Source organism: Stenotrophomonas terrae, assembly GCF_001431465.1.
GTDB classification, from domain to species: Bacteria; Pseudomonadota; Gammaproteobacteria; order Xanthomonadales; family Xanthomonadaceae; genus Stenotrophomonas; species Stenotrophomonas terrae.
The window spans coordinates 1-57,671 of sequence record NZ_LDJJ01000004.1 but is presented as its reverse complement, the minus strand read 5'-3'; the positions used below and the strand labels follow the sequence as shown (position 1 = coordinate 57,671).

The following is a 57,671-nucleotide window of genomic DNA, read 5'->3' as shown; positions in this document are numbered from 1 at the left end:
CATGTTGTCCCAATAGCTGGACATCGCGAAATCGCGCTTGACCCCCGCAGCCTCATAAGCGGCTGCACGTCCACGCCGCGCTGATTCACAAGCGTTTGAGCGGTTGGGACTGCCCATGCCGCCGGACGTCGATGCCGCTGCGCCGCGATCATTCGCGTACCGCTGGTCCAATTGCCGTCGCATGCGATAGATCCGCCATTGCTCGGCATTCGATGGCTCAGATACTGGCGCCGCGTCCCATGATTTCACGACATTGCCTGGACACGGATCCGACTAGTAGGAGACATCCTTGCAGTTGACGCATTTGAAAACCTGCTGTGCGTGGCCATAACCCGCTGCCAGAAAAAGACATGCCGCCAGAATCCACCGGTACATTCCGTGCTCCCTGCCGAACGTTGGCTGGAATCACAGGGTGCTCGCCAGCGCCCAGCCAGCGATGGCTCCGGGCCGGGTTTGGGGCGAATGTCTCCCGACGCTACCCTGGGCCATATCCGATCACTAGCTGCAGCTGCCCTGACCTTAAGGCCCCGCTGTCATGCGTGCCTGGAATGGCCGCGAGCGCGGTAAAGCTCCATCCATTCCAGCGTCTGGACAATGCCTCCGAACGGGAAGAAATGCAGGCTCACCTCGCCATGCGCCTCGGTCAGGCCGCTGGCCAGGCGATCAACAAATTTATCCGGCCCTGCCGCGCCCAGAAGCTTACCGATCGAAACGCCGTATTTCGACCAGACCGACTCGCTTGCGCTGACGCCGCACATTGCCGCATAGCGCGCGAGCGCGGCGACACTTGCAGGGCCTGGCACACCCACCCGCACCGGGTGCTGGATACCGCGCTGGCGCAGCTCTTCCAGCCAACTCAACACGACGTCGGCATCGAAGCCGAACTGCGTGACGATCAGGGGTGACATGCCGCAGCTCTCGATGCTGTCGCATTTGCGTGCAAGTACCTGCCAGCGAGCAGCTACGCTCATCACCGGATGACCTTCCGGATGCCCGCCCACTCCGATGTGCTTGATACCCGCGCGTTCGAACACGCCGGTTTCAATCAGTGAAGCGCTGTCGGCGAACCTGCCCTTGGGGCTGGGCGAGTCACCGGCAATGACGAAGCAACGCTCGACCCCCGCCTCGCTAGCTGCGCGCGTCACGAATGATTCCACTGCTTCCAGCGAGGTGATCCGGCGTGCCGGAACGTGTGGCATGGGCTCGAATCCGAGCCCGCGAACCGTTGCGGCGGCACGCAACCGTGCCGCGTCGTTCTCCCCCGCAAGATAGGGAATGAAAATGCTTGTGCCGGCCGCTATACGCGGTGCGGCTGCGATCAACGCCGGAATGGCTTTTGTGCTCACTTCCAGCGAGTAGGCATCAGTGAGGGAGCTGGAGAGACTTGGCATATCGGAAGGGGTCAAGGGTTTTACCGTAATTTGGCGGCTAGGTGAGCGCCCCGCCCTGCCCTCTGATCGGATGAGTCGGAGCCATTGAACATGGTGCGGCAGGCGTTAGCTGCGTTGCGTGCTTCGCAAGGTGTTTACTCGCGCAGCTTCCTCGTCACTGTCTGGATCCATCGTTCATCGAGTGGCTTCCAATCCATGCAGTTCAAGTAAGCGGAATTCAAGACAGCGATACATCACTTGGCAGCCTTCCCAAGGCCGGCTGCCGCCACTGCGCTTGAGTTACGCGCCAGTTCGAAGAACGCCCGCACATAGTCGATGCCGGTATCGGCTTCGCGCGCGCCCAGAAAGATCTGCTTGGCGATACCGCGCGCACCCAGCCGTACCGGCACCACGTCCATCCGGCTCGCGTACTCCTCCACCAACCAACGCGGCAGCGCGGCCACACCACGGCCGCTGGCCACCATCTGCACCATGATGTCGGTGGTCTCGATGGCCTTGTGTCGCCGGGGTGTGACGCCGGCAGGCAGCAGGAACTGGCTGTAGATGTCCAGGCGCTCGATGTCCACGGGGTAGCTGATCAGAATCTCCCGGGTCAGCTGCTGTGGCTTCACGTAAGCAGCCGATGCCAGCGGATGATCCTTGGCCACGACCAGCACCTGCTCGTAGTCGAACACCGGCTCGAACTTCAGGCCTGGCTTGAACAGTGGGTCGGGAGTGACCAGAAGGTCGATCTCGTAGCCGAATAGTGCGCCTATTCCGCCGAACTGGAACTTCTGCCTGACGTCGACATCCACGTCCGGCCATGCGGCCAGATAGGGCGACACCACTTTGAGCAGCCACTGGTAGCAAGGGTGGCATTCCATGCCGATGCGGAGCGCGCCGCGCTCACCCTGCGCGAACTGACCCAGCCGCTCCTCGGCCAGGTCCAGCTGCGGTAACACCCGGTTGGCCACCGCCAGCAGGTACTGGCCGGCCTGGGTAAGCCGCAGGCTGCGCCCTTCGCGTAGCCAGATATCCGTGCCCAGCTGCTGCTCCAGTTTGCGGATGCTGTGGCTTAGGGCCGACTGGGTCAGGTTCAACACGCCAGCGGCAGCCGTCAGGGAGCCCTGCTTTTCGACCTGCTGGACGATGCTGAGGTGGATGCGCTCAAGCATGTTTATGAATTCCATTCATGGATTCGTGAATTAATACCATTTTACCTCATCGAATGCGCTGACTAGGATCGACCTTCGGCATCGGCGCCACTCAGCTGACCGATGAACCCGCTCCCACGAAGGCGAACATGACCCACCCACTTCCACTACGCGTCATTGCGGTGTCAGGCGGACTGCAACAGCCCTCCAAGGCAGCGGTGTTGGCTGAGTATCTGTCAGATCTGATCGCCGCCGAGGTCCCGTGCGAACAGCATCTGGTCGAGCTCGGCCAACTCGCGCCTCACTTTGCCGGTGCGGTCCGGCGCGCCCAGCTGCCTGGCCCGGTGGAAGCAGCGCTGTCGGCCGTCGAGCAGGCTGACGTGCTGGTGGTGGCCACGCCGGTCTACCGCGGTTCCTACACGGGGCTGTTCAAGCACTTCTTTGATTTCATTGACCAGGACGCCCTGGTCGACACGCCGGTGTTGTTGGCCGCCACCGGCGGCAGCGATCGGCATGCCTTGATGATCGACCATCAACTGCGACCACTGTTCAGTTTCTTCCAGGCCCGCACCTTGCCGCTGGGCGTCTACGCAACCGACCGTGACTTCGCAGGCCAAAGCCTGCACAACGTTGAACTGATCCAGCGCGCCAAGCTGGCAGTTGAACGGGCACTGCCGGTACTTCAGCTGAGCCGCCACGCAGGCATCAGGCCCGCAGGGAAAGTAGCCGTCGCCTGAGCCCCACCGCGCCGAAACAGCACGACGCTGTACCGGACTCCATCCGCAGAACCTACGGTAACTGGCCGCAATGAAAGAGAACCTTGAATTCAGCATCAAGCGCATCTGCTTCGATGAGAACTACCAGCCATCGGACAGCACCCGCCTGACCACCAATTTTGCCAACCTGGCCAGGGGCAGCAGCCGCCAGGAAAACCTGCGCAACACGTTGAAGATGATCGACAACCGCTTCAACAGCCTGGCCGACTGGGACAACCCAACCGGGGATCGCTATGCCGTCGCGCTGGAAATCATCTCCGTCGAGGTGGAGATGGGGACCGATGATGCGGCTGCAGTCTTCCCGCTGATCGAGATACTGCAGACAAGCATCATCGACAGCAGGACCGGTGCGCACATCGATGGCATTGCCGGGAACAATTTCTCGTCCTACGTGCGCGACTACGATTTCAGCGTGTTGTTGCCGGCGTACAACAACAAACGGGCGGTATTCGGCACGCCCGAAGACTTCGGCGACCTGCACGGCAAGCTGTTCAAGTACTTCGTAAGCTCCGATGCCTACAAGGCACACTTCTGGAAGCCGCCGGTGATCTGTATCAGCGCATCGAGCAGCAAGGTCTACCAGCGCACCGCAAACCAGCATCCTGCGCTGGGCGTTGAATACCTGCAGAACGAGCTTTCCTCCACCGACCATTATTTCGCCAAGATGGGCATGCAGGTGCGCTTCTTCATGCCACCGAACAGCGTTGCGCCGCTGGCGTTCTATTTCTTCGGCGACCTGCTCGGCGACTACACGGACCTGGAGCTGATCGGCACCATCAGCACGATGGAGACCTTCCAGAAGATCTACCGCCCCGAGATCTACAACGCCAATTCGGTCGCCGGGCGCGTCTATCAGCCCAGCCTGAAGCACCAGGACTACTCGTTGACCAAGATCGTCTATGACCGCGAGGAACGCAGTCAGTTGGCCGTCAAGCAAGGCAGGTTCACTGAGGAGAACTTCATCAAGCCTTATCGCCAGACACTTGAGCAGTGGGCCGCGAACTGCGCGCTTTGAATATCACACGGAACAAGAAACCCGCCACCATGAAAAAACTGTTGCCCACTTCCACCGCCGGCAGCCTGCCCAAGCCGTCCTGGCTTGCCCAACCCGAGAAGCTCTGGTCGCCCTGGAGGCTGCAGGATGAGGAGTTGCTTGAAGGTAAGCAGGATGCGCTGCGGCTTTCCCTGCACGAACAGCTGCATGCCGGCATCGACATCGTCAGCGATGGCGAACAGACCCGCCAGCATTTCGTCACCACTTTCATCGAACATCTTGACGGCGTTGACTTCGAAAAGCGTGAGACGGTACGTATCCGCAACCGCTATGACGCCAGCGTGCCAACCGTTGTAGGGGCAGTCAGCCGACAGAAGCCGGTCTTCGTCGAGGATGCCAGCTTCCTGCGCCAGCAGACCACACAGCCGATCAAATGGGCCCTGCCCGGCCCGATGACGATGATCGACACGCTGCATGACGCGCACTACAAGAGCCGGGAAAAGCTGGCCTGGGAGTTCGCCAAAATCCTCAATCAGGAGGCGCGGGAATTGGAAGCGGCGGGCGTGGACATCATCCAGTTCGACGAGCCTGCCTTCAATGTGTTTTTCGATGAAGTGAATGACTGGGGTGTTGCCGCCCTGGAACGTGCAATTGAAGGGCTCAAGTGCGAAACCGCGGTGCATATCTGCTACGGCTACGGCATCAAGGCCAATACCGACTGGAAGAAAACCCTGGGTTCGGAATGGCGCCAGTACGAAGAGTCATTCCCTAAATTGCAGCAGTCCAATATCGATATCATCTCGCTGGAATGCCAGAACTCGCACGTTCCCATTGATCTGATCGAACTGGTGCGTGGCAAGAAGGTAATGGTAGGTGCCATCGACGTGGCCAGCGACATCATCGAAACCCCGGAGCAAGTGGCCGACACGCTGCGCAAGGCGCTGCGGTTTGTCGATGCGGACAAGCTCTACCCTTCCACCAACTGCGGTATGGCGCCGCTGGCGCGCCCGGTTGCCAGAGGCAAGCTGCATGCTCTCAGCGCTGGTGCGGAGATAGTTCGGCGTGAGCTGCTGGCCGGTGCAATTCGGTAGCGCTTGGGGTCGGAAATATTGAAGTGATAGCGCACGGCTTCTGCTGGCGCTGGTCTTCCTATACTGACCGGCTTCCACCGCCGGAACCGGTCAGCCACTCCCCGACGTGGCCGGCAAGATATCTGCCTGCGCTTTGCCAAGTTCCCGTTGCCTTCCCTGCGTCACCATACGCCGCGACGGTGGTTGGACACCCAGCGGTACATGCCGAGAATGTTGAGTGTCTTCATGGTGTCGTAGCCGATCCAGTTCTTGATATCCGGGCTGAACTTGACGTTGCGGTAGAGATGGTCCCAGCTCATACCCTGGCGGGTCAGGTCCAGTACCTGTTGGTGCAGGTCGACCATATAGGCACGTTCGGCTGCGATGTCCTGCTTCGTGCCGGGGCTGTAATGGCCTATGTCAATGATGTCCACATCCTGCGCGAGCACCCAATCGAGCGTCTCGATCCAGCCGGGGTAGTAGAAGTCGAGCAAGTCGTTGTAGGGCATCGACTTGCTCTCGCACACGTCCGTACATTGCAGCGCGTGATGACGCGGGAACAACACCATTGTCATCGAATCGGAATGGCTGGGCGCAATGCGGTGCAACTCCACTGTCTCACCGCCCAAGGTAATGGTCATCTGCTTGTCGAAAACCCGGTCAGGCAGCGCCGTCGGCAGATTCTCGCCGATGATGGGCTCCAATGCCCGCTGGTTGGCGACCACAATCGCGCCATCCTGCTGGAACACCTGTGCACCGGCGGCATGGTCGAAATGGGCGTGGGACAAAACTACGTATTTGACCGGCACATTGAAGCGTCGACGGATCTCATCGCGTAGCCAGGTGGAGGTACAGGTCATCGCCGGGTCGATAACCAGCGCACCTTCTTTCGTGATGAGCACAAGACCACTGTGCACCGCGAGCCCGGCGCCCGTGGTGTGACGGTAGAGATTGTCCTTGACCTGCTGCAGGCTGCGTGGGTTATCGGGGCAGTCGCTTGCCGTGAAATCAGCCTCTGTCTGTCGCCCGGCGTACTTTTCGCGGTCGACAGGAATGCCATCGTCACCGGCCATGGCCGCAGCGGGTACCAACGCCAGCGCGAAGCTAAAGACGAGTGTAGCCGGTGGAAACAAGCGCAGGGTGAGCATATCCAACCTCCATCGACCTGCAGGCGGGCCGCCAACACGGCGGCACAGAACACCGAGGCAGGACGATACATCGTCCAGCCGGCAACTCATTGCAGACAATCAATCCAGCTACCCTCTACGCTGCCGGAGTGATCGGGCGGCGAAAAAGAGAAACAAGAAGTTCCCGCGCAGCAGGTTACGCGGTCGTGAACGGCCAGGTTGCGCCTTGCGGGAACGAGCGTGGGTACATATCGTCGCCTCCGGATCACGCAAGGCAGCAACAGCGTTTCACGGGCCGGATGGCCTTCATGAGCATCCTATTCATGGCCACCGAATACTCATATTCCCGGCGCCGCAATCGGCGATACGCTACCAGCAACGACGCGCCAAATGCCCTCTCGCTGTACCCACGTGCGGACATAGCGGAACTGCCCCGCGAATGGCACTTCCATCAGCGTTCCGGAGAGCTGGGCAGTTACGACAGTAACGCAGGTCGTGCCGTAGGAACGCACCTCCATTGCCTGCCAGTCAGCTTGAGTCATTCGTTGCGCGCCCGAGCGATGCAGCTGCAGATCATCCGCCTTCGTATAGATCCCGCCATCAGGCCCGACGAAGAGCAGCGCATCATCAATCAGAACCTCCAACTCGGCCACGTCGCTCCGCAGCATGGCAATGCGAAGCCGCTCCTCGTATTCCTTGATATGCATGAGCGTTGGTTCTCCAGGTAGTGGTTTGGTGTTGTTACTTGAACAAGGCTGAGCCGGAAAGCCGAGCCGGCGCGAGATCGAGTGCCTCACTGAATTTCAGGCCAGCCCGACTGGCCTACCAGCGGGCAGCCAGTCCTGGTTGCTTTGCAACCAAAGCACCGCATACATCAAATCCATCTACGGCTTACACGTCAAGGCGCGCGCACCTTTACCGGTGGCCATCCCGACTACACGTCGAAGGTCCCTGGTCGATCTGATTGGACTGCCGCGGCATCCATGGGCTGCTCCTGAAGACACCCGATCCGGGCCGGGGCGCAAATGTCACCGCCAGGTCCAGAAGTGGCTACGACGGCGTAAAACTCCAGGGTTGGATGGCCGGTGCGACAAGGCTGTGCAGCGCCGGCTTCGCTTGCGAAGCAGCTCGCGCCTCGGACAGAAGGCGTTGGGTGACCAAACGGCGTAGCCTGTGCGAAACGCTGCCGAGGGCAGCGGGGGAAGTGATGCTTTTCCCCGATGTGATCAGAGGCATCGACCACAGCGTGGTTATCACCTTGGCAAGCGCGCGTGCCCGCTGCCCGTCAAAGGAATTTGCGCTACCGTATTGCGGCCACCCAATCACTCCAACCACATCGCGGCGGAAGAACCTCCTGAAAGCTCCATCAAGATAGTCCGCGTCTTGCCGATATCCCTGCTTGGCTCGCAAGCCGTCAACAGCTCAATCACGGTAATTGCTGGTTTGTTCTACTGCGTTCTACGGTGTTCCGTCGCACGGCAGGCTTTGAGTTCTTCTTGGCATCACATCCCACCGCCCAACCATTGCGCAGGAGCCGAACGGGCAAGTGAATTTCATCCAGCCAGATTCCGAACAAACCACAGCTGAGCTGCCTGCCCGCCGCAGTGGCCTGTCGCCACTTGCCTGGGCATTGGCGGGCCTCCTACTCGGCCTGGCCTGCACCACGGTCATCGCCTATCGCGAATGGTTGGACCTGCGGCACGAGGCAGCAGAAGCTCGCAGATCGCTGGCCGACACCGGCATCGCGCAACTGCAGGTACCGTTGGAACGCGCGGCCTCCATCCTGCGTGCGATGCAGACCCTGTTCCTGGCCAACGACAAGATGGACCAGGCTGGCTTCAGCCAGTACTACTCGCGTTTGTACGATGCCAGCGGCGCCTATACCTCCATGGCCTTTGCACGACGCACACAAGTGGACCGGCCGCAGACAGGCAATGCGGCCTACCGCTATGAGCTGGTATCGCCCTACCAGAGCAACACCAGCCTGCTGGGCTTCGATATGGTCACGCAACCGGCCAATCTTGCGGCCCTGGTACGCGCACGGGACACGGACACTGTCACCGTTTCGGCGCCGTTCGCGCTGCGCCAAAGCACGGCGGCAGGGCAAAGCCCGCTGGGAGTCACGCTGCGCCTTCCGGTGTACTCCAACGGTGCAACCCCTGGCTCGGCGAGCGACCGGCGGGCACGGGAGATCGGTGCATTGGCCATCGGTATCCGCCTGCAGCCACTGATCGAAAGTGCCTTGGAACCGCCCGTGCTCGAGGGCTTCCGGGTGCGCATACGCGATACGGATGCACAGGCCCAGCCGTTCTATGACTCCGGCACCGTGGCCGCCGCCGGACTCCCTGCGCTGCAGCGCCAGCTGGATTTCGGCGGCAGGCGTTGGCTCCTTGAAATGGCGCCCCGGCCGCAGCCCATGGACCTGAGCCGGCTGTACACCATCATTATTGCCGGAAGCATCATCAGCCTGCTGCTGTCAGCGCTGCTGTGGTCATTGGCGACGACCCAGCGCAAAGCACTGGCCCTGGGTGCGCAGATGAGCGCCCGCTACCGCGAGAGCGAGCTGCGCTTCCGCGCCCTCAACGAACTGCTGCCGGCGCTGGTGCTGTTGGCCGATGCGCGCGACTGGAAAATCGTCTACGCCAACCAGGCTGCACGGCTTCGTCTGGGCGATCCCACCGGCCTGCAGTTGTCTGCGCTGTTCCTCGACCAGCAACTGCAGGCACGCAGCCGCGACGCGGCGGACATCCGCAGTGGTTGGAACCGGCTTGAAGCGGAGCTGCGCGGTGCCGATGGTGCCAGTTTCTGGGCAAACGCATCCATCGCCGAAGTGGACGTGGATGGCGCGCCGCATCTGCTGATGGTGGCAACCGACAACTCCGAACAGCGCGAGCTGACGGACCGCCTGAGCTACCAGGCCGCGCACGATGCACTCACCGGCCTGTACAACCGCCGCGAGTTCGAGCGGCGTGTACAGGAGCTGCTGAAGGACCGGTCGCGTTGGGCAACCAACGGTTTCTGGGCGTTGCTGTACATCGATCTTGACCAGTTCAAGCTGATCAACGATGTCTCCGGGCATATGGCCGGAGACCAACTCCTCGAGCAGCTCGCATTGACCATGCGCCAGCAGCTGCGCAGCGGCGATGTGCTGGCACGCTTGGGTGGCGACGAGTTTGGCCTGCTGACCTTCCACGGCAGCGCAGACGGGGCGTTGGAGCTGGCCGAGCGTCTGCGCGGGGGTATCGAATCGCTGATGTTTTCCTGGCAGGGCCGCAGCTACAAAGTGAGTTGCAGCATTGGCATGGTGGCGATCGACCAGCAGGTGCCCACCCTCAAGGACCTGTTGGCCTGGGCCGACACCGCCTGCTACATGGCCAAGGAGAACGGCCGCAACCGCGTGCATGTCTATCGCCAGGACGATGAGACTGCCCGTCGTCAGGGCGAGATGGAGTGGGTCAATCGGTTGCGCTGGGCCATGGAGCAGGATCGCCTGCTGCTTGACTACCAGGAGATCGTTTCGCTCACCGGCGAGGACACCGCCACCAACATCGAACTGCTGCTGCGTCTGCGTGATGAGGACGGCAGCATCGTACTGCCGGGTGCCTTCCTGCCCGCAGCCGAGCGCTATGGGCTGATGCCGGCGATTGACCGTTGGGTGATCCAGAGCGCGTTATCCAACTTCACCCGCCTGCATCCCACCGCGCAGACGCTTGGCACCTGTGCGATCAACCTGTCCGGTGCCAGCATCGAAGACGAGGGTCTGGCCGATTTCATCCTTGCCTGTATCGAGGAGCACCGCGTACCACCACAGATGCTGTGCTTTGAGATCACCGAAACCGTCGCCGTTCGGAACCTGCTCAAGGTTGTGAGCATTGTCGAACGCCTGCGGTCTGCAGGCTGCAATATTGCCCTGGACGATTTCGGTGCCGGTATGTCGTCCTTCGGCTATCTCAAGAACCTGCCCTTGGACCTGATCAAGATCGACCGCAGCTTCATCGTTGACCTGGACACCGACCCGATCAGCCATACCATCATCAGCGCCATTGCCAAGATCGGTCATCAGCGCGGTCTCAAGGTGGTGGCTGAAGGTGTCAGTACCGACCATCTATGCGAAGCCGCGCGTTCGTTGGGCGTGGACTACGCGCAGGGCTTCGGCTTGCATCGCCCTGAGCGGGTGCAGTTCCAGCGCTGACAGTTTTGTCCTGCAGCGTATGCCCAGCCGCGAGCGACGGAACACTCCAGCTGCGCGGCCGCATCACGGACGGTGTCGTAAGCTTGGCAGACAGCTGGCGATAGAAGGTGCTCAAGCATGGAGTTGCTGAACAACGACTTTCAGGTATTGCCGCGCGAGTTCTACCGCCGCCACCCTGCCCTCGTCGCCCCGGAGCTGCTCAACAAAGTTCTGCTGCGCAACGACGGCCGCTGTGCCCGCATCGTGGAAGTGGAAGCCTATGCCGGCAGCGAAGATCCGGCCGCCCACTCCTTCCGGGGTAAAACCGCGCGCAACGCAAGCATGTTCGGCCCGCCTGGGCACCTCTATGTCTACTTCACCTATGGCATGCATTGGGGCAGCAATGCCGTCTGCGGTGAGGTTGGCGAAGGTGTCGGCGTGCTGCTTCGGGCCGCCGAACCGCTTCACAATCTGGAGCTGATGTACGCGGCACGCAGCGCCGCCAAACGGCCAACCGATCTGGCCAGCGGCCCCGGCAAGTTGTCGCAGGCCTTCGGTTTGAATCGGGACTTCGATGGCGCGGACCTGGTGCTGGGCGACCGTGGCATCGTCATTGCCTGCGACGGCACTCCGCCACCCGACAGCCCGGTGGTAGGACCGCGGGTGGGAATAAGCAAGGCCGTCGATACCCCCTGGCGTTGGACCGTCGCAGGTAGCCCCTTTGTGTCGAATGCTCCCATTTCAACGAGGCGTTAGCGCTGGCACTTTGGGCCCTCCACTTCCCTCCTCCTTCGAGAGCAGCGCGAGGAATGTGAAGGTTGGTCGGCAACATGCCTTGCAGCGGGGACGGGCGCTTAACGCCGGGCCCAGCAAGATGGCGCTAGACCCGAACGGAGCCCACGCCATGATCCCCGCCCGGAACCTGCCGCGAACGACCGCCGTGTTGTGCTTTGCCCTTGGCGCGGTGTTGGCAACGTTGATCCAGACCATCTGATCGCAACGGGCACGCAAGTGCTCTCAAACGCGCTTTGGATTCTTCCGTGCGCGGCTTGCAGGCGCGATCGCAGCGCGCTGAATCTCTGGCTGGAATGCCGCCGTTGGCACGCACAGGCATCTACGACGGTTTCGCCGATTGCTTATTCCGGATGCCAACCAAAGCGCTCAACTTGAAGCCAAGTACTTCTCTCCGCTGAGCACCCTCCAGCAGCTGACTCAACGCTCTGGGTCAATTGCTGCCCAAACGGGTGAAGTCTTCGATCTCATCAAGCCAGAGCAACTGCACACCTTCACCTGCTACATCGAGCGGAACCTGGCCGTTTGTGCCTTCCTGCTCGTCAGGCCCGCGGAACTGCTGTACTGCAGGCCGCTCGGCAACGGTGCCTTTCAGCACCCGTCCATCCTTCATGCGCAGCTCGACAATAAGCTCGGCATCCAGCGCCAGTTGCAGGGCCTTGAGATGTTCTATCTCCGCTTGGGCGGTATGAACACGCGGTGCTGTCCTGGCCATCGGGGCATCCTCTGCTCGACTATCTACCGAGCCTACGAGTTCACCTGCTAACGCGGAATAAAAACGCGGACAGACCCCTGGCCGAATCCTTCACGCTCAACTGATATGACTACCCAGTGCTGGCAGCGTTGGTGGTTGTACTGCTTTCCTGCCCCGGGAAAGCGGGCCCCGTTGCGGGGCCCGCCACAATCAACCGACGATCAACGACCAGGGCAATTCAGATCCCGTGAACCTGTATCTGAAGCCCTCGCAATCGATCTGCTGTGCAAGGTTTCCCTCTTCATCCATCAAGGTATTTACCTCGACCATGCGGTCCGTCCCGATGCCTGCAAGGCGTCTGCCCGGGATTTCCAGCACGGTTCTGAAGCTTTTTTGCTCTGTCGAAACGACCTTGACTGGACGTCTCTCGCGCCCGGGCCCTTCCAGATAGAGTTTCATGCTTTTCACAGCCTAGTCTCCTGATATTGCCCCCGTCTTCCGGCTGAACGTGTATAGGATCGACGATGTGAAGATCAGGCAAAAACCGCCAGGAAAGCGCGGATTTTGTGATGGCTGCCCAAGTTCAGGCTGGCGCGCCCAGCCGAGTTCAATCACGCCCTGACAGGAACGTTGTCGCGTCGCTGGCATGTGCACCATCACTCAAGTCCAGGTAGATCCCGCCCGGTTGCATAAGCACACTGCCCCGCGTCCGGATGGGCAGGCGGTTGGATGCCGGCTGCTGACAAAGCACTGAGCAGCACGTGCGCCGCCAGCGATGGCGGCCCCGCCTTGCCGTTCAGCGGCTAAATCCCAGCCGAAGGCGGATGTTTGGGAGCCAATTGCCGATACGGCTATCCTATGGACACATCACCTAGGGAGGGGTTACGTCCATGTCATCTTCAGTTGCCTTCCAGAAGCCACGATGGCTTCTGGATCTTGTCCGGTTCCTGCCACTGAAGAGCCAGTTCGTACTCTCCGGAAACGTCTGCGACCTGCAGGTCAGCGAAGTGTCGCCCGGGGTGCTGACGCCACAGACGTTCAATGTGAACCTGCGCGATGCGCTCCAGCAGGCGGGTTTCAGCCAGGTCGTCGGTTGGGATCCCCTGGCAGGATTCAGGGAGTTGGGACGATCCGTTGGCGACGCCGGCGGTGATCCTGACGCAGGTGAGGCACTGCTTCGCGAGCTGGGACTGACCCCGGTCGACGGTGTGGCGGCCGCTGGCGCCGATCTGCTGAGCAACACCTTGCCAAGAGTAGTCGAGCGCAATGGTGCCCCGATCGCGCTGATCGTCGATTTTGCTTCCCGGCTGGTTGTGCGAAGCGACAGCTTGAGCCCGGCCGAACACCAGCTTTTCACGCGGGGGCTGGTGCTTTCCCACAGTGCCAGGGCGCGCCCCGCTGGCGAGGCGCGCAAGCCTTTCTTCAATACCGTCATTTGGGTCGTGCACAAGGAAGGTGACCTGCCGGACTGGCTGCTGGTCGACAACCCCCGGCTGCGGCATATCCCGGTATCCAAACCGGACCTGCCTGCGCGCCGCGCGATTGTCCCAAGCCTGCTGCGTGGCCTTGAGGGCGGCCGCGAGGCCAGCGCGGAGGCGCTGCAGCTGGCGGCCGATGCCTTCATCGAGAGCACCGAGGGCCTGCTGCTGCTCGATCTCAACGCGATTGCCCAGTTGGCGCGGGTCGAAGGTGTGCCCATGGCGCGCATTGCCGATGCAGTGCGCCGCTACAAGGTCGGCGTGACCAAGGATCCTTGGCTGAAGATCGACCGTCGCCGGATCCGCGAGGCTGACGGCTTCATCCGGCGCAGGGTAAAAGGCCAGACCCATGCGGTCACCCATATGCTGGACATCGTCAAGCGCGCCATGACTGGCGTGGGTGCCAGCCGCAAGGGCAACCGGCCGCGCGGCGTCGCCTTCCTCGCCGGTCCTACCGGCGTCGGCAAGACCGAGTTGGCGAAAACCGTCACCAGCCTGCTGTTCGGCGATGACAACGCCTATATCCGCTTCGACATGTCCGAGTTCAGTGCCGAGCACTCCGATCAGCGATTGATCGGAGCACCCCCGGGTTATGTTGGCTACGACGTTGGCGGCGAACTCACCAATGCAATCCGCGAGAAGCCCTTCAGTGTGGTGCTGTTCGACGAAATCGAGAAAGCCCACCCGCGCATCCTCGACAAGTTCCTGCAGATCCTGGACGACGGCGTACTGACCTCAGGCCGCGGTGACCGGGTCTATTTCTCCGAAGCGCTGATCGTATTCACGTCGAACCTGGGTATCTATCGTCAGGACGAAAGCGGTGCGCGCGTGGCCAACGTCCTGCCAACCGACGCCTTCGATACCGTGCAGCGCAAGGTGGAGAGCGAGATCGACCGCCATTTCAAGCTGGTGCTGAATCGGCCGGAGATCCTCAACCGCATCGGCGAGAACATCATTGTCTTCGACTTCATCCGCGAGGATGTGGCCGCGCAGATTTTCGCGCAGATGGTCGATGCCACACTTACCGATCTTGGTGAGCAGTCGCTGCAGGTGGAACTGGCCGAACCCGCTCGTGCTGCATTGCGCAGCGTGTGCCTGGGCGATCTATCCAATGGCGGCCGTGGTATCCGCAATCAGCTCGAAGCCCACTTCATCAACCCGCTGGCGCGTGCTTTGTTCGACCAGGACGCGCAGCCCGGTCAGCGCTTTGAAGTGGAAGAGCTATCGAGCGCGGGACTGCGACTGGTGCCGCGTTGAGCACTGCGCTTGACCTGTCGCGCGCGCATTTCCCGGTGACCACCTTGGGGCCTGGGCGGCGCATAGGCATCTGGTTCCAGGGTTGCAGCATCCGCTGCCCTGGCTGCATCTCCGCCGATACCTGGGGTGCAGGTCGCCACCTCACGACTATCGCGAGCCTGCTCACGCAGATCCGGCCCTGGTTGACGGAAGCAGATGGCATCACCATTTCTGGCGGCGAACCGTTCGATCAGCCCGAAGCCCTGCTTGAGTTGCTGCGGGTGCTGCGCCAGCTCGGGCGGCACGACATCCTGGTCTATAGCGGCTATCCGCTGGAGCAGCTTGCGCCGGTTCTGGCCGATGCCGAAGGGCTGATCGATGCGTTGGTCTCCGATCCCTACGAGCAGGCGCTGCCGCAATCCGTGGCCCTGCGCGGCAGCGACAACCAGCGTCTGCATCTGCTCACAGCGCTTGGCCACGCACGCTTCTCTGGCTTCGAGCGTCCATTGCGGCCTGAAGACAAAGCGCTGGACCTGATGCTCGACGAGGACGGCAGCGTATGGATGGCTGGCATCCCGCGTCGCGACGATCTACTGCGCCTGCGTGCATTGCTGCGCGACCAGGGCCACCAAGTGCAGGTCAGCGCTGATACCGCATTGCGCGGCCCTTACGAGATCCTCCGCAAATGATGCGTTTCTGCCCCAATTGCCAGACGGAACGTGAGCTCCATGAGCTCTTCTGCGAAGGGGTAGTTGCGCGGCAAGCCTGCAGCTGGGATCTCTCCAGCGAGCCCATTCGTGCCGCTGGCTGGCGACCGCAACCCGTCATTACCCGCGACGCTCCCCTCGCTCCGGCGAGTACCAAAGCCGATGCGCCGGCATCACGCTGCGTCAACGGCCATCCACTGCAGTCCGGCGATCTGATGTGCCTGGAGTGTGGCGGTGAACCCGCCGCATCGCCGCCTTCGATACCTCAAAGTGAAGACGCAAGCGGCACTGCAGCTGATGACCCCGCCGAGACACACATTGACGGCTGGCGCCTGCTTCGCGAGATCAGCCGCACCGACGGCGTGCGCGAACGCTACCTCGCCCAGCACGACGACGGCAGGCAAGCGGTGCTTACCTTGTACCGCGCCGGTGCCGAGCCGGACCCGGCGGTCTATGGCGTGCTGCGCCGGCTGCCCCGCGAGCATGTGCCGGACATCATCGCGACAGGCCGATGGAACGATCGTGCCTATGAAGTCGCCGAAGAACTCACCGGCGGCACCCTCGCCTCGCTCGGCATCGTCATCCACGACCTCGATGCCGTGCGTCATGTGGTGCGCGAATTGGGCCTGGCACTGCACGCGTTCAGCGAAGTCGGACTCCGCCACCGCGACTTGCGCCCGGCCACCCTGCTGGTGCGCAGCCGTGAGCCGCTGGACCTGGTAATCAGTGGCTTCGGCTCGGCGCGTCTCTCAGAGTTCGACATCGATATCGTTTCGCCGTTGGAGATCAGCCGCTACATGGCGCCGGAGGCCATCGCCGGCGGTGTCGCTGCGGCCTCCGATTGGTGGAGCCTGGGCATGATCCTGCTGGAGCAGCTCACCCAAGGCGCCTGCTTCGAAGGGGTCAACCCGAATGCTTATCTCATCCACGTGCTGGCCAACGGTGCGCTGCTACCGGATGCGCTCGATCCGCAGTTGAACCTGCTGCTGCGCGGGCTGCTGGCCCGTGATCGCAACCAGCGCTGGCAATGGCCTGAAGTACGCGCCTGGCTGGACGGCGAGCCGGTTACCGCGCCCGCTGCCGCCCAGGCTGAACATGACGCCGCCAGCGGCGCGACGATCACGCTGGGCGAGCGGCGCTTTCATAAACCGGCGCTGTTCGCACTGAGTGCCGCAGAAGAACAGCACTGGGCGCAGGCACTGGACCATCTGTTGCGCGGTGTGATCGTAACCTGGGCCGAGCAGGTCGGTCTTCCGCCCAAGTCAGTCGCGGGCCTGCGCAATGCCGCACAGCATGTGGAACTGGAAGACGACTTCCGCCTGCTGCTGGCGCTGAAGATCCTCAACCCGGACATGCCGCTGATCCATCGCGGACAGATCGTTACCCCCGGCTGGCTGCTCGAACATCCGCTGGAAGGCTACCGGCTGATTACCGGCCCGGTACCGGATCTATTGGAAGCCCTGGGCAGTGAAAGCTGGCTATGGCGATTGAAGATACGTGCCGACCAGGTGCGCCAGCGCGCCCACCATCAAGGCATCGAGCTGGACGAGGCACAGCTGCGCATCTATCTGCTGTCGACCTCGCGAGCCCGCTTGGCGGCACAGTGGCAGGAGCGCCAACAGCTGTTGCCCGACAGCGAGCACGCAGGCATCCGCTCGCTGAGCGAACGCCGGCTGATCGGCGAAGAAGACCTGATCGTCCTGCTCGGCGCGGGCATCCATCAGTTCCGTTCAGTGGACGCCATTGTCGACCAGGCCAGGCTGCTCGCGTTCGAGGCCGGCGTGCCGCAGTTCGATCCCGCAGTTGCACGCACGCTGTTGGCGCTTGAGCGGCGGGAATTGTTCGTGCACGTGGATGAGCGCATCGTCGGCTTCGCCCGCTGTGGTCTACGCCAAGCCGATGCCTGGGCCGACCAGTTCCGGCTGGAGCGGCGCATGCCGCTATCCAACGCCCTGGTACTGCTGGCGGTGCCGGCGGAGAGCTGGTTGGAACCCCAGAAACAGCAATACATCACCCAGATCCTCGACTTCTTCGAGAAGAAGGTGACGACCAGCGTGATGCGCGGCCCATTGGTGCGCATGATCATCGGCAAGACCACCGCGCGTATCGATCTGCGCGAGCTCGATACCACGCGTCGTCCTGCCGCAGCGCTGCTTGATGCCCTGCTACAGCGGGAAACCCGCGCCTTGGACCTGGACCCGGTAGCGCTGGCCGCCAGCCAGCCTCTGCTCATCCGCTTGAACAGCCTTCAACGGCAGAGTTCGCTATACAAGCGCGACACCGGCATCGACGGCCTGCACCTTGGCTTTCCCTTCCTGCTGACCCGCGACTCACCGAACACCCGCACCCGCATTGCGCCGCTGCTGCTGTGGCCAGTGAAACTGCAGATGGAACTGGGCAGCCGTGGGCGCATTGCGCTGGCCTTCGACAGCGAGCGCGAGGAAGTCCGGCTGAATCCGGCCTTGGAGGCTCTGGTCGGACCTGAAGCCTGCAAAGCCTGGCGCAGGACTGCGGATGAAGTCTTGGGTCGCTCTTCACTGAAGGCGGCTGGCGTGATGGATGCCTTTGGCGTGCTGGCGAGCCCGCGCGCGCGGGTGCTCGAAGCCCTTCCCCCCGCCTCCACCGAAATCCCTGTGCATGAGGCCGAGCTGGCCTGTGCGGCGGTGCTGTTCCACGTCACCTTCATGGGCCAGGCACTGGGTGAGGATCTGCGCCAACTCAAGGCCTTGTCGCCCAGCGGTACTGGCCTGGAAACGGCATTACGCCTGGGCACCGCCTCTGCGGCAGCGGCAGAGGCGGCACCGCCCGAACTGGATCGCTTCTTCACCGCCTCCAGTGATCCCTCACAGGAAGACGCCGTCTTGCAGGCACGGCAGACACCGGGCCTGCTGGTCGAAGGCCCGCCCGGTACCGGCAAGAGCCAGACCATCGTCAACATGGTGGCCGATGCCATCGGCCGACAGAAGAGCCTGTTGATCGTCTGCCAGAAGCACGCTGCACTGGAAGTCGTGCACAAACGACTGGTGGCCGAGGGGCTCGGCAATCGTGTGGTGATGCTTGATGACGTCAACCGTGATCGCGAGCGGGTGATCCGCGGGGTCCGCGAACAGCTGGAAACGCTGTTTGCCGCTGACGGGCCATCCTCACGGAGCTGGCAGGCGCAGCGCGAGCGGCTTGCGGCCCGCATCGAATCACTCGAAGGCGACCTCGACCGTTTCCACGCCAGCCTGCATGCGGTTGATGAACGCACCGGGCTGAGCTATCGCCAATTGCTGGGCGAGCTGATTGCGCTGGAACAGGACGGGGCAACGCTGGCTTTTCCTGCACTACGCCAACGCTTGGGCGACCTCGATATGGCTGAGCTCGCGCAGCTTGAAGAGGCCTGCGCGCCGCTGGCTCGGCTATGGCTTCCTTCCGATTACGAAGCAAGCCCGCTCGCGCGTCTGCAGGTCTTTACGTCGGACGCCGCCACCTTGCAGGCCTTCCAGCACGACTTCAGACAGTTTGTCGAAGCTGAGACTGCCAGGATCGAGATGCTGCAATCGCATCCGGCAGGCTTCGAGGTTGCCGAGCCGGCGCCCTATCGCGAGTGGTTGCAGGGGCCGGCACGCACCCTGCTCGAGCTGGATGAAGGCCAGCGACAACGCCTCGCTCGCTGGCTGCCGCTGTTCCGTGCTTCTGCAACCGGCGACACCGGCATCGGAGCACGTAGCCTCGCCTCGCTGGAACAGATCCAGCGCGACCTGCGCAGCGCTGCACTGCAAAGCCATTCCGCGCAGCTGTCCCCCGCACTGGCTGTCCTGCCCTCGCCGGCCCTGGATCGTCTGACCAGCCAGACAAGCGCGTTGTTGAGTGCGAACTCCTGGCTTGCGCGCATCAGCCCATTGAATTTCCTGCGGCGCCGTCACGTGTCGGCCTTCCTGGCCAATCATGGCGAGACGAAAGCAGGTACGGAGCAGCTCAGCAGCCTGCTTGCTGCAGCGAAACTCGAACAGTACTGGCGGCCGTTGCGTGCGGCCTTCTCTGCTGTGCAGCTGCTGCTGGAACTTCCGCTCCCCGATGTAGCAAGCGGCCCTCTTCTTGCTGCGCAGGTCGCCGATACCACTGACAAACTCCGCGACGCGCAAACGCTCGCCACGTCCATCGCTACAGCGCCACGGGCTGCGGTACTGGAAGCGGCGGTGCGCTCGGGCACCCGCCAGGCGCTGCAAGCCATGCTGACGGAAACCGAAGCCGCGCTGGCGCAGCAGTCAGCCCGTGAACGCAGCCTTGAGCGTCTGCAACGACTGGCCGATTGGGCCAATGCCGACTGGATCGCACAGCTGCGCAGCGCAATCGAGCAAGGCCATGACAACCATGCCACGCTCGACGAGTTGACGCAGGCCTTGCCAACGCTGGCCGCATACCAGCAGTTCCGCGTGCGCGCCGAGCAGCTGTCGCCTGCGCAGCTGGCCTTCTTTGCGGTGTTGCGTGAACGCGCCGCCGAGCTCAAGGACATCGCCGATGAGCGGATGGACTTCAGCGTCCGCCACCTGATAAATCGCGAAGCTCGGCTGGGGTGGAAGCAGCGCATTGAGCGCACACAGCCAGCACTGCTGCTGGAGCAGGCCGAAGCAACGAGCAAGGTGGAAGCGCTGGCGCTGGCCGACGCACAGATGCGTCAGCTCAACCGGGAGATGCTCGGTACTGCCATCGACAGCCAGCGGCTAGGCACCCGCAAGCAATGGGAAGACGTCACCCGACTGACAGGTCGCCGTTCGCGCCGCCTGCGCGAGTTCATCGAACTGGGCGCGGGCCTGGGCTTGATGCACCTTCGGCCGGTATGGCTGATGAACCCGGATGTCGCCAGCCGCGTACTGCCGCTTCATCCCGGCTTGTTTGACACGGTGATCTACGACGAAGCCTCGCAGATGCCGGTCGAATATGCCTTGCCCACGTTGTTCCGCGGACGGGTGATGATCGTCAGTGGCGATGAGAAGCAGATGCCGCCGACGGCGTTCTTCTCCAGTCGTGTCGAGAGCGATGAAGCAGAACTGTTTGATGGCCAGACGCCCTCGGAGGACGCCGAGCCGGAAGAACAGGAACTGTTCGAGGACACTTGGAACCGGCGCGAGATCAAGGACTGCCCGGACCTGTTGCAGCTGGCGCGCAGCGTGCTTCCAACGACCACGCTGCAGATCCACTACCGTTCCGCCTACCGCGAACTGATCGGCTACTCCAATGCATCGTTCTACGGCAATCGGCTCAGCGTACCGGTGCGACACCCGGCTGCGAGGATTCTGCAGGCACGGCCATTGGAACTGATTCGTGTCGATGGCCTTTACCAGGAGCAAACCAACCCGCAGGAAGCCGAGCGCGTGGTCGACTATCTCGCCGAGCTCTGGCGCGCGCCGGTAGAACAGCGCCCATCCGTCGGGGTGGTGACCTTCAACCGCAAGCAAGCCGACCTGATCGAAGAGCGGATGGAAGAACGCGCAACGCTGGACGATGGTTTCCGCATGGCCTTCGCCGAGGAACGTGAGCGCCGGGATGGCGGCGAGGATATGGCGGTATTCGTCAAGAACGTCGAGAACGTACAGGGTGACGAGCGTGACATCATCGTGTTTTCTTCCACATTCGGACGTAATGGCCAGGGCACCTTCCGTCGCAATTTCGGCGTATTGGGGCAAACCGGCGGCGAGCGGCGGCTGAACGTGGCGGTGACCCGTGCCCGCGAAAAAGTGGTGATGATCACTTCCATGCCGATTGCCGACATCTCCGACATGCTCACTACCCAGCGCCCGCCGAGCAGCCCCCGCGACTATCTGCAAGGCTATCTTGAGTACGCGCGCGCCCTGTCTGCGGGAGAGTTCAGTGGCAGCCGTGCGTTGCTGGGACGGCTGCTCACCGATCGCGGCCAAGTACGCACTGAGCACCGCCGCCAAGGCGACGGCTTCACCAACGCGGTCGCGGCTTATATCCGTTCGCTGGGGTGGGAGCCGGTAGCGGCCGATGAGGGTGACACCTTTGGCCTGGACCTGGCGATTGAAGATCCGGTCACCCAGCTGTACGCCATCGGCATTGAATGCGACAGCCCGCGGCATCCGTTGCTGCGCCGTGCCCGGGCGCGCGAGATCTGGCGCCGCAAGGTGCTGCAGCGATCGGTGCCACATATCCATCGGGTGTCGTCACTGGCTTGGTATGGCGATGGCGACAACGAACGCCTGCGCTTGCGCCAGGCAATAGCCGCCGCGCTCGCTGATGGCAGCCAAGCCGCTGCGCAGAAGCCGGCACCCGAGCTCACCAAGGAACAGCCATGAGCGGCCCCAAAGTTGTCCGTTTCATTCCACGCGAAGAAGCCTTGGCTATCTGCGAAGCGCTACTGGGCCGACTGGATCGTGCGTTCGCCGATTGGCAGAAAGAAACTCGCCGGCTTGGAGAGCAGGACGAGGTGATGCTGAGCGCTACGCGCGAGCGCCGGGCACAACTGCAGCAGATGCTGCTGCAGGGCGAAACGTGGCTGCTGCAAAAAGAGGTGCCGTTGGAAACCAACTTCATCCAACTCGATCTGCTGCAACGCCAGGAACAGGCGGTCGCCAAGGCCACCGAGTTGCGCAAGACCCAGCGCAACCTGCGGACCAACGCGGCGACCCTGCTCAAGGCAATGCCCGCCGACGCGACTGAGGCCGACGCAGCGTTGATGAATGCCTTGGAATTGATCGCTGACGGGCGATCAGTCGCCAACCCAGCAGCGATCCTGGCCCAGGGCTTCGCGCGCCTGAGCAGCGCCAATCGAGCCGATGCCGAAACAGTGAGTGACGCGCAACGCGATCTCGCCCACGCCTTGCAGATTGATCGTCCTGACAAGTGGATCGCAGAGGATCACGCCGTTCGCGAACCACGCCTGGAGCGCATCGACGGCTATCTGGCACGCCTGCAGACGCTGTACGGTGCCGCCGCGTCGGAGCCCTTCCAGCAACGTCTGGCAGCCATCGAAGAACAAGCGCAACAGGCACGGCGCGAACTGCTGCTCGATAGTCTGGTACTTGATCTGGCCGCGGCATCAGCACTTCACAAGGATATCGGCGAACGTAGTCTTGCACTGCGCAGCCTGGCATCCGAGCTTGCGGCAATGCCTGGACAGGCCAACTCGCCCCTGCTGGCGCAGGTAGCGGACTGTTTGGCCCAACAAACGCCGGATATCCAACAGATCATCGCGCTGTCATCGCAATGCAGCGAAGCCATCGCCCATGAAATGACAAAACAGACAGCAGGCACCAGGCGCCGCGCAATGCTCGAAGGCCTGGCCAGCCTGGGCTACGAAATCCGCGAAGGCATGGAAACCGCCTGGGCCGATGCCGGCAGCGTCGTCCTGCGCAAAGCAGCGACCCCTGGCTATGGCGTCGAACTTGGCGGTCGCTCGGAAAACGGGCGTTTGCAGGTACGCGCCGTCTCGCTGTCCAGTGCCAATGACCCCAGCCGGGATCGTGACATCGAGACCATCTGGTGCGGAGAGTTCAGCCGTCTCAGGGCCTTGCTTGCAGAACAAGGCAGCGAACTGACTATTGAGAAGGCCTTGGGTGTGGGTGCGGTGCCCTTGAAGCTGGTAGAAATTGAAGAGGGCAACGTTTCTGCCGCCGGCCAACTCGCCGCACCGGCAGCGCAATGAAGCATACGTCGAGCGGATAGCGACCTGGCGCTGTTCCGAGCATTGCCAACGAAGCGGCCCTGAGCCGCAGCAGGGCTTGTAGGGTGCGCTATCGGTGCGAGAACGTCCCAGTCTGAGGCGCGTCTCGGTTGTGATATCACTGGTCAAGCGGGTGCCGATAAGACTTGCTTGCGCATCATCTGCAGCGGCGAGGCCACTGAACTATTGCGTCTTTGTCCAAGAAAGGAAGCGGAAACGCGCACAAGTTCCGTATGCCGATCATGTCCCGGTGTCAGCCCAGTCCAACTCAAACTTCAAGTCCAGCTGCTGGCCCGGCTCCAGGCGGAACGGTGCAAGCGTGAAAGCGTCTGGCGGCCCGGTTTGTGGCTCCACACATGTCGCATGCGCGGCGTCGTCGTAAACCACCCAGATATCCGTATTAGAGCGCAGCCGTAGGCGCTGTCCGGAAGATACCAGGGCGATCTCGCCGGTTGCCACGAAGCAGTCGTCCCAAGGCCCGGCCGTCGGAAGTATACGCGGCAAGCTGGCAATGCCCTCCTCGTCCCTCGGATACATGGCATCCGGTGCGAACAGCAGCTGCTCGGGTTTACGGAACCAGGGATGCCAGCCCAACACGGCCGGCATCGCCTGTTCACCGGCCTGTACGGATAGCTGCAGGCTTAGACGGTTGTCGTGCAGGCAAATGGTCTGCTTTGCGACACCACCAAATGGCCAATAAGCGTCCGTGGGAAGCAGCAGTGACAGGGTCGCGGCGTTCGTGGCCAGGCTTTCTATGCCCCAAGGACGCGAGAATCCCACGCCATGTATCGCATGTGCGCCGAAATTGATGGGCACCGAGTACTCTCGGTCGTCGAAATTGAAGCGGCCTTGGCGTATGCGCCCAGCCCAAGGAACCATCGGGTAGCAACCCCAACCGATGGCCGCAGGCCCAGCATCGTCCTCACCAACCAGCCAGTCGACGCCGGCGTAGCGAAGCTGGGAAATGCGCCCGCCTGCCTCGGGTGCAAGCGCGACCTCCAGTTCGCCCGCTCGCAACCAGTGCAGGGGCCCGGCTGGCAACGGTGCCAGTGCATCGTCCACCGGCAAGCGGCAATCAGCCGCCATAGGGATCAATGGTCCGGATACTGCCATCGGCTTCGATATGCAATGGCGTGCATTTGGCCGAGCGCAGATGGGTGACGCCGCCTGACATCAGTGCATCATGATAGAACAGGTACCACTGGCCCTCGAACATGCAGATCGAGTGATGCGTGGTCCAGCCGACTACCGGCGTGAGGATCACGCCGGCATAGGTGAACGGCCCATACGGGTTGTCGCCAACCGCGTAGCACAACAGGTGCGTGTCACCAGTGGAATAAGAAAGGTAGTAGCGGCCCTGGTGCTTGTGCAGCCATGGCCCTTCGAAGAAGCGCCGCTCATGATCATCGGCGCGCAGCGGCTGCCCGTGTTCGTCGAGGATCAACACCTCGCGCGTCGGCTCGGCAAGCTGGGTCATGCCGACATCCAGCCGGCCGACCCGCGGGCCCAGCGCGGGCGCGTCGCCCACCGGCTCCTCATGCATCGCGTCGTAGCGGTTGTCGCGATACTTCTGCATCTGGCCACCCCAGATGCCGCCAAAGTAGAGGTAGTGCGCACCGTCGTCGTCTTCGTACACGGCCGGGTCGATGGAGTACGTTCCTTCCATCGGCTCCGGTTCGGCAGTGAACGGCCCCTCGGGACCATCCGCCACTGCTACGCCGATGCGGAATATTCCCTGCGCGTCCTTGGCCGGAAAGTAAAGGTAGTAGCGGCCATCGCGGCAGGCCGCGTCAGGCGCCCACATCTGCTGCCTGGCCCAGGGCACGTCGCGCACATGCAACACCATGCCGCAATCTGTGGCTGTGCCTTCCGGCGTGTCCATCCGCAGCACATGGTAGTCCTGCATGCCGAAGTGCCCGCCCTCATCATCGAACGGCTTGCCGCCGTCGATATCATGCGAGGGATAGATATACAGGCGCCCTTCGAACACATGTGCCGATGGGTCAGCGGTGTAGATGTGGGTTACCAGTGGCTTGGAGATGGCGTGTTGCGCCAGCCGCTGCAGCTCGGCCTCATGGGCCTGGGTGGTTTCGTTGATGGGCATATCGTTCATGGTCATGGCCTTGGTGTCACGCAGCTGCGTCGGCGCCGCTACGGCGCAGTTGGAGGTCATGTTCGATGCGTGTTTCCATGCCCTTGTCGATCTTGTAGATGAACAGCAGCGCCACCGCGACGAGGAAAGGAATGGAGCAGTAGATGCTCACGGTCATGCGTATGCCGTCGACTACGGCATCGCTCTGCTGGGCTGCGCCGGCCTGATAGCCGTAATGGGCAAGAATGCCGGCGACCAGCGCACCGCCTACGCTGAGCCCGATCTTCAGGCCACACAGCATCGCCGAGAAAATGATGGCGGTGGCGCGGCGATGATTCTTCCACTCGGAATAGTCCGCCACGTCGGCGATCATTGCCCACAGCAACGGAATGGTGATGCCGTAGCAGAAGCCATGCAGCATGAACGAGCCGAATGCCACCGCTACCGCTGTCGGCGGGAACAGATAGAACACCAGCAGGAACAGCGTGGACACAAACAAGGCGCCGCCAAAAACGTCACGCTTGCCGAAACGATCTGCCAGCCGGCGCGATACGCCGATACCCAGGATCATGCAGATGATGCCGCAGGCATTGAACAGGCTGAAGGCCGAGGTCGCCGGATCCTCGGGCCAGGTGAAGCCCGATAGCCCCGCACCATTGAGCCCCGCGTTCAATGCTTTGATGAAGCCATTGAAGCCCGAATTGTCGAGGAAGCTCGCCAGTGCCGGGGCACTCATGTAGTACTGGAAATAGTAGATATAGGTGCCGCCCTTCAGCGCCAGGTTGATGAAAACAAGCACGGTGAGTGCCAGCATCACCTGCCAGGGACGGTTGCGCAGCAGATCGGACAGATCCTGCAGCACGCCGCCGGTTTGGTCCTTGCTGGGCACGATGCGCTCGCGGGTGGTAGCAAAGGTGATCAGGAAGAACAGCGTGCCAACCACCGCGAATACCGTCATCACCCGCTCGAAGCCCTGCACGCGGTCGCCGTCACCCAGGATCAGCACCAGCGGCATCAGCAGTACCTGGATGATGAACTGCGCAACCATCACCGCCACGAAGCGGTAGGCGGACAAGCTGTTGCGCTGTGCCATGCTGCCGGTCAGCACGCCGCTCAGCGCCGAGTACGGCAGATTGTTGGCTGCGTAGACGCACATCAGCAGGCTGTAGGTGGTCAGCGCATAGATCACCTTGCCGTGCTCGCCCAGGTCCGGCGTGCTGAACGCCAGCAGCGACAACACACCGAACGGTACCGCCGTCCACAGGATCCACGGCCGGAACCTGCCCCAGCGCGTCGTGGTGCGATCGGCAGCGATACCGATCAAGGGCGTGAACACGAACGCGCCGAGCAGGCCAACAACGAAGATGATCGTCGCGGCCGTGGCCGCCGGCAGCCGGTAGACATCGGTATAGAAGAACGCCAGGTAGGTGATCAGCGTCTGGAAGATCAGGTTTGCCGCCAGGTCGCCCAGGCTGTAGCCCAGTTTTTCCCGGATCGATAGCGTGTGCTCAGTACTTGCCATGCAGCGTGTGTCCTGGACGGATGGTTGAACGGAAAGAAGCTGACGGAACTGGCGCCGATCACTCACGGCGCGGCTCCAGCTCGAACTGTGCCTGTACACGGGCATCCGCGCTGGAACCACCAATCCGTACTTCGTAACGCCCTGGCGGAACCACATAGGCTGCCTGCGCTTCGTCGTAGTGACGCAATGCCTGCTGTGCGTCCAACTCGAAGGCGACGGTGCGGCTTTCGCCGGCGGCCAGATGGATGCGCTGGAAGCCACGCAGCTCCTGTTGCGCATCGCCCTGCCCTGCCTGCAACCGGCGCACATACAACTGCACCACTTCATCGCCGGCACGCTTGCCGGCGTTGGCAACGTCCACCCGCACCTGCAGGCGTCCGTTGTCGGCAAGCTTGGCATCGGCGCGCAGGTTGCGGTAATCAAACCGGGTATAGGACAGCCCATGGCCGAACGGATACAGCGGGGTCCCGCGGAAATAGCGATAGGTGCGGCCTTCCATGCTGTAGTCGTCAAAGGCCGGCATCACTTGGTCAGCCTTGTAGAAGGTCACCGGCAGGCGCCCGGCCGGGTTCACCTCGCCAAACAGCGCCTGACCCACCGCGGTGCCACCACGCTGCCCCGGGTACCAGCTCATCAGGATCGCGGACAGATTGTCCTGCGCCCAGTCCACCGCCAAGGCCGAACCGCCCGTGAGCACCACCACCACCGGCTTGCCGGTGGCATGCAGCGCCTCCAGAAGGTGACGCTGCGTGGCAGGCAGGCGCAGATCGGTGCGGTCACCGCCAGCGAAGCCGGGATAGTTGACCGTCATCTCCTCGCCTTCGACGTCGCCGGTCAGGCCGCCGACGAACACCACCACATCGGCATTGCGGGCAGCATCGAGGGCCTCCTCGAACGGCGGCTTGGCGCCGGGCATACGCCAGCCCAGCCGCACACCGGCGTCACGCTCAGCGTCGTAGTACTCCAGTTTCAGGTCATAGGCGCGGCCCGCCTGCAGGTCCAGCTCGACGCCATCGGCATGCAGGCGATCGTTATCGGTCCAATGGTCCAGCACGCGCTTTCCGTCGACGTACAGGCGGAAACCATCATCCGCCGCTGCCTCGATGCGGTAGCGGCCGGACACCGGCGGCAGCAGCTGGCCACTCCAGCGGATGCTGAAGCCATCGCTGGGAATGCCCTGCCCCGGCGCGGCTTCACCGCGCGCCAGCAGGTTGTCGGTGGGCGAACCGCGATCCCAGCGGAAGCCGATCTGCGCATCGGTGCGCACCAGCGCCGGCGTGCCAGCCAGATCTGCAGTACGGAAATACTCACCGCGCAGGCCGCGCTCAGGAGAATCGGCCGATGGCCGCAGGAAGGCGGCTTCGATCAACGGTGTCGCGCTGGGGTCGTCGCGGCCTTCAACCAGATCCACGCCGCGTGCGTAGCGCACCTCGATGCCGGTTGCCGCGTCGCGGATGCCCTGCAATATGGTCACCGGCGCCGCCGGCGTGCCAAAGTAATTGCCCAGCAATGCCATGGTGTCATCGGCGGTCGGCCCAACCACGGCAATGCGCTTGAGCGTGCGCGACAACGGCAGCACGCCATCGTTCTTGAGCAGGACCAAGGATTCCTGCGCCGCCTTCAATGCCAGCGCATCGTGGGCCGGGGCCTGGTTCACCGAGGCTGGAATCCGCGCCCAGCGCACCCGCTCCGGCGGGTCAAACATGCCCAGTCGCATGCGTGCGGTGAACAACCGCGTGACCGCATCATCTATCTCCGCTTCGCTGATCAGACCCTGGCGTACCGCCGCCGGCAGCGTCGCGTATTCCTGGCCGCACTCCAGCTCAGTGCCATTCTTGACCGCGAGTGCGGCGGCTTCCTCGCGGCTGGCGACAATCTTGTGGTGCTTCCAGATGTCGACGATAGCCCAGCAATCCGAAACCACATAGCCCTTGAAACCCCAGTCACGCCGCAGCAGATCGCGTAGCAGGAAATGGCTGGCACTGGCGGATTCGCCATACACCCGGTTGTAGGCACCCATCACCGCATCCACATCACCTTCCTTCACCAAGGCCTCGAAAGCCGGCAGATAGGTGTCGTAAAGATCGCGCTTGCTCGGCCGTGCATCGAAGTGATGGCGGTCCGCTTCGGGGCCGCTGTGCACGGCCAGGTGCTTGGCGGTGGCGTCCAGTTTGCGGTAGACGGGATCGTCACCCTGCAGGCCGTGCACGAACGCAACGCCCATGCGTGCAGTCAGGTAGGGATCCTCGCCGTAGGTCTCCTGGCCCCGGCCCCAGCGCGGGTCGCGGAAGATGTTGACGTTCGGCGACCAGAAGGTCAGCCCCTGGTAACGACCATGCGAGCCTTCGCGGAGGAACTGATGATGTTTGGCGCGTGCCTCGTCGCTGATGACGGTGGCAACCTCGCCCATCAACGGCACATCAAAGGTCGCCGCCAAGGCAATGGCCTGCGGGAACACGGTAGCCTGCCCTGCGCGTGCCACGCCATGCAGGGCTTCGTTCCACCAGTCATAGGCAGGAACGCCCAGGCGCTCGATGGCCGGCGCCGCGTTCTGCATCTGTGCGGCTTTTTCCTCCAGTGTCATCTGTGCGACCAGCGCTGCGGCGCGCGTCTGGAAGCTGGCGGATGTGTCGAGCCAGGGTTTGCCCTCGGCCGCCAATGCCAACGGTGCCGTCCAGAAGGCCATGCACAACGCAAACGTGTAGAAACCCGGGCGGCGACGGCCGGTGGAGATGCAAGACGTCCGCGTCATCATTTGCTCCTCAAGGCGCGCTCATCGCGCGCGAATGGTCCCAGCAGGGTGCCGACAAAGCCGCCTGCACGATCAGTGCTCAATACGGCGCCGTCCACGCCGCTGGCCAGGGTCTGCCAGCCACGCCCATCGCCGAGGTCGAAGGCAAAGGCGTAATTGCCTTCATCACCCTTGATCTTCAGCTCCAACGCAGCGGGGGCGGCGATCTCCTGCGACGCCAGCGTGCGCGTTACCCCGCTGCCGTCACGGCCTTCGAGGAAGATCAGCAGCCGATCAGCGGCCAGGCTGCGCACGCCAAGGAAGTACCAATACGCTTCGCTCTGGAATGCCGCCAGACCGGCAGCGATGCCAGCAGCCGGCCGCGTCAACCCGGTGCTCGCCTCGAAGCGCAGATGCTGCTGGCGACGCCCCAGAAAAGCCGGGTTGTGCAGCGTATCCAGGTCCTCAGGCAGCGGATGCACGGCCAGCGCACCCGGCCGCTCGCGCAGGTCGGCCCACGCCACCTTGGGCACCCGCACGCGCAACCAGTCCGAGCTGAGCTCCGGACCATCAAACTCATCGCGCACACGGAAGTTGCCCGTGGACGGCGCTTGACTGGCCTCACCGCGCATCCACGACGGCGCAACTGCCACATAGGGAATATTCTGTCCGGCCGGCAGGATCAGCGGCCAACCGTTGCGCCATTCGACCGGCAGCAGGTAGGTTTCGCGGCCGGTGTTGTAGTGGCGCTGCTGGTAGTTGCGACTGGCCAGGAACACGGCCCACCACGAACCATCCGGGCCTTCAACCAGATCCGCGTGGCCGGCATTGGTAATCGGCAAAGGACGATCAGCCGGCAGGTCACGCTGGGTCAAAATGGGGTTGCCCGCATAGGCAACATAAGGCCCCCAGACCTCGCGGCTGCGCAGCACCACCTGCGAATGCTGGGGCCCGGTGCCACCCTCGGCATCGGACAGGTAATACCAGCCATCGCGTTTGTAGATGTGCGGGCCTTCAATCCAGATTGGATTCTTCTCCGGCTCCACTCCGCCGTCGATCAACACCTTGCGCGGGCCCACCGGCTTGAAATTGGCCAGATCGATCTGTTGCATCCAGATGGCGCGGTGGCCGTCATAGCGCGCCGGTCCCGCCGGCTCGTCGTTGTTGAGCAGGTAGACCGTGCCGTCTTCGTCGAAGAACAGCGACGGATCGATACCGCCGATGCCAGGCAACCAGTGCGGGTCGGACCATGGCCCTGCAGGATCACCTGCGGTGGCGATGAAGTTGCCGCCGCTGTCGGTTGCCGTAGTCACCACGTAGAACGTGCCATCGTGGTATTCGATGCTCGGCGCAAAGATGCCGCGCGAAACGCTCAGGCCATCGAAGTCCAGCTGCGTGGGCCGATCAATGACATTGCCAATCTGCTTCCAATGCACGAGATCGTTGCTCTCGAACACGGGAATGCCTGGATAGTAGGTGAAGCTGGAATTGACCAGATAGAACTTGCCGTTGGCGCCCACGATGCTGGGGTCGGCGTGGAAGCCGGCCAGAATCGGGTTGCGGTAGTAGCCGGCCGGCAGCGGCGCTTCAAAGGCAGCGTCGCTACCGGCATATTCGAACCAGTCGAAGTACACCGGCGGCGCGCCAGCCGCCCCTTGTGCCTGAGCGGTCGTGGCCAACAACAGCACTGCCGCAGCAAGCAGACGGCGCATTGAAATGCGCCGCAGCACGCTCGCGCAGCCATCTCGCCGGCTGTCCATGGAGTGCCGCGTGGAAAACAGGCTCATCGTGCTACCTCGGCATCAGTGATGGGGAGTTCAAATGGACCCGCTGGCTCGCCAGCGCTGTCGCGCAGCGTGCAGACCGGGCCATCTGCCCAGCAGTAGCGGACCAGCGCAGCTGCATTGGCCTGCGGGCTGCGAAGCACGACATGACGCTCATCCAGGCTGGCGTCGGCATAACTGCATTGCCGCGCATCGGCATCGCAAAGTTCGAAGCCGATAGGCCCGTTCGCGCCGGTTGTCACCAGCTTGCCGGTGATGTCGCCAAACGCGATGCGCACACCCTCCGGCATGTGTGTTGCCGCCAGCACTTGCGGACCGGACGGCGCCAGCGCCCGCTCCGCATAGACCAGACTGCGCGCGGCACGTGCCAGGCGCCGACCCAACTCCTGCTTGCTGGGTGGATGGATGTCGTAGGCATCGCCGATATCGATGGCCACCACAAGCGCGGAATGCGGATCTTCCGCAACAACACGACGCTGTGCTTCACGCACCTGCGCCCACCCACTCTCCACCGGTGCCACAGGTGGCAGGCCATAACCGGCCAACTGCACCACCAGCAGAGGCATCTGCGTGCCGAACTGGCTGCGCCAGTCATCACGCAATGTGCGTAGCAGCCCGGCATAGGCTGCGCCATTGCCGGTGTTTGATTCGCCCTGGTACCAGAGCATGCCGCGCAAACCATAGCTACCCAACGGTGCAATCATGCCGTTGTACAGCGTCGACAGACCGGTCGCAGCATGCCAAGGCGCAAGCGGCGGTGCTTGTCCGCCCGGCGCGATACGGTACTGCCACGGCGAATCCAGCCCGACACGCGTGCCATCGTCGAAACGCAGCCCGTGAGCGCTCGCCGGGCCGGAAAGTCCGCCATCGCCATAAGTATCCAGCACGTTGATCACCACCGTGTTGCTGCCGGCATGCAACAAGCCTTTCGGCAACGGATAGCTACGCGCCTCGCCTGCACCGTACTGGCTGCCCACGGTCACGCCATTGACCCAGGTCATGTCCGTCTCATCGACGGGGCCCAGCTCCAATGTCGCGCCCCGTGCGGCCTGCGCTGCGCTGAGGGTGAGCTGGCTGCGGTACCAGACCATGCCGTTGTACTCAGCAAGCGCTGGCACGCTCCAGTGCTCCCATGCGCCAAGCATTGCAGGTGCCTGGTGCCAACCGCGGCTGCGGGGGTCCGGCCGCCACGGCGTATCGCTGGGCACGGCGTCTTCGCGTGCAAGCCACCATTGTTGCCAACGCTGGCCCCATTGCAGGCGCGCCTCGGCGGGGTCATGGGCATACAGGGCGAGCACATCCAACGCCTGATCCATGCCGCCGTGCCTGCGCAGTGCTTGCGCGCTCGTCCAGGCCTCGATCCGCGAGCCACCCCATGCAGCCTGGATCAGCCCCATCGGCACATCGACTGTCTTCTGCAGTTCGCGCGCAAAGTAGAAACACGCCGCAGAGAAGTCGCGCACCGTCTGCGGGGTCGCAGGCAGCCAAGCAACGGTGCCGCTGAAAGAACCCTGCGCAGTGATGGCCGCCGCCTGCGGCACCGTGAACAAACGGATAGTCGGCTGCGTAGCGGAGGCGATCTCACTACTGGCGTTGAGCGCGCGCCACACGGGCAGTTCCATGTTCGATTGCCCGGAACACAGCCATACATCGCCCATCTGCAGATCACGCACGGTCTGGGTAGCATGCCCGGCACGGACCTTCAGCGCGTAAGGGCCACCTGCCGGGATGGGCTGCAATGTCGCCTGCCAGCGCCCTTCCGAGTCCGCGCGGGTGCTGACGGTCTGCCGTGCGAACGCCACCGATATGGTTTCCCCCGGACCGGCCTGGCCCCACACAGGAAGCGGCTGATCCCGTTGCAGAACAGCGTGATCCTGGAACAACGGATGCAGCAGCACCGGCATGGATTCCTGCGCCGATAAAGAATTGGCGCCAAATGCCAGTACGGCCGCCAACACCGCAGCACGCCATTGCCTGATCCCGCTCATCGCCCATCCCCCGGCGCGAAAGGAAACTGCAGCGACTGGTAATAGGCCAGCGGCTGCGGTGGCGGTACTTCGCCCGCCGGCAACGGCCTGCCGCTCAACGACTGGAAGTACGCCACGCTGGCGTCGCGCCACCACTGCGCCTCGTTGTGCTGGATGCGCAGGAAGGCCGCAACCTGTTGGTGGCGCGGCGCATCCACCCCACCCTTCAGGCCATCCCAGCTGTCCTGCATCGCCTGCACCTGACGCACACCCCGCGAATAGCGGCCCACCAGCTCGTCCCACAAGCTGCGCCCGGAGTGCATGCGGTGATCCCAGGGAACATGGTGGAACCACAACAGCAGTGACTCGGGAACCTGCTCAAGATCGCCGTAAACATTCGCCACCGCAGGGGCGTACTGGGCCACGGCATTGCTGCCATGCGCGGTCCGGTCGAAGCCGATACCGTCTCGGTCAGCACGGTGGTAGTACACCGACGTCCAGTCCACGCGTGGCCCGCCAGCGACCCAGGGGCCGGGCCCATAGTGGTGGCCGCGCGCCATCAGGTGATGCAGGCCCAGCGGTGTCATGTAGTCCACCGCCGCTTCACGCGACGCCATCATCATCCCTACGATGGACTGGACCACCGCAGGATCCGGCGAGAACGTCATTGCTGCCCAGTCCTTGGCGATATCGCGTGCGGACTGATGCGGATTCCACGCCAGCCTACCGAAGGCGTACCAGTTGGCCTGGTCGAAGTGCGAGCCAGTCCAGTTACGGTCTGTGCCTGTGTTTGCAACCCCGGCGATGCCGGTCAGTGCGTGACCATCCAAGGAACCATCGATCACCCGCGCCACCGTTGAGCCGGCGCCGCGTGCGTGCGTGTCGCTACGCAATACTTCTTCGTAGAGTGGGCCGAGATAGACAAGATGCGTCGCAAAGCCAAGGTATTCCTTGCTGATCTGCAACTCCATCATCAACGGCGTGTGCGGCATGGCGCCAAACAGCGGATGGAGTGGTTCGCGCGGCTGGAAATCCAGCGGGCCGTTCTTCACCTGCACGATCACGTTCGGGTGGAAGGCACCATCCAGACCGGAGAACTCGCCATACGCCTGTTTAGTGCGGTCTTCGGGGACATCGTGCGCGTAGACGAAGGCACGCCACATCACCACGCCGCCGTGCGCTGCCAGCGCGTCGCCCAACAGGTTGGCGCCATCGGCGTGTGAGCGCCCGTAGTCCTGCGGGCCCGGCTGACCTTCCGAATTCGCCTTGACCAGAAAGCCACCGAAATCCGGAATCAGCGCGTAGATCTCGTTGGCCTTGTCACGCCACCAGCGCTGCACCGCCGGATCAAGCGGATCGGCGGTTTTCAGCCCGCCCAGTTCGATGGGTGCACTGAAGCGCGTACTCAGATACACGCGGATGCCGTAAGGCCGGAATACCTCGGCCAAGGCGGCGGCCTTGAGCAGATACGGCCGGGTCAGGCTCAAGGCATTGGCATTGACATTGTTCAGCACCGTGCCATTGATGCCGAGCGAGGCGTTGGCGCGGGCGTAATCGGTGTAGCGCGGGTCCCGCCAGTCCGGCAGTGTCTGCCAGTCCCACAGTGAGCTGCCTGCGTAACCGCGCTCGACATACCGGTCCAGGTTGTCCCAGTGATTGAGCAAACGCAGCTTGAGCTTTGGTGATTCGCGCACCTCAAGACCCTGCAGCGGCACACCGGTCTGCAGCAGGCGCAGCAGATGGAACACCCCGTAGAGCACGCCGATATCCTCGCGCGCGGCAACCAGCAATACCTCGCGTCCACCTAGCTGTGTCTGCCGGAGCAGGTAGCCCTCCGCGCCCAATGACTCGAGATCCTTGCGGTATGGCGCAAGCTGGGCAGATGACTGCGGCGTGCCCAGGATCAGCGCTTGTCCAACGCCGGCATCGGCATGCAGCTGTGGCGCGCTGCCCAGCAGACCGGCCAGGCCGCGTGACAGTTCTTCGCGTGCGGCGTGCTGGGTGGGTGTCTGATCGGGCGCGCCGACTGCGCCCAGTTGCGAGCGGTAAGCATCGGCAAGCGCGGCGTCCAGTGGGACGTAACGCATCCACAGCGCATAGCCATCTTCGGCATGCAGCCTGCCCATACTCGTCAGCAAAACCAAGGCCGCCACGCACAGCCAAAGACGCCGCCCGCCGGCGCGGAGCAGTGGCGTTAACATTCGACTTTGTAAGCTATGGCCCTGCCCCGAATATTCCATCACCTGCCCTCGCAGCCGCGGCGCAGCGCCACACAGAAAGAAGGGAACGCGTATTGGACAAGCCGAAGAAATCGGCCCGCCGCAAAACCAGTGGCGTGACGATCGACGAGGTGGCCGCCCTTGCCGGGGTATCGCCGATGACTGTGTCGCGGGTGATGAACCAGGGCAAGGTGCGCGAGCTTACCCGCGAGCGTGTCATGCGCGCGGTGCGCGAGTTGGGCTATACGCCCAACCTGGCCGCCAGTTCGCTGGCCGCCGCGCAGCACACGCGGATCGCGCTGATCTACACAAATCCCAGTGGTGCCTACCTGCGCGAGCTGCTGGTCGGCCTGCTGCGGGTCGCCTCCAGCTCCGCGATCCAGTTGGTCGTCGACTACTGGGATGAGTTGGATGCCGAGGCCGAGCGCAACGCCGCCCGTGCTTTGGGCGGGCGGGTGGATGGCGTCATCCTGCCGCCACCGCTGTGCGAGTCGCAGGCCGCCGTGGCCGAACTGGTCAAGGCCGGCATCCCGGTGGTGGCCATCGCTTCGGGTCACCTGAGTGATGACATTTCCTGCGTCCGCATCGACGACTTCCACGCCGGCAAGGAAATGGCCGAATACCTGATCCGGCAGGGCCACAGCCGCATTGGCTTCATCCGTGGGCGCAAGGATCTCAGCGCAAGTGCCCGCCGCTACGACGGCTTCGTCACCGCCCTGCACGAGGCCGGTCTGGAGGTGGAGTCCGGCCTGGTCCAACAAGGTGACTACACCTATCGGTCCGGGCTGACGGCCGCCGAGAAGCTGCTGTCGCTGCGGAAGCCGCCCACCGCCATCTTCGCCAGCAACGACGACATGGGCGCAGCGGCCATCTCGGTGGCACATAGGCGTGGCCTGGATGTCCCCCGCGACCTGTCGGTGGTCGGCTTCGATGATAGTTCCGCCGCTACAACCGTGTGGCCGGAGCTCACCACCATCCACCAGCCAATCGCTTCGATGGCCAACGCTGCCATCGACATTCTTCTGCGCAGCATCCGGCGCAGAACGGACAGCGCACCAGTATTGATGGACCACGTGCTGCCCCACCGCCTGGTCGTACGCGACTCGGTGGCGGCGCCGTCCAAGCGCCGCTAGGGGGCGGCGCCTCAGCATGCCGGCAGCATCCGCATGCTGGCCGCGCAGATGAGGGCGGCAACGGCGCTGACATGCGGCGTCGTCGCCAACACCGCGGCTGTGGCTACACACCGGCGCATGCGACGGTGGTTTCCGCTTCGTTCAAGGCGCCCAAGGCAACGCGGGACACCGAGATTGTCATCGTGCCTGCCGTGGCCATCGACCAGGGGCGATCCAGCTTGCCGACATCCGCTCCTGCCGCAGCCAGGCATTTCAGCGGCACGCCAACGCGCGTCCACTGGCCCACCGGCAGCTTTGCAAGGGTGGGCGTCATCGCTATGCGTGCGCTGCAGCCCGTGCCGCAGCCCACCGACAGCCAGGCATCAGCGCTTGGGGCGGCGTCAACGCGCAAGGTTGTCAGCAACATCAGGTCACCGTTGCTCTCACGCTGCAGATCCAATGCAGTGTGCGATTGCAATGCGACGACGGCATCACCCTTGCCTGACCATGCAAGGCGGCGGCCGTCTTCCTGCGCCAGATGGTCCACGCCGGTTACCTTCAACAGCTCACCATCCAGTGCTTCCGGTACCTTGGTGACGGTCACACCCTGCCCGGTCCTGTCCTCCAGCCGCAATGCAAGGCCCGAGCCGGTATCGCCACGCGCGAAGAACACACCGGCCGCGCCTTCCTCACCGGTTACGCCTGACACTTCCGGCAAGGCCGCCAGGTCGCCGTTGTCGGCATAGGTCAAGCCGAAACCGAATGCGAACAGCGGGTCGTAGTCCTTCTGGCCGACGTTGTTGGCGTACTGGGTGGCGGTACGCGGCCAGCTGAAGCTGAGCTTGCCCTTGAAGTCGTGCTGCACGCTGCCGTCGGGCTTGCGCAGCAATACATCGGCGATGCCGGCGCCTTCCGAGCCCGGCAACCATGCCGCCACGAACGCGTCAGCTGCATTGATCTCACGGTTGACCCATAGCGGGCGCCCGCTCAGGAACACCGCCACGACAGGGATGCCCTCTGCCTTGAGCTGCTTGATCAGTGCCAGATCCGTCTCATCACCTGGCTTGTAAGCCAGCGTCGGCAGGTCACCCTGAAACTCGGCGTAGGGATTCTCACCGAATACCACCAGCGCCACATCGGGCCTGTGCGTGTACTTGCCATCGACGGCCAGCTCGGCTTCGCCGCCCGCCGCCTTGGCCTGCTGGGCGATGCCCTCGTAGATGCTGTCCGCGTTCGGGAAATCCTTGCGGGTGGTACCGGTGCCCTGCCAGTTGAGCGTCCAACCGCCAGCCTGCTTGCCGACATCGTTGGCACCATCACCGGCGACCAGGATGCGTTGCTTCGCCGACAGCGGCAGCACTCCGCCCTGGTTCTTCAGCAGCACCAGCGATTCGCGCACGGCCTGGCGCGCGACTGCGCGATGTTCCGGCGCACCGATCAGCGCGAACTGGCCGCCGGCCGCACGCGACGACGGCTTGCCTGCTTCAAACAGGCCCAGGCGGATTTTGACCCGCAGGATCCTGCGCACGGCGTCATCCAGCCGCTCCTGGCTGATCGTGCCAGCCTTCGCTGCGGCCAGCGTGGTCTCATAGAAGCCTTTCCAGCTGTCCGAGGCCATGGCCATGTCCAGGCCGGCGTTGATGGTGGCGGGGCAATCGGTGGTGGTGCAGCCCTTGACCTGCCCGTGCCCGTTCCAATCGCCGACAACGAAACCACCAAAGTGGATGCGCCCCTTCAGCACATCGGTCAGGTAAGGCTTGTTGCCGTGCATCTTCTCGCCGTTGACGCTGTTGAACGAGGCCATCGCCGTCTGTGCACCGGCGGCGATCGCCGGCGGATAACCGGCCGCGTGGATGCGCACCAGTTCGGCCTCGCTGATCCGGGTATCGCCCTGGTCCTTGCCATCGGTGGTACCGCCGTCACCAAGGAAGTGTTTTACCGAGGCGATGACATGGCGGCCATCGAGAAAGTCCGGCGTCCCCACCTTGCCCTGCAGGCCTTCCACCATCGCACCGGCATAGCTGGCAACCACCTGCGGTGACTCGGAATAGCCTTCATAGGTGCGCCCCCAGCGGTCGTCCTGCGGCACCGCCACGGTGGGCGCGAAGGTCCACTCCATGCCGGTGGCTCGCGTCTCCAGTGCGGTGATCTCACCAATCCTGCGCAGCAGTTCCGGGTTGCGTGCCGCACCCAGGCCGATGTTATGCGGGAACAAGGTAGCGCCGACGATGTTGCTCTGCCCGTGCACCGCATCGATGCCGAACACCACCGGGATCGCCTTGCCGCCCTGTGAGGTATCCATCGATGCCTCATAGAACGCGTCGGCCAGTGCCAACCATTCCGCAGGCGAGGCATCGTAGCGGCCGCCGGGATCGGAGTTGCCCCCGGCCAGGATCGACCCGAGCCGATACTTGCGCACGTCATCGGGGGTAAGGCTGCCGATGTCGCCCTGTACCAGCTGGCCTACCTTCTCCTCGACCGACATGCTGGCCATCAGCTCGCTGATGCGTTTTTCCAGTGCGGGATCTTCCGGCAGCGGCCAGGCAACCTGCGGCCAGACGTTGGCATCGCTGGCAGTGGATGCAGCGGGCTGCTCCCCGCCCTTGCAGGCAGCCAGGGCCAGCAGCAACGCAGCTACCAGCATGCCGCTGCGGGCACGGCGCGACTCATGAGGGGTCATGACGTTCATCCTTCCATCTGCTCCAGTTCCTTGCCCTTGGTTTCGCGCACGTACTTGAGTACGAAGAACACCGAAATGACCGCCGCAACCAGATAGATGCTGTAGGTGGCCGCCAAGCCGGTCGCCGCCAACAGGATCGGGAAGGTCACCGTCACGGCGAAGTTCGACGTCCATTGCGCCGCGCCGGCAACGGCCAAGGCCGAGCCGCGGATCTGGTTGGGGAACATTTCACCCAGCATCACCCACATCACCGGGCCCCACGAGAGATTGAAGAACACCACGTAGGCATTGGCAGCTACCAACGCCAGCGTGCCCATGCGCCCAGGCAGTTGCAGATGGCCGTCAACCAGCGAGCCGCTGGCGAACGCCACCACCACAAACGCGAGCGACACTGCCATGCCCGCCGAGCCAACCCACAGCAGCGGCTTGCGGCCAATACGATCAATCAACAGCACCGTAACGATGCAGGCGCCAATGCTGAGCGCACCCGACAGCACATTGATCAGCAGCGCGTCGTTCTCGGAGAATCCAACTGCCTGCCACAGCACGGCGCCGTAATAGAACACCACGTTGATGCCCACCAACTGCTGGAAGGTGGCCAAACCTATGCCCACCCAGACGATCGGGCGGATCCTGCCGGTAGCCTTGTTTTTCAGGTCGGACAATTGCGGGCGGTGATGGTCGGTCGACAGCGAGGCGTCGATCTCCTCCAGCTTGGCCTGCGCACCGGCAGCGCCGAACAGCCGCGTGAGCACCTGCAGCGCGTCTTCCTTGCGGCGCTTCACAACCAGGTAGCGCGGGCTTTCCGGGATGGTCAGCAACAGCAACAGGAACAGCAGCGACGGCACCGCCTGCATCCAGAACATCCAGCGCCATGCGGCATGCCCGCCCCACAATGCCTCGGTTGAGGAACCGGCGGTGGCCGCCAGCAGGTAGTTGGACAGGAACGCCGCGGTGAGGCCGCTGATGATGGCGATCTGCTGGACCGTAGCCAAGCGGCCACGGTAGCGCGCCGGTGCCACCTCGGCGATATAGGCGGGCGAGATAACACTGGCCGCCCCCACCGCGAAACCGCCGACCACCCGCGCGACGATGAACCAGGTCGACGAGCCGGCTGCGCCGGCACCGATGGCCGACAGCAGGAACATCACCGCCGAGATGATCAGCACATTGCGACGGCCCAGGTTGTCCGACAGACGGCCGGCGCTGAACGCACCGACCGCACAGCCCAGCAGCATGGAGGCAATCTCGAAGCCCTGCATCCACTCGCCTGATTTGAACGCCTGATGCAGGCCATCCTGGGTGCCATTGATGACCCCGCTGTCAAACCCGAACAGGAATCCGCCAATCGTCGCTACCACGCTGATCAACACGATCAGCCGGGTGTTCTCACCCCCGGTCGTTGCCTGGTTCATTACCGTCCCCTCCCCGTTCCTGCAATGACGATGCGATCCTGCTGCGCTCAGCGCAGCAGGTACTGGTTGAGCAGATTCTCGTATTTCTCCTGCTTGCCGCTGATCTGCGCGGGCTCACCAGCCTTGCTGGCCAGGGCCACCAGATCGGTCAGCTTGAGCGAGCCGTTCTCGAAATCCCGGCCGGCGCCGCTGTCGAAGCTGGCATAACGCTGCCTGCGCCACTGCTCCAGCGGTGAGTCGGTCAGCAGTGCGTGCGCTACCTCCAGCCCGCGCGCGAATGCATCCATACCGCCGACGTGGGCAATGAACAAATCCTCCATGTCGGTGGACTCGCGGCGCACCTTGGCGTCGAAGTTCAGGCCACCCTCCAGCCCGCCCTGCCGCAGCACCACCAGCATCGCGCCGACGGTGTCATACAGGTCGGTAGGGAACTGGTCGGTATCCCAGCCGTTCTGCGCATTGCCACGGTTGGCGTCGATGCTGCCTAGCAGGCCGTGATCGGCGGCAACCTGCAGATCGTGTTCGAAGGTATGGCCGGAGAGCGTGGCGTGGTTCGCCTCGATGTTGAGCTTGAAGTCCTTTTCCAGCCCGTGTTCCTTCAGGAAGCCGGCCACGGTCGCGCTGTCGAAGTCGTACTGATGCTTCATCGGCTCCATCGGCTTGGGCTCGATCAGGAAATTGCCCCTCAGGCCGATGCTGCGGCCGTAATCGCGCGCCATGGTCAGGAAGCGGGCGAAGTGATCCACCTCGCGCTTCATCTGGGTATTCACCAGCGCGGCATAGCCTTCGCGGCCGCCCCAGAACACGTAATGCTCGCCGCCCAGCTCAACGGTGGCCTCAAGTGCTGCCTTCACTTGCACCGCCGCGCGCGCCACCACGGCGAAATCCGGGTTGGTCGACGCACCATTCATATAGCGCGGATGCGAGAACAGGTTGGCCGTGCCCCATAGCAGCTTCATGCCGGTGGCGTCCTGCCGCGCCTTGGCCAGGCCAACCATGTGCTTGAGGTTCTTCTCGTACTGGCCGATGTCATCGGCATCGGGTGCCAGGTCGATATCGTGGAAGCACCAATACGGCACGCCCAGCTTGGTGAAGAACTCGAACGCCGCATCCACCTTGGCCTCGGCGGTCGCCATCGGCGAACCGGCTTCCCACGGGAAATGACGGGTGCCCGGGCCGAACGGATCGTGGCCGGCATTGCAGAAGGTATGCCAGTAACAGACTGCGAAGCGCAGGTGTTCCTGCATGGTCTTGCCACCGACGACCTTGTTGGCGTCGTAGACCTTGAATGCGAGTGGGTTGTCCGAACCGCGGCCCTCGAACGGGATGCGGCCGATGCCGGGGAAGTATTCCTTGGCGCCGATGAAGGGCTGCGTGCTCATGCTGCGTATTCCTGTGGTTGTGCGGGGTGTTGCGGAGAGGGACATCAGCCGCGCTGCAGCGGCGTGATGGCGTCGAGATATCGCAGGAAACGTGTGTATGCCGCGGCGTAAGCCTGGCTTCGTTGCGGGTCGGGCCGCATGGACAATGCCGGATCGACGGCGACATGCAGGCGGGTGACATCCATGATCGATGCCGTATCGCCGCGCGCCAGACCAATGGCCCACAGCGCCTGCAATGCCGCGCCAAACGCTGCGCCTTCGGGCTGGGTCGGCACGTCCACCGGCAAGCCGAATACGTCGGCCACCAGCTGTCGCCACGCCGCGCTATTGCTGCCGCCGCCAGTCAGTACGATGCGTTCGAACTGCATGCCTGCGCCGACAAACGCGTCGTAGCCGTACTTCAGGCTGTAGGTCGCCCCTTCCATCGCGGCACGGTAGATGTGTGCCGGCGTCATGTTGGTGGTGTCCAGCCCCGCCAGCACGCCTTTGCCGAGCGGCAGATCGGGGGTGCGCTCACCATTGAGGAACGGGAGCATCACCAGTCCATCGGCGCCGGGCGCGGTGTCACGCAGGTGTGCGTCACCATCGCGTGTGCTGAAGCCAAATGCAGTGGCAACCTGCTCGGTTGCCACGGTGCAGTTCATCGTGCAGATCAGCGGCAACCAGCCGCCGGTAGACGAGCAGAACGCGGCCCATGCCCCGTCAGGATCGACCACCGGCGTATCCGAATAGGCAAACAAGGTACCGGAGGTACCCAGGCTCATCGCCAGCCGCCCCTGTTCGACGCAACCGGTACCGATGGCCGCCATCATGTTGTCGCCGCCACCCACCGCAACCTTCACCGTTGCCGGCACACCCAGCGCGTTGGCGGTGGTCGGGTCGATATCAAACAGTTCATCCGGATTGGCGATGCGCGGCAAGCAGGCGCCAAGGTCGCGCTGCGGATCGGTCGCGCGCAGCAGTTCGGCCGACCAGCTGCGGCTGCGCACGTCCAGCCAACCGGTGCCGGAAGCGTCGCCGTACTCGCAGAAGCGCTGCCCGGTCAGAACGAAGTTGAGATAGTCGTGCGGCAACAGGATGGTCGCCAGCTGTGCGTAGGCGGCAGGCCGATGCGTCTTTGTCCACGGCAGTTTGGATGCGGTATAGCCGGCAAGGATTGGATTGCCGGCAAGCGCGATGGTCCGTGCAATGCCACCTGCCGCGTCCATGATCTGCGTGCACTCAGCTGCGGTGCTGGTGTCACACCACAGCTTGGCAGGTGCCAGCACATCGCCTGCGCCATCCACGGCGACAAAGCCGTGCTGCTGGCCCGATACCGCCAACGCGACGATGCGTGAGCGCACCGAAGGGTCGATCTGCCGGAAGCACGCGTGCAGCGCCGACACCCAGTCGGCCGGTAACTGCTCGCGACTGCCGTCGGCGGCGCTGATCATGTCCAACGGCATGCTGGTGCTGGCAACGACAATGCGCCCGGCAGGGTCATAGACCACTACCTTGAGGCTCTGCGTACCTGCATCAATTCCGGCAACCAGATCCATCAAGAATGTCTCCGACTCGTTGAAAGGTAGCGCTACCATTTACTTCGGTAAAAAAAGGGAACGCAGTCCTGCTCCCTCTTTTCCACAACAGCGTTGCCGCCGCGGTGTTGTCGCACTGTAACCAGCTGCAGCAAAAAAAGCGTGCTGCAACGCAAAACCGCGACACTGGCAACGCATACCGCTTGCCAGTGGGTTTCCGCTACGCCATTGCCACGCTTGGGCGCCAGACTTCCGCCTCCGCCTTGCAATAGCGTTCGATGAAATCAGCCTGCGATGGCATCTGCGCGGCCGCCTGCCACACGGGCTGACGGATGCCATCCAGCAAGGTGCGCAGATCCGCATCGCCCAGGGAACGGGCAAGCGGATGCGGGCTCCCCGGTTGGATGCCCTGCCCCAGCAGCACGCTGGTCCACGACTCCACCCGGAACAGCTCACCAGGGTCCTGCCAGGCATGCGCGCGTTCGCGCCATGCACGCAGCCGCAGCTCCAGTGATGCGGGCAATTCCATCTCACGGCAGGCCTTCCACATCGGCTCGTCGCGTTGCGTGGCGTGGTAATGCAGGATGATGAAATCGCGCACGTGCTCCATCTCCGCGCGGCTGACGTCGTTGTACAGATCAACCAACGACGGGCTGATTCCATCGAACGGAAACAACTGGATAAGCCGCACCACCGCACTGATGGTCAGGTGGATGCTGGTCGATTCCAATGGCTCGATGAAGCCACTGGCCAGGCCCAGCGCGACCACGTTCTTGTTCCATGCCTTGAGCCGCCGCCCGCTGCGGAATGGCACCAGCCACGGATCACGCAGTGGTGGTGCGCCCACATCGCGCAGCAACTTGGCATGCGCCTCGTCATCGGACATGTGCTTGCTGGAGAACACCAGCCCACACCCAACCCGGTGTTGCAGGGCGATATGCCAGCGCCAGCCAGCCTCGTGCGCGATGGCGCGGGTATAGGGTACCGGCGGCCCCACCGCCTCGGTCTGCACGGCCACGGCCTTGTCACTGGGCAACCACTGGTGCCAGTCCTCATAGCCGGTATGCAAGGTCTGTTCGGTCAACAAGCCACGGAAGCCGGTGCAATCGATGAACAGGTCGCCTTCTATCACCTGCCCGTCTTCCAATACCAGCGACTGCACCGAGCCGTCATGCGCGTGCTGCCTTACTTCGCGGATCTTCCCTTCCACTCGCCGCAGGCCGTGGCCCTCGGCCTTGCGGCGCAGGAATTTTGCATAGAGCCCGGCATCGAAGTGATAGGCGTAGCTGGCCTGCGGCTGGGTCTGCAAGGAAAACCGGTCGTCGCGTGAGGCCACGCTTTCCAGACAGAAGTCACCCAGGTCCGATGGCATGCCACGGCGCAGGCTGTCCAGCCAGAAATGATGGAACGGCGTTGCCCAGGTGCCCTTGCCGATGGTGCCGAACGGGTGGAAAAAATGCTCGCCGGGCCGGCGCCAGTTCTCGAACGAGATGGACAGTTTGAATGTGCCGGCGACGGCACGCAGGAACTCCTGCTCGTCGATCTGCAGAAAGCGATGGAAGGTGCGGATGGGCGGCACCGTCGACTCGCCTACACCCACGGTGCCGATCTGCTCGGACTCGACCAGGGTGATGTCCAGCTGGTCGCGGAACTGGTGGGACAACGCACAGCCTGCCAACCAGCCTGCGGTGCCGCCGCCAGCAATGACGACCTTGCGGATCCGCGCACCATCATGTGTCTTTGCAGCGTCCAAAGTGCTTGCTCCCGTCAGCGGTTGAGTTGGCCCAGCAGCATGGCGCGCATGCGCCGCGCCTGTGTTTCGTCGAACGGTGCCAGGTCGCCACGGGCGGCTTCGGGCAGGTGCTGCCCTGCCCGCTCGCCAGGACCGAACACGTAGTACTCGAACATCTTTGCCCAGGCCTGCTTCTCCCGCTCGGGCAGGTCGCGCAGGGCCCACATCGCATGCTGCAACGCCGTCAGCGGTGAAGACAGAAAGGCCGGCGTGCCACGCCACCAGTAATTCACCAGTACGTTGAACGGCGCCAGGCTGCGCACATGGTGCCACCACAGGCCGGGAATGAAGATGGCATCACCGGGTTCAAGCACCGCAGTACGTGCGGTGGCCAAGGCTTGGCGGAACCGGGGGTAGCGTTCAAAGTCCGGGTTGTCGAAATCGACCACGCTGACCACCTGTCCGCCCGGGGTGGGAGCAAGCGGACCGGGATAGAGATTGTCGATCTGCTCGGGCGGGAAAAGGGTGAACTGGCGACGCCCAACCGCGCAGCAGGCCAGGTTGTCGGGGATGTCGTAATGACAGGAGGCGGTCACCCGATTGCCGATCCAGATGCTGGCCGAGGCATTGATGCCCTGCCCGGCCAGGCCGGCATCATTGGCCTGCGCGAACCCGGGCAGCGTCCGTTCGATCAACAGCGAGGCGACGTAATAGGTCGGCGGCTGCAAGCCGTCCAGGTTCTCCGCGATTTCATCCAGCACCTGGGTCAGCACGCCGCGCCGGACCTCGAAATTCAACTGGGTGAAGTCGGCGTTGTAGAACGGGCGCCCTGCAATTTCAGGGGAACCATACGAATACGGCACCTGCATGCCGGCATCGAAGCGGCGCAGGTAGGCAAGCGCGTGTTGGGTGGACTCCAGCCCTGCCTGCACCAAACCCCAGTCGCGCGCGATTCCCTTGAGTACGGTCGGCTGCCCCTCATTCAACAGCGCCTGCATTGGCAGCGCGTTGGCGTCGAGGCCGTCCAGCGTTCGCATCGGCATGCCGTCCAGCACGGTCAGTTCCTGGTGGTCGACAGGGTGGCATCCTGCAGGCGCAGCCGCCGCTGCTTCTCGGCAATCAGGCGGCGCATATTGTGCAGCGAAGCCAGCATCAGGTAGGCCCCTTCCAGATAGCCGGCGCGGTTGAGATCCAGCAGCTCAGCGACCTCCAGCGTGGCCAGGCGCTCGCGATCAATGCCATGCAGGCCATTGACGCTTACCCGATGCTGCGGCTCGATCTGCACATCAAGTTTGATCGGCTGTATCAGCCCCTTCGCATCAAGCATTGCAAACATTTCGGCAGCAAACGCACTGCCGTCGTGGATACCACGCAGCACGCCTGCGATGTGGTCGAGATAAGGCGTATTGCCACCTTGCGGCAGGAATACCTGCTCACCGGCAGCCGTGTTCACGCGCGGATGGTCGAGATCCACGTGCATCACCGCTTCCTGGGTGAGCACGCCATCGATCTGGTTTTCCTGGAAGCCGATCAGGAAAGGCCCCTTGGCGGCGGCCCCTGGCAGATAGGAGGCGTTCCAGCGGCCGTCCTGCAGAAACAGGTTTTCGTATTGCTCAAAGCCCAGCAGAACCACTGATTGCCAGGCCGCGGTTGCGCCCTCCCTGCGCAGGAAGATCGGGTACTCGCGCTGCAGCTCGGCGAATTCACTCGGATACGCCGGCACCATGCCGACCGCGTCGCCGAGCTCCGGACCAAAGCCGGTGGCTACGCGCAGGTCACGGTGGACGATGTTGTTGAGCAGTTCGTAGCGGGCCATGCGGGTATCCACTCCAATCGGGTGCCGTACGCCGGCATGTTACCGCCGCCGCACGGCCCGTGTACGGGCACCCGTTGGACCGGGTGCCTTGAAAAAAGTACCGCTGCTCACACAGCGGCACCATGGCGACCTGGGAGAGGCCGTCGGTCGTCAAACTCAGAACTTGTAACGGACACCCAGCATGTAACGCGGGCTCTGGTCAGCCAGCTTTACGATCATCTGCGAGGTGCGTGAACGCCAACGCACGTCCTCACCGGTCAGGTTGATCGCTTCCAGGCCGAACGACCAATGGTCATTGAGCGCGTAGTTCACGCTCAGATCCCACTGCGCGTACTCCTCCACGTAGTAGGGGTTGCGGCTTGAACCCTGGTTGGCGAGGATTAGGTACTGGTCTCGCCAGTTCCAGGCCAGACGCACCGACCAGCCATACTTCTCGTACATCAGCATGGCGTTGGCGGTGTCACTCAGGCCGGTAAGCGAGAACTGATCGATGCTCGGATCACCGCCATTGTCGTAGCCGACATCACCACGCACGATGGTGTAGTTGGCAAGCACGCCAAAGCCGGTATTGCCGAAGAAGTACTGACCACCCAGTTCCCAGCCGTGCAGTTTGGACTGATTCTGGTTGATCGGCCTGTTGACGTTGAACATGTACAGCGGATCGTTGGCCTGCCCATGCAGGTCGTATGCCGCCTCGGTGGCAAGTACCTGCGCATCGGTGCCGTTGTAGGCACCCAGCCCGGCCGGGTTGTTGCGCAGCAGGGCAAGCGCGGTGAACAACGAAGTATCGTTGGCCGAGCAAGCCGCCGCATTGGCCGCACCCACCTGTGCAGCACAGGCCGCACTGGTGAGGAAGGCCAGCGCTGCCTGTGCATCCGGCCCCGAGGTCGGATCGGTCAGGCCATACAAGCTTTCCTGCACGATGGTGTTACCGATGAAGTTGTCGACCGACTTGTTCCAGTACGTCAACGACACGTAGCTGGCGTCGGCGAAATACCACTCCACGCCGAGGTCCAGATTGTCCGATTCCAGCGGCTTCAATGCCGGATTCTGTGCGTTGCCACTGGCCCGTGAGGACGGATCGATCAACACCGAGCCGAACGGCTGCTGCGCACCCGGGCCGGCATACAGATTGCCGTAAGGTGCACGTGCAATGCTCTTGCCAAATGAAGCACGGCCCTTGATCTCATCGGTGAAATCAATGCTGAAGTCGAGGTTGGGCAGGATATAGCTGTACCTGGCCTTCTCGCTGAAAGGCTGCTGCTCATCGGACAGCACAACGCGGAAATCGTTGTTGGACTGCCACTCGATCGATTCGGGAATGGCGATCACCGAGGTCGACACGACATCCGTGGTTTCGTAGCGCACGCCCAGCCGGGTATTGGTGCGCATGCTGCCCAACTGCCCATCCAGCTCGACCTGGAAGTAGGCAGCCTTGGTCTTCTCTTCCACCCGGTTGTCGGCGGCGCGCTGCGGGTTCACGCCCAGGCCAACGCCGTACTGGCTGGCCGCCCATTGCGCCAGCGTGCCGGCGTTGCCGCGCCACGCCGACCAGCTTTTGGCGCTGTAGTCGTCAAACAAGCCGACGATGCTGACCGGCTGCAGCAGGTCCATCAATCCGCCTGCGACGTCGCGGTCGACATTGGCAACGCCCCAGTCACCCAGCGTGGAATAGGCCTCGGCGGCCTGGATGCGGTGGGTGGAGGACTTGTTGCTGTCCACGCCGAACTGGAACCGGCCCTGGTCGAAGCTCCACTCGCCGTCCACCCGCGCCTGCTTGATCTCGCTGATCTGGGTCTGCGCGTTGACACGCAGCACCTGCGAGCCGATCTCACCCGCGACAAACCCCGGGTTGACCACGCCATTGGTTCCGGCGGCGGCATCGGCCGTGCTCGGGTACCAGGTCTGCGTACCAACCGGCAGGCCATTGTTGAAATTCAGCTCCTGTACCCACGAGCCGCCGCAATGCGGGCCGGTGGTGCAGTTATTGGTGCCGGCGATGCTCATGAAGATCGAGCCACCGCCGGTGAGCGGATCGTTGGGCCGGCTTTCGTTCTTCGAGTTGTGCGCATCGAAACTCAGCTTGAACCGGTCGCTGACATCCCATACGCCATTGAAGCCCAACGAGCCCAGCTCGTACTTCTGCATGCTGCGCTGCTGCTCAAGGCCGAAGTCCTTGGTGCCGGCGATCTCACGGATGTAGATCGGCGTTGCGACCGCGCCGCTGGTGTCGAACTCGACATTGGTGTAGTTGCTGTTCTGCAGCCACATGCCCTGCTCGCCACGATTCTCGGTGATTTCGTTGGTCGAATAGGTGTAATCCAGGGTCAGGGTCAGGCTGTCCATCGGTGCGAACTGCAGCACCGCCTGGCCATTGACGCGCTCACGCTCGAACTCGGAGAACGCATAGCGCAGATCATTCGGCCGCCCGTACAACTGCCCGATTGCCGGCGCGTTCACCACGGTTGGGTTACCCGGCATCGTGCCGGTCCACGGTTGTACGTTCCAGTAATTGTCGGTGGCCTGCACCGAGCCGCCCTTGCGCTTCTGCTGGCTCGCGCTGAGGCTGACGCCGAAAGTCTTTTCCGGGTTGCTGTAGCTGAAAATACCGGACAGCTCCGGGGTGATGTCATTGTCGAACGGCTGGCTCTGGTCGGAGACCATCTTGGCGCCGGCATTGGCGACGATGCCCTCATGGTCGAACGGACGCGCGGTCAGGATGTTGATGGTGGCACCGATGCCACCGCTGGGAACCTGCGCCTGGCTGGTCTTGTAGACCTCGATGCCATTGATGGCCTCGGCCGCCAGCTGGGCGAAGTTGAACGCACGGGTGCCGCCATCGACGCCACCGATGGCCACCTGGCCCGAGGCACCGAATGCATCGGCACCCGGCATCTGCCGGCCGTTGAGGGTGACCATGTTGAACTGCGGGCCAAAGCCACGCGCGGTGACCTGTGCGCCTTCGCCATCGCGACGTTCAATCGAGATGCCGGTGATGCGCTGCAGCGATTCGGCCAGGTTGGTATCGGGGAACTTGCCGATGTCCTCGGCGCTGATGGCATCGACGACACCGGCCGAGTCGCGCTTGATGTCCATCGCCTGGCTGAGGCTGTTGCGGATGCCGGTGACCTGCACGGCGTCCAACTGCGTGGCTTTCTGCTGGGCCTGTTCCTGCTGCGCAACAGGCGTTGTCGCCTCCTGCCCGAACGCGGGATTGATGACCAGAACACCCCCGACGAAGGTGAACATGGCCCTGGATTTGAACTTCGTCAACTTCCGGCTCATGAACCGATCCTCGGGTCTGGAGTACTACGAAAAGTGCAAGCGCTCATGAATGTCCTCTCTCTGACATACGATCGAATGGATGTACCACCCCCTCCCAGGGGCACGCACGGGCGAGGCCCGTCTTCCAAACCGAACATCGCAATGCCCCCCCCCAAGCGCATTGCGTCTGAAACGTGTTCCAAGCTTGCTGTTATGACCGCGAGTTGCAGAAGGCGAACCGACAACCTGGCTCACCCAGGCACAGTGGTAGCGCTACCATCGCGTCGGAGCGCAGACTAATCACCTGTGTTCTCACTTGTCACCGTGCAGCGCAGCAAAGCCGATCCACTGGCTTATCCTCAAGCGATGAACAAGGATAGGCAGGGGCATGGAATGCACTGCAGCGCCTGGTTTCCCACAGGTAACGGGCGTTACAGACGGTCGCGGAATTGAATCAAATGGAACCAATTGCATGAAGAAGATCAGCAGGTCGGTGCGCCGCAAGGGCAGCGCAATCACCATTGACGAAGTAGCGGCGCATGCAGGCGTATCGGCGATGACGGTATCGCGCGTGGTCAACGGCCATGCGGGTGTACGCGACGCCAACCGCGAGCGCGTCATGCGTAGCGTGCGCGAACTCGGTTACCGGCCGAACCTGGCCGCCAGTGCGCTGGCGGCGGCGCAGCACACCTGCATCGCGTTGATCTATACCAATCCCAGCTCCAGCTACCTGCGTGAGCTGCTGGTCGGCACACTGCGCGGATCAACCCGTGCAGCGGCGCAGCTGGTGATCGCCAGCTGGGATGAGCTGGACGCCAAGGCACGCCGGGCCGCCGCAAAACAGCTTGCCAACAGCGTGGCCGGGGTGATTCTGCCGCCGCCGCTGTGTGAGTCGAAGGCCATCGTCGCCGAGTTTTCGCAGGCCGGTGTTGCTGTCGTATCGATCGCCTCTGGTCACTTCAGCGACACGATTTCCTGCGTCCGCATCGATGACCACCGTGCCAGCCACGACATGGTCACGCATCTGATCGAACGCGGCCATACCCGCATCGGCTACATCAAGGGTGACCCCAACCAGACCGCCAGCGCGCATCGCTGGCAAGGCTATCGGGATGCGCTGGCCGAAGCTGGCATTGCCTACGATGACAAGCTGGTGCAGCCCGGCTACTTCACCTATCGCTCGGGCCTGGACGCCGCCGAACGCCTGCTCACGCTGCGCAACCCACCCAGTGCGATCTTTGCAAGCAACGACGACATGGCCGCGGCGGTCGTCTCGGTGGCACATCGACGCGGCCTGGACGTACCGCGGGACTTGTCGGTGGTGGGTTTCGATGATACATCGGCATCAACCATGGTCTGGCCGGAGCTGACCACCATTCACCAACCGGTAGCAGCAATGGCCGACGCGGCCATCGATATCCTGCTGCGCGAAATACGCCGGACGCAGGGTTCGGCGCGCGTGATCGTCAACCATGTGCTGCCGCACCAGCTGATAACCCGCTGGTCGGTGGCCGACAGGACCGACAGCAACGCAAAGCGCAAGCAGACGCTCTGATCACCCACCCTGACGCCAACCCGGGGGCTCTTTCAGAGTTTGACGAAGCGCTGCAGCTTGCGCGCCAGCCAGCCGCTGAATACCAGTGGCGCGTCCAGCGCTGACACACAGATACAGGGAACCCCTGGCGCAGTAACCGGTTGGTGCTCCACATCCTCATCCAGGTCCGCCATGTCTCCCGGCGCGAACAGGCCCAGCGCATCGTTGTAGGAGCCACGCAGTATCTGCGTCAACTCGCTGCGGCCATGGCTGTGCATCGGCAGGCATTTGCCGGGTGCGATCTTCAGCATGATCAGCGATGGCATCTGCTCGGCACGGATGCAATGCATGCCTGGGCCTATCCAGCGCCAACGCAGATTGCGCAGCGAACTGCCGAAATACGGGTGCAGAGCAACCGGCAGGTGGTCCGGGTCTGCCTCGGGGCGTTCCCTCGACGGCTGTCGGTCCATTGATTCCGCGCTGGGAATGCCCTCCCCTGCCAACTGCGCCAACATTGCCTCGCGCAACTGGGCGCGACGCTGTTCTGCAGCGGCCGGGGCCGGCTGGGTCTGCTCCATCAGTACCGAGCCAATCGCTTCGGCCTGGCGCAGTTGCGCACGGCAGTGCGGGCATTGCTCAAGATGGACACCGGCCACAATGTTCAACGGCGATGGCAGCGCGCCTGCGGCGTAGCTGATCAGGGTGGATTCGTGCAGATGGTGATGTGGATTCATCGTGCGCCCCCCACCTTGAGCTGCAGTTGCAGAAACGCACGGCGCAGATGGGATTTGACCGTGCCAAGCGGCATTCCCAATGTCTGGGCGATCTCGGCGTGGCTCTTGGCTTCGAAATACGACATGCGCACCAGCCTTGCCTGCACGGCTGGCAGGTCATTGATGCGCTGGCGCAGCTGCGCCTGGTCGGCGTACTGCTCGGCACTGCTGCGTTCGAGCGGATCGTCGGCAGCCGCTTCCTCCACCGCCGCCTGCACCAGCATCCAGCTGCGCTCACGGCGCACGCGGTCGATGTGCAGGTTGCGGCTGATCCGGTACAGCCAGGTGCTCAAGGCTCCCTGGGCCGGATTGAAGTCGGCCGCACGCAGCCAGAGCCGCAGCAGGCATTCCTGTGCCAGCTCTTCGGCGATCGATTCCGGGCAGCCCAGTCCACGCAGGTAAACGCATAGACGCGGCATGAAGTGATCGTAGATGCGCATGAAGCAATCGCGGTCACGCCGCAGCGCCACACCGTCCATGTCGCTGGCCCAGTTGGTCGGCTCACTGCTGGGCAGCTGGGAACTGGACACGATGCGTGCGGTATCGAAGGCAGAAGTGAGGTGGGCGGCGTCAGGGTACATCAGCGTTCGCGGCAGGCGGTGAAGGTCTGTCTTCCGTTACGGACAGAGGCGGCGATTGGATGCAGCAGCGGCCTGCATCCGTCTGCCGCCACCGCACGTACAGGGATTGCCGCCCTTCTGAAAGCAAGCATATGCGTACGCTCTGGTTGCTGTTTTGGCTGCCGCCCATAGCCGCTGCCACCCCTTTACTACGCAATGAAGGGATTGCCACGACCGCACAGGGAGCGGTGAGCTACCGCGAGGTGCACTGGCAGCGCAGCGGTGACGAGGGTACCCAGCGCTGGGTGCAATACCTGTGCCCGGACGGGCGTCCGTTCGCCAGAAAGCAGGTGCCCGCCAGCGCGCAGCCGGCCGCGCGCGGCTACCAGTTGCAGGACCAGCGCAGCGGCCAGGCGGCACAGGTAAGCATCGCCGATGGCCGGGTCTGGATCGACTGGAAGGAGGACGCCGCCGCGCCACGCCGCAATGGTTCGGTGGCGCTGCCGGCGGATGCTGTCGTCGATGCGGGGTTCGACGCTGCCGTGCGTCAACACTGGCAGGCGCTGATGCGGGGTGAGCCGCTCAGTCTTCCGTTCCTGGTCCCCAGCCGCCAACGCTTCTATCCGGTCAAGGTCCTGCACCAGGGCGCGGTGCGTTGGCAGGGCATTGCCGCCCAGTCCATCGCGGTCAGGTTGGACGCCTGGTACGGCAGCATGGCGCCGCGCTTGTCGCTGATCTATGCGGACAGCGACCGCCGACTGCTGCAGTTCCAAGGCACCAGCAACCTGCGCGATTCACGCGGCAACTATCCCGTGGTGACGGTGCGCTTCAACGCGCCCGCCTCGCCACGCTCGCTCGAGCAATGGCAGCAGGCCTGGAGCCAGCCGCTGGTCGCCAGCTGTTCCGTTACGCGTGAGTGAAGTCGCAGATCGATCACGGCGGGCGCATCCAACGGGCGCCTTGCTACGTACAGATCAACAAGTACCTCCAAGAGACACCGCCATGAACGCCGCCGCGCCCCTGCCCCGCCCCCGAGCGCGCCTGATCCGCACGCTGCAGCGTTGGTTTGATACCGGCGCGGGTGAGCCTGCCACGGCCGAAGCGTCGGCCGGGATCGACTGGTTGCGCGCGATCCCGTTCGTGCTGATGCACGTCGGCTGCCTTGGGGTGCTCTGGGTCGGCGTATCCACCACGGCGGTGGTGGTGGCTGCCGCGCTGTATGCCGTGCGGATGTTCGCGATCACCGCGTTCTACCATCGCTATTTCTCGCACCGCACCTTCGAGGCACCACGCGCCGTGCAGTTTGTCTTTGCGGTTATCGGCGCCAGCAGCGTTCAGCGCGGCCCCTTGTGGTGGGCTGCACACCACCGCCACCATCATCGCCACGCCGACCAGCCGCAGGATCCGCATTCACCGCTGCAGGGTGGGTTCTGGCGCAGCCACCTGGGCTGGTTCTTGAGCAGCGGCGCCTTTGCTACCGACTTGAAGCGCGTCCCCGATCTGGCCCGGTTCGCGGAGCTGCGTTGGCTGGACCGTTTCGACACCGTCATTCCACTGCTGCTGGCCGCTTGCCTGTATGGGCTGGGCGCCGTGCTGGAGCGCTTTGCTCCCGGCCTGCATACCTCGGGAATGCAGCTGTTGGTGTGGGGGTTCTTCATTTCCACCGTGCTGCTCTTCCACGCCACGGTCACCATCAACTCACTCGCCCATCGGTTTGGCAGCCGCCGCTTCCAGACACGCGACGACAGCCGCAACAATTTCTGGCTGGCGCTGCTGACCTTCGGCGAGGGCTGGCACAACAACCACCATTTTTTCCCTGGCACGGTCCGGCAGGGTTTCCGCTGGTGGGAGCTGGACATGACCTGGTACGGCCTGCGGGTGATGGCCGCACTGGGATTGGTGAAGGGTCTCAAGCCCATTCCGGCCTGGGTGCTGGCCAAGGCGGAGCACTGACATGCGCATCGCGATCATCGGCTCGGGCATCGCCGGTCTGGCCAGTGCCTGGTGGCTGCACGGTGAGCACCAGGTAACGCTGTTCGAAGCCAATGATTATCTTGGTGGCCATACGCATACCCACGACGTAGAGGTCGACGGGGTCCGCATGGCCGTGGATACCGGCTTCATCGTTTTCAATGCGCTGCACTATCCGTTGTTGACTGCGTTGTTCGACGAACTGGGGGTGGCATCCAAACCGACCACGATGAGCTTCTCCATGCACAGTGCGCGCAGCGGTGTGGAGTACAACGCCACCTCGCTAGATGGCCTGTTCTGCCAGCGGCGCAATCTGGCTTCGCCGCGGTTCTGGGGCATGCTTGCCGATCTGCGCCGGTTCTACCGCGACGCCCCCTCGCTGTTGTCCGAGCCGGAAGGCCCTTCGTTGGGCCAGTACCTGCTGCGCCAGCGCTACGGCGAAGCGTTCGTCGAGGAACACCTGCTGCCGATGGCCTCGGCACTGTGGTCCTCGCCCACCGCGACAATCATGGACTTCCCGGCACGCTACCTGGTCCAGTTCATGGCCAACCACCAGATGCTGCAAGCAACCGGCCGCGCCCCCTGGCGCGTGGTGGAAGGTGGCTCGGCACGCTATGTGGAAGCGCTGCGCCGGCGTTGGCAGGTCGAAGAACGCCTGCGCTGCGCGGTCAATAGAATCGAGCGGCTGGCCCACGGTGTGCGCGTGCACAGCGTCGTCGGCATTGAGGATTTCGACCAGGTGATCCTGGCCTGCCACAGCGACCAGGCCTTGGCCTTGCTGGCCGATGCCGATCGCAGCGAACGCGAGGTGCTGGGTGCCATCCGTTACCAGCGCAACGAGGTGGTACTGCATACCGACGCCACGCTGCTGCCGCGCAACCGCAAGGCATGGGCGGCCTGGAACGCGCACGTGCCGGATGACCGTAGCGCAGCGTGCACCGTCAGCTACTGCATGAGCCTGCTGCAGGGCCTGCCCGGTGACACCCCGCTGATCGTCACCCTCAACCGCAGCGACGCCATCGACCCGGCCAAGGTGCTGCGGCGGCTGCAGTATGCCCACCCGGTGCACGATGGCTCGGCCGTACGCGCGCAGCAGCACTGGGGCGAACTGCAGGGGCGGCGCAATACCTGGTTTGCCGGCGCCTACTGGGGCTGGGGTTTCCATGAGGATGGCATCCGCAGCGCCAGACGCGTGGTTGATGCGCTGCGCTGCCACACTCCGCTTCGCACCCAGCAGCACCACGCCGAGGCGATCGCATGAGTGCCAGCGCGCTCTACTTCGGGCAGGTCATCCACCGCCGCCACCTGCCGCAGCCGCACGCCTTCCGCTATCCGGTGGCGCAGCTGCTGCTCGATCTGGATGAGCTGGACGAAGTGTTCGATGGGCGCTGGTTGTGGTCTGTAAACCGCCGCAACCTGGCCGAGTTCCGCCGTAGCGACTACTTCGGCGATCCGGCGCAGCCATTGGCCGACGCCGTGCGCGATCACGCTGCCCCGCTGCTCGGCTATCGCCCGGCGGGCCCCGTGCGGCTGCTGACGCACCTGCGTTTCGGTGGTCACGTCTTCAACCCGGTCAGCTTCTACTACTGCTACCAAGCCGATGGCACCACGCTGGACTGCATCGTGGCCGACATCACCAATACACCGTGGAAGGAGCGCCACGCCTACGTGCTCCCGGTTGCAACAGCCGCGCATGAAGGCAATGCGCTGCGCTGGCAGTTCGACAAATGCTTCCACGTCTCCCCCTTCATGCCGATGAACTGCCGCTATGACTGGCGTTTCAACGCGCCGGCGCAGGACCTGCGTGTGCATATGCAGGTGTGGAAGGACGGCATACGCCAGTTCGACGCCACCCAGCACATGCAGCGGCGCCCGCTTGATGGTCGCGGGCTGGCCCGTGTGCTGGCGCTGTATCCACTGATGACGGTGCAGGTGGCTGCCGCCATCCACTGGCACGCATTGCGCCTGTGGCTGAAGGGCAACCCGGTCTACGACCATCCGTCCCCCGCCGAGAAAACCCGATGAACGAGATGACCCCTTCGATCACTCTGCCCCGCCCCAGCGCGCTCGATCTGTTCCTGCGCCGGCGGCTGCTTGCACAGCTGGCGCCGCTGCGTTCGGGACAGTTGCGCGTACGCGATGCCATCGGCGAAGTGCTGTTGGGTGAGCCCGACGCACTGCAGGTCACGGTCACCATCCACAACCCCGCGTTCTACCGGAAGGTTGCCGCACAAGGCAGCGTCGGTGCCGGCGAGAGTTATATCCACGGCGACTGGCACTGCGACGATCTGGTGGCGCTGGTGCGCTTGCTGGTACGCAACCGAGAGCTGCTGGACGCGATGGAACATGGGCCGGCGCGCGCCGG

Annotated in this window: 38 protein-coding genes and 1 pseudogene; 16 read left to right on the top strand and 23 right to left on the bottom strand. The window is 63.4% G+C overall.

From position 1 onward, the window contains the following. Window positions 1–533 precede the first annotated feature (533 nt). On the bottom strand, window positions 534–1,391 hold the full coding sequence (locus ABB27_RS00885; protein WP_057626332.1) for a methylenetetrahydrofolate reductase: 858 nt from the start codon (window positions 1,389–1,391) through the stop codon (window positions 534–536). 233 nt (window positions 1,392–1,624) lie between these two features. Beyond that, window positions 1,625–2,545, bottom strand: coding sequence for a LysR family transcriptional regulator (locus ABB27_RS00880; protein ID WP_057626395.1), 921 nt, complete (start codon window positions 2,543–2,545; stop codon window positions 1,625–1,627). 128 nt (window positions 2,546–2,673) lie between these two features. Between ABB27_RS00880 and msuE the strand changes: the two genes are divergently transcribed. The 3 genes from msuE to ABB27_RS00865 all read left to right on the top strand — a co-directional run bounded on the left by msuE (window position 2,674) and on the right by ABB27_RS00865 (window position 5,385). Then, window positions 2,674–3,261 carry an FMN reductase gene (gene msuE / locus ABB27_RS00875; RefSeq protein ID WP_057626330.1) on the top strand — a complete coding sequence of 196 codons (588 nt, stop codon included), beginning with the start codon at window positions 2,674–2,676 and terminating at the stop codon, window positions 3,259–3,261. Window positions 3,262–3,331: 70 nt separating this feature from the next. After that, window positions 3,332–4,315: a DUF1852 domain-containing protein gene (locus ABB27_RS00870; RefSeq protein WP_057626328.1), complete on the top strand. Its 984-nt coding sequence runs from the start codon at window positions 3,332–3,334 to the stop codon at window positions 4,313–4,315. A gap of 29 nt (window positions 4,316–4,344) precedes the next feature. Next, window positions 4,345–5,385 carry a methionine synthase gene (locus ABB27_RS00865; RefSeq protein ID WP_057626394.1) on the top strand — a complete coding sequence of 347 codons (1,041 nt, stop codon included), beginning with the start codon at window positions 4,345–4,347 and terminating at the stop codon, window positions 5,383–5,385. A 161-nt stretch (window positions 5,386–5,546) separates the two neighbouring features. On the opposite strand, the gene ABB27_RS00860 is transcribed toward ABB27_RS00865, so the two are convergent. Both ABB27_RS00860 and ABB27_RS00855 read right to left on the bottom strand, forming a co-directional pair. Next, window positions 5,547–6,512 carry an MBL fold metallo-hydrolase gene (locus tag ABB27_RS00860; RefSeq protein ID WP_057626326.1) on the bottom strand — a complete coding sequence of 322 codons (966 nt, stop codon included), beginning with the start codon at window positions 6,510–6,512 and terminating at the stop codon, window positions 5,547–5,549. 317 nt (window positions 6,513–6,829) lie between these two features. After that, entirely contained in the window at window positions 6,830–7,198 is a 369-nt protein-coding gene (locus ABB27_RS00855) for a nuclear transport factor 2 family protein (protein WP_057626324.1), read from the bottom strand. Between the two features lie 839 nt (window positions 7,199–8,037). Here ABB27_RS00855 and ABB27_RS00850 point away from each other — a divergent pair. Together ABB27_RS00850 and ABB27_RS00845 are read left to right on the top strand one after the other, a co-directional pair. Continuing rightward, on the top strand, window positions 8,038–10,683 hold the full coding sequence (locus tag ABB27_RS00850; RefSeq protein WP_083491075.1) for a bifunctional diguanylate cyclase/phosphodiesterase: 2,646 nt from the start codon (window positions 8,038–8,040) through the stop codon (window positions 10,681–10,683). 117 nt (window positions 10,684–10,800) lie between these two features. After that, window positions 10,801–11,418 carry a DNA-3-methyladenine glycosylase gene (locus ABB27_RS00845; protein WP_057626321.1) on the top strand — a complete coding sequence of 206 codons (618 nt, stop codon included), beginning with the start codon at window positions 10,801–10,803 and terminating at the stop codon, window positions 11,416–11,418. A gap of 469 nt (window positions 11,419–11,887) precedes the next feature. On the opposite strand, the gene ABB27_RS19150 is transcribed toward ABB27_RS00845, so the two are convergent. Next, complete coding sequence (locus ABB27_RS19150) at window positions 11,888–12,169, bottom strand: DUF3247 family protein (protein WP_083491074.1); 282 nt, start codon at window positions 12,167–12,169, stop codon at window positions 11,888–11,890. 189 nt (window positions 12,170–12,358) lie between these two features. Beyond that, a complete protein-coding gene (locus tag ABB27_RS00835; protein ID WP_057626317.1) occupies window positions 12,359–12,607 on the bottom strand; it encodes a hypothetical protein in 249 nt (82 codons plus the stop codon). Between the two features lie 431 nt (window positions 12,608–13,038). Here ABB27_RS00835 and ABB27_RS00830 point away from each other — a divergent pair, with 431 nt between their 5' ends. The 4 genes from ABB27_RS00830 (at window position 13,039) to ABB27_RS00815 (ending at window position 23,217) form a co-directional block, all read left to right on the top strand. After that, window positions 13,039–14,883 carry an AAA family ATPase gene (locus tag ABB27_RS00830; protein WP_057626314.1) on the top strand — a complete coding sequence of 615 codons (1,845 nt, stop codon included), beginning with the start codon at window positions 13,039–13,041 and terminating at the stop codon, window positions 14,881–14,883. Next, window positions 14,880–15,551: a 4Fe-4S single cluster domain-containing protein gene (locus tag ABB27_RS00825; RefSeq protein WP_057626312.1), complete on the top strand. Its 672-nt coding sequence runs from the start codon at window positions 14,880–14,882 to the stop codon at window positions 15,549–15,551. Before ABB27_RS00830 ends, ABB27_RS00825 begins: the two co-directional genes overlap by 4 nt. Window positions 15,552–15,784: 233 nt before the next feature. Beyond that, complete coding sequence (locus tag ABB27_RS00820; RefSeq protein WP_244479096.1) at window positions 15,785–21,868, top strand: AAA domain-containing protein; 6,084 nt, start codon at window positions 15,785–15,787, stop codon at window positions 21,866–21,868. 176 nt (window positions 21,869–22,044) lie between these two features. Beyond that, the gene (locus ABB27_RS00815; protein WP_152984366.1) at window positions 22,045–23,217 is read left to right on the top strand and encodes a hypothetical protein; all 1,173 of its coding nucleotides are present in this window, start codon (window positions 22,045–22,047) and stop codon (window positions 23,215–23,217) included. Window positions 23,218–23,475: 258 nt separating this feature from the next. Here ABB27_RS00815 and ABB27_RS00810 read toward each other — a convergent pair whose 3' ends face one another. From ABB27_RS00810 to ABB27_RS00780, 7 genes are all read right to left on the bottom strand, one after another. After that, window positions 23,476–24,321, bottom strand: coding sequence for an aldose epimerase family protein (locus tag ABB27_RS00810; RefSeq protein WP_057626306.1), 846 nt, complete (start codon window positions 24,319–24,321; stop codon window positions 23,476–23,478). Beyond that, window positions 24,311–25,339: a glycoside hydrolase family 43 protein gene (locus ABB27_RS00805; protein ID WP_161809591.1), complete on the bottom strand. Its 1,029-nt coding sequence runs from the start codon at window positions 25,337–25,339 to the stop codon at window positions 24,311–24,313. Before ABB27_RS00805 ends, ABB27_RS00810 begins: the two co-directional genes overlap by 11 nt. A gap of 25 nt (window positions 25,340–25,364) precedes the next feature. After that, window positions 25,365–26,849, bottom strand: a complete 1,485-nt coding sequence (locus ABB27_RS00800) for an MFS transporter (RefSeq protein WP_057626305.1) — start codon at window positions 26,847–26,849, stop codon at window positions 25,365–25,367. A 58-nt stretch (window positions 26,850–26,907) separates the two neighbouring features. Then, window positions 26,908–29,535 carry a glycoside hydrolase family 3 protein gene (locus ABB27_RS00795; protein WP_057626304.1) on the bottom strand — a complete coding sequence of 876 codons (2,628 nt, stop codon included), beginning with the start codon at window positions 29,533–29,535 and terminating at the stop codon, window positions 26,908–26,910. A gap of 65 nt (window positions 29,536–29,600) precedes the next feature. Next, window positions 29,601–31,292 carry a glycoside hydrolase family 43 protein gene (locus ABB27_RS00790; RefSeq protein ID WP_057626391.1) on the bottom strand — a complete coding sequence of 564 codons (1,692 nt, stop codon included), beginning with the start codon at window positions 31,290–31,292 and terminating at the stop codon, window positions 29,601–29,603. A gap of 71 nt (window positions 31,293–31,363) precedes the next feature. After that, the gene (locus ABB27_RS00785) at window positions 31,364–33,352 is read right to left on the bottom strand and encodes a sialate O-acetylesterase (RefSeq protein ID WP_057626302.1); all 1,989 of its coding nucleotides are present in this window, start codon (window positions 33,350–33,352) and stop codon (window positions 31,364–31,366) included. Continuing rightward, window positions 33,349–35,532, bottom strand: coding sequence for an alpha-glucuronidase family glycosyl hydrolase (locus tag ABB27_RS00780; RefSeq protein ID WP_057626301.1), 2,184 nt, complete (start codon window positions 35,530–35,532; stop codon window positions 33,349–33,351). Before ABB27_RS00780 ends, ABB27_RS00785 begins: the two co-directional genes overlap by 4 nt. Before the next feature lie 92 nt (window positions 35,533–35,624). Here ABB27_RS00780 and ABB27_RS00775 point away from each other — a divergent pair, with 92 nt between their 5' ends. Then, entirely contained in the window at window positions 35,625–36,683 is a 1,059-nt protein-coding gene (locus tag ABB27_RS00775; RefSeq protein ID WP_057626299.1) for a LacI family DNA-binding transcriptional regulator, read from the top strand. Between the two features lie 103 nt (window positions 36,684–36,786). Here the strand turns inward: ABB27_RS00775 and ABB27_RS00770 are convergent, their stop codons facing one another. From ABB27_RS00770 to ABB27_RS00735, 8 genes are all read right to left on the bottom strand, one after another. Then, window positions 36,787–39,342, bottom strand: a complete 2,556-nt coding sequence (locus ABB27_RS00770; protein WP_057626390.1) for a glycoside hydrolase family 3 protein — start codon at window positions 39,340–39,342, stop codon at window positions 36,787–36,789. Window positions 39,343–39,347: 5 nt separating this feature from the next. Then, entirely contained in the window at window positions 39,348–40,757 is a 1,410-nt protein-coding gene (locus tag ABB27_RS00765) for a sugar porter family MFS transporter (protein ID WP_057626297.1), read from the bottom strand. A gap of 47 nt (window positions 40,758–40,804) precedes the next feature. Then, window positions 40,805–42,139, bottom strand: a complete 1,335-nt coding sequence (gene xylA / locus ABB27_RS00760; RefSeq protein ID WP_057626295.1) for a xylose isomerase — start codon at window positions 42,137–42,139, stop codon at window positions 40,805–40,807. A 44-nt stretch (window positions 42,140–42,183) separates the two neighbouring features. Beyond that, window positions 42,184–43,677 carry a xylulokinase gene (gene xylB / locus ABB27_RS00755; RefSeq protein WP_057626294.1) on the bottom strand — a complete coding sequence of 498 codons (1,494 nt, stop codon included), beginning with the start codon at window positions 43,675–43,677 and terminating at the stop codon, window positions 42,184–42,186. Window positions 43,678–43,876: 199 nt separating this feature from the next. Further along, window positions 43,877–45,409, bottom strand: a complete 1,533-nt coding sequence (locus ABB27_RS00750; protein WP_057626292.1) for a tryptophan halogenase family protein — start codon at window positions 45,407–45,409, stop codon at window positions 43,877–43,879. 14 nt (window positions 45,410–45,423) lie between these two features. Further along, window positions 45,424–46,425 carry a cupin-like domain-containing protein gene (locus ABB27_RS00745; protein ID WP_152984373.1) on the bottom strand — a complete coding sequence of 334 codons (1,002 nt, stop codon included), beginning with the start codon at window positions 46,423–46,425 and terminating at the stop codon, window positions 45,424–45,426. 20 nt (window positions 46,426–46,445) lie between these two features. Continuing rightward, on the bottom strand, window positions 46,446–47,204 hold the full coding sequence (locus ABB27_RS00740) for a SapC family protein (protein WP_057626288.1): 759 nt from the start codon (window positions 47,202–47,204) through the stop codon (window positions 46,446–46,448). Window positions 47,205–47,360: 156 nt separating this feature from the next. Continuing rightward, window positions 47,361–50,489, bottom strand: coding sequence for a TonB-dependent receptor (locus tag ABB27_RS00735; protein WP_057626286.1), 3,129 nt, complete (start codon window positions 50,487–50,489; stop codon window positions 47,361–47,363). A gap of 451 nt (window positions 50,490–50,940) precedes the next feature. On the opposite strand from ABB27_RS00735, the gene ABB27_RS00730 reads away from it, so the two are divergent. Further along, entirely contained in the window at window positions 50,941–52,023 is a 1,083-nt protein-coding gene (locus ABB27_RS00730) for a LacI family DNA-binding transcriptional regulator (protein ID WP_083491073.1), read from the top strand. Window positions 52,024–52,055: 32 nt separating this feature from the next. On the opposite strand, the gene ABB27_RS00725 is transcribed toward ABB27_RS00730, so the two are convergent. Next, window positions 52,056–52,736 carry a ChrR family anti-sigma-E factor gene (locus ABB27_RS00725; RefSeq protein WP_057626284.1) on the bottom strand — a complete coding sequence of 227 codons (681 nt, stop codon included), beginning with the start codon at window positions 52,734–52,736 and terminating at the stop codon, window positions 52,056–52,058. Beyond that, on the bottom strand, window positions 52,733–53,356 hold the full coding sequence (locus ABB27_RS00720) for a sigma-70 family RNA polymerase sigma factor (protein WP_057626282.1): 624 nt from the start codon (window positions 53,354–53,356) through the stop codon (window positions 52,733–52,735). Before ABB27_RS00720 ends, ABB27_RS00725 begins: the two co-directional genes overlap by 4 nt. A 131-nt stretch (window positions 53,357–53,487) precedes the next feature. Between ABB27_RS00720 and ABB27_RS00715 the strand changes: the two genes are divergently transcribed. The 5 genes and pseudogenes from ABB27_RS00715 to ABB27_RS00695 all read left to right on the top strand — a co-directional run. Beyond that, window positions 53,488–54,255, top strand: a complete 768-nt coding sequence (locus ABB27_RS00715; protein WP_057626281.1) for a hypothetical protein — start codon at window positions 53,488–53,490, stop codon at window positions 54,253–54,255. A gap of 82 nt (window positions 54,256–54,337) precedes the next feature. Next, window positions 54,338–55,288, top strand: coding sequence for an acyl-CoA desaturase (locus tag ABB27_RS00710; protein ID WP_057626279.1), 951 nt, complete (start codon window positions 54,338–54,340; stop codon window positions 55,286–55,288). Between the two features lies 1 nt (window position 55,289). Continuing rightward, entirely contained in the window at window positions 55,290–56,567 is a 1,278-nt protein-coding gene (locus ABB27_RS00705) for an NAD(P)/FAD-dependent oxidoreductase (protein ID WP_057626277.1), read from the top strand. Further along, entirely contained in the window at window positions 56,564–57,331 is a 768-nt protein-coding gene (locus ABB27_RS00700; RefSeq protein ID WP_057626275.1) for a DUF1365 domain-containing protein, read from the top strand. Before ABB27_RS00705 ends, ABB27_RS00700 begins: the two co-directional genes overlap by 4 nt. Continuing rightward, window positions 57,328–57,671, top strand: a pseudogene (locus ABB27_RS00695) (SAM-dependent methyltransferase); the annotation flags it as partial. The gene ABB27_RS00700 and the pseudogene ABB27_RS00695, both read left to right, overlap by 4 nt.

Excerpts from the sequence above, each read along its gene's own strand:
- msuE (WP_057626330.1), top strand. The coding sequence starts at position 2,674 with ATGACCCACCCACTTCCACTACGCGTCATTGCGGTGTCAGGCGGACTG.
- ABB27_RS00885 (WP_057626332.1), bottom strand. The coding sequence starts at position 1,391 with ATGCCAAGTCTCTCCAGCTCCCTCACTGATGCCTACTCGCTGGAAGTG.
- ABB27_RS00730 (WP_083491073.1), top strand. The coding sequence starts at position 50,941 with ATGAAGAAGATCAGCAGGTCGGTGCGCCGCAAGGGCAGCGCAATCACC.
- ABB27_RS00800 (WP_057626305.1), bottom strand. The coding sequence starts at position 26,849 with ATGGCAAGTACTGAGCACACGCTATCGATCCGGGAAAAACTGGGCTAC.
- ABB27_RS00705 (WP_057626277.1), top strand. The coding sequence starts at position 55,290 with ATGCGCATCGCGATCATCGGCTCGGGCATCGCCGGTCTGGCCAGTGCC.
- ABB27_RS00815 (WP_152984366.1), top strand. The coding sequence starts at position 22,045 with ATGCTGCTGCAGGGCGAAACGTGGCTGCTGCAAAAAGAGGTGCCGTTG.
- ABB27_RS00700 (WP_057626275.1), top strand. The coding sequence starts at position 56,564 with ATGAGTGCCAGCGCGCTCTACTTCGGGCAGGTCATCCACCGCCGCCAC.
- ABB27_RS00725 (WP_057626284.1), bottom strand. The coding sequence starts at position 52,736 with ATGAATCCACATCACCATCTGCACGAATCCACCCTGATCAGCTACGCC.
- ABB27_RS00740 (WP_057626288.1), bottom strand. The coding sequence starts at position 47,204 with ATGGCCCGCTACGAACTGCTCAACAACATCGTCCACCGTGACCTGCGC.
- ABB27_RS00790 (WP_057626391.1), bottom strand. The coding sequence starts at position 31,292 with ATGCGCCGTCTGCTTGCTGCGGCAGTGCTGTTGTTGGCCACGACCGCT.
- ABB27_RS00770 (WP_057626390.1), bottom strand. The coding sequence starts at position 39,342 with ATGACCCCTCATGAGTCGCGCCGTGCCCGCAGCGGCATGCTGGTAGCT.
- ABB27_RS00720 (WP_057626282.1), bottom strand. The coding sequence starts at position 53,356 with ATGTACCCTGACGCCGCCCACCTCACTTCTGCCTTCGATACCGCACGC.
- ABB27_RS00765 (WP_057626297.1), bottom strand. The coding sequence starts at position 40,757 with ATGAACCAGGCAACGACCGGGGGTGAGAACACCCGGCTGATCGTGTTG.
- ABB27_RS19150 (WP_083491074.1), bottom strand. The coding sequence starts at position 12,169 with ATGGCCAGGACAGCACCGCGTGTTCATACCGCCCAAGCGGAGATAGAA.
- ABB27_RS00830 (WP_057626314.1), top strand. The coding sequence starts at position 13,039 with ATGTCATCTTCAGTTGCCTTCCAGAAGCCACGATGGCTTCTGGATCTT.
- xylB (WP_057626294.1), bottom strand. The coding sequence starts at position 43,677 with ATGGATCTGGTTGCCGGAATTGATGCAGGTACGCAGAGCCTCAAGGTA.
- ABB27_RS00745 (WP_152984373.1), bottom strand. The coding sequence starts at position 46,425 with ATGCGAACGCTGGACGGCCTCGACGCCAACGCGCTGCCAATGCAGGCG.
- ABB27_RS00845 (WP_057626321.1), top strand. The coding sequence starts at position 10,801 with ATGGAGTTGCTGAACAACGACTTTCAGGTATTGCCGCGCGAGTTCTAC.
- ABB27_RS00715 (WP_057626281.1), top strand. The coding sequence starts at position 53,488 with ATGCGTACGCTCTGGTTGCTGTTTTGGCTGCCGCCCATAGCCGCTGCC.
- ABB27_RS00855 (WP_057626324.1), bottom strand. The coding sequence starts at position 7,198 with ATGCATATCAAGGAATACGAGGAGCGGCTTCGCATTGCCATGCTGCGG.
- ABB27_RS00820 (WP_244479096.1), top strand. The coding sequence starts at position 15,785 with ATGTGCCTGGAGTGTGGCGGTGAACCCGCCGCATCGCCGCCTTCGATA.
- ABB27_RS00805 (WP_161809591.1), bottom strand. The coding sequence starts at position 25,339 with ATGCCCATCAACGAAACCACCCAGGCCCATGAGGCCGAGCTGCAGCGG.
- ABB27_RS00785 (WP_057626302.1), bottom strand. The coding sequence starts at position 33,352 with ATGAGCGGGATCAGGCAATGGCGTGCTGCGGTGTTGGCGGCCGTACTG.
- ABB27_RS00710 (WP_057626279.1), top strand. The coding sequence starts at position 54,338 with ATGAACGCCGCCGCGCCCCTGCCCCGCCCCCGAGCGCGCCTGATCCGC.
- ABB27_RS00780 (WP_057626301.1), bottom strand. The coding sequence starts at position 35,532 with ATGTTAACGCCACTGCTCCGCGCCGGCGGGCGGCGTCTTTGGCTGTGC.
- ABB27_RS00860 (WP_057626326.1), bottom strand. The coding sequence starts at position 6,512 with ATGCTCACCCTGCGCTTGTTTCCACCGGCTACACTCGTCTTTAGCTTC.
- ABB27_RS00795 (WP_057626304.1), bottom strand. The coding sequence starts at position 29,535 with ATGGCCTTCTGGACGGCACCGTTGGCATTGGCGGCCGAGGGCAAACCC.
- ABB27_RS00870 (WP_057626328.1), top strand. The coding sequence starts at position 3,332 with ATGAAAGAGAACCTTGAATTCAGCATCAAGCGCATCTGCTTCGATGAG.
- xylA (WP_057626295.1), bottom strand. The coding sequence starts at position 42,139 with ATGAGCACGCAGCCCTTCATCGGCGCCAAGGAATACTTCCCCGGCATC.
- ABB27_RS00835 (WP_057626317.1), bottom strand. The coding sequence starts at position 12,607 with ATGAAACTCTATCTGGAAGGGCCCGGGCGCGAGAGACGTCCAGTCAAG.
- ABB27_RS00865 (WP_057626394.1), top strand. The coding sequence starts at position 4,345 with ATGAAAAAACTGTTGCCCACTTCCACCGCCGGCAGCCTGCCCAAGCCG.
- ABB27_RS00810 (WP_057626306.1), bottom strand. The coding sequence starts at position 24,321 with ATGGCGGCTGATTGCCGCTTGCCGGTGGACGATGCACTGGCACCGTTG.
- ABB27_RS00735 (WP_057626286.1), bottom strand. The coding sequence starts at position 50,489 with ATGAGCCGGAAGTTGACGAAGTTCAAATCCAGGGCCATGTTCACCTTC.
- ABB27_RS00880 (WP_057626395.1), bottom strand. The coding sequence starts at position 2,545 with ATGCTTGAGCGCATCCACCTCAGCATCGTCCAGCAGGTCGAAAAGCAG.